The organism is Nonomuraea sp. NPDC059194, from assembly GCF_042754765.1.
Classification (GTDB): Bacteria; Actinomycetota; Actinomycetes; order Streptosporangiales; family Streptosporangiaceae; genus Nonomuraea.
Genome location: NZ_JBHZBH010000007.1, coordinates 52,713 through 106,055, shown reverse-complemented (window position 1 = coordinate 106,055; position 53,343 = coordinate 52,713). Strand labels below are relative to the sequence as shown.

Genomic DNA, 53,343 nt, shown 5'->3' with positions numbered 1-53,343 from the left:
AAGTACCCGCCGGGCCTGACCGGGCTGCAGGGCAACACCCCCGCGGCGCTGAGCGTTCCGCACGCGCTGCGCGACCAGAGGTTCTGGCAGTACGCGGGCACGCCTCAGGCCACGGGCGAGAGCTACGACCTGGTGGTCGTCGGCGGCGGCATCAGCGGCGTCGCCGCGGCCTTCGAGTGGGTACGGCACGACCCGAAGGCCCGCGTCCTCATCCTCGACAACCACGACGAGATCGGCGGACACGCGCGCCGCAACGAGTTCGCGCCCGCCGGCCGTATGGGCCCGCTCATCGGGTACGGCGGCTCGCAGTCGATGGAGGCGCCCTCGGTGTGGACGCCCGAGGGCAAGACCCTGCTCGCCCAGCTCGGCGTCGAGGTGAAGAAGTTCGAGCGGTACTTCGACCAGAAGCTTTATACCGGCCTCGGGCTGACCGACAGTGTCATGTGCGACAGGGAGAGCTTCGCCACCGAGAAGCTGGTCAGGCTCACCGGCGGGCTCACCCCCGAACGGCTGGCCGCCCAGTTGCCGATCGCGGACAAGGCGAAGAAGGACCTGGTCAGGCTCTACCGCAACCCGCCCGACTACTTGACGGGGCTGTCGCGGAAGGAGAAGGAGGAGCGGCTGGCCGCGCTGACCTACTCCCGCTACCTGCTGGAAGTCGCCAAGGTCCACCCCGACGTCGAGCGCTTCTGCAGGACCATGTCGAGCGACGAATGGGGCTACGACACCACCGCGTTCGGCGCGATCGACGCGTGGGGCAGCGCGGACGGCTGGGACTATCCCGGCTTCAAGGGCCTCGGGCTCGACAGCGACAAACCGTCGAGGTTCAACTCGCCGAGCATGATCAAGGGGTGGAGCGCGGAGGACCCGTACATCTACCACTTCCCCGAGGGCAACCAGGCGCTCGTGCGGATGATGGTCGGCAGGATGATCCCCGGCTTCGCCGCCGCCACCGACATGGACGCGATCACGACCGCCGCCTTCGACTACAGCAAGCTCGACATGTCGGCCAACCAGGTGCGGTTCAGGCTGTCCAGCCCCGTGGTCTCCGTCGCCAACGACGGCGGCGCCGACAAGGCCACGAGCGCGACCGTCGGCTACTTCGACGGCAACACGATCAGGACCGTCCGCGCCGGGGCGGTCGTCATGGCCTGCTGGAACATGATGATCCCCTACCTCGTCCCCGAGCTGCCCCCTCACCAGCAGGAGGCGCTGCACCAGGCCGTCAAGATCCCCCTGCTGTACGCCATGGTCCAGCTGCGCGACTGGAAGGCCTGGCAGCGGGTCGGCATCCACCACACGCGATGGACCGGCGCCTACTGGTGCGTCTCCGAGCTCGACTACCCGGTCAGCATGCCGGACTACCCCTGCCCGAAAGACCCCAGTGAGCCGATCAACGTCCACATGATCGCCACCCCGGCGCAGTCGGGCATGTCGCCCTCCCAGGGCGCCGTCGCGGGCAGGCACACGCTGATCAAGACGCCGTTCAGCTACATGGAGTACACCATCCGCGACCAGCTCGCCCGGCTGCTCGGCCCGGGCGGCTTCGACCCCGAGCGGGACATTGAGGCGGTCACCGTCAACAGGTGGGGACACGGCTATGCGCCGGAGTACTGCCGGCCGTGGAACGCGTTCTATCCCGACGGGCCGTTCCCCGCGGAGACCGCGCGCAAGCGGTTCGGCAGGATCGCCATCGCCAACTCCGACTCCGTCCCGGCCGCCTACGCGGACGCGGCGATCACCGCGGCCCACCGGGCGGTCGCGGAGCTGCGGACATGAAGCCCTGGCTGAAGATCTTCCTGATCGGGTTCGTCCTGTGGGCGGCCACGGTGACCGTCACCGCGTGGACGGTCAATCCCAACCTCGTGCCCACCGTCGTGCTGCTGGGCAGCTTCCTGGTGCCGGTGACGTTCGTGGTGTGGGCGTACGGGCGCGGCATGAGCGCCGACCTCACGGTCGAGCTGATGTTCAGAGCCTTCGTCGTGGGCGGGGTGCTGGGCGTGCTCGGCGCCGCCCTGCTGGAGAGCTGGCTGCTCAAGCCGTCGTTCGGGATCTACCTCGGGGTCGGGCTCATCGAGGAGGGCGCGAAGCTGGCCGCGCTGATGTTCGTGGCCAGGAGGATGACCCGCCGTACTGCAGGCGACGGCCTGGTGCTCGGCGCGACGGTCGGTTTCGGGTTCGCGGCCTTCGAGAGCGCGGGCTACGCCTTCAACGCGCTGTTCACCCCGGCAGGCCTGTCGCTGGCCCAGCTCGTGGAGACCGAGGTGCTGCGCGGCGTCCTCGCGCCGGTCGGCCACGGCCTGTGGACGGCGATCATGGGTGGCGTGCTGTTCGGCGCGGGCAGGCTGTTCACCGGCCAGGTGATCTTCACCTACCTGGGCGTCTCCGTGCTGCACGCGCTCTGGGACGCGATGAACGCCATCTCCATCACGCTCACGCTGGTCCTCACCGGCAAGCCGTGGCAGTTCGACCAGCTCCGCATCGGCAAGGTCCCGCAGGTCACCGAGGGCCAGGTGCACCTGTACACCTTCCTCGACCTGGCGGGCCTGGTGGCCATCTCGGTGGCCGGGCTGCTCTGGCTGCGCGCTACCGCACAGGCCGCCGCAAGGCGGTGAACGCCCACGATGCGGACGGATCGAACACACAGGTCACGGCGTCCCGTCGGCCCGACTTGCCCCGATTTTCCCGATAATCCCGCAGATCATAGGCTTCCTCCACTGCACCAGAGACATAATCGGTGCTAGTCTCCTGTGCGATCTTCCGATGCGTATTTACACAAAGTGTGGAAATCGCCTCGGTACTCCGAGGTTGGGACATGAGCTCGAGAAACCGGTCGATTCGGTTCAAGATCTTTCTGTTGCTGCTCCTGCCGCTCCTGTCCCTGAGCGCGCTCTGGGGCTTCGTCCTCAACCTGACCGTGAGCGACGGCCAGGCCCTCCTCCGCGCCAACACGCTGTACGAGACCGTCGGTGTCACCTCCACCGACCTCGGGCTCCAGCTGCAGGCCGAGCGGGCCGCCTCGGCCACCTCGATGGGCAAGCGCGGGCGTGAGCTCACCGCCCAGCGCGAGCGCACCGACACCGCGCTGGCGGACTTCACCGAGGCCGTCGCCGGCACCGACGACGACCGGCTGCGCAAGACGCTGCGCGACACCACCGCGGAGCTCAACAGGCTCGACGCCATCCGCGCCGCGCACGACACCGGTCTGGAGACCCGCCTCCACACCATCGACGCCTACAACCGCCTGCTCGACACGCTGTTCCGCCTCTACGAGCAGCTGACCTCCGTCCCCGACCTGCCGATCTTCCAGCAGGCCAGCGCGCTGCAGGCGATGAGCAACGCCCGCGAGATCATCTCCAGGGAGAGCGCGCTCGTCGGCGCCGTGCTCACCACCGGCACGATGGCCGAGGCCGAGTCGGCCGCCTTCACCGAGTACGTGGCCACCCGCAGGTTCCTGCACAGCAGGGCGGTCTCGACGCTCGACGCCGAACTGCGCGCGCCGTACGAGCGGTTCTTCGCCGGGCCGGCCTTCGCCAGGTTCGCCGAGGCCGAGTCGCGGATCGCGGTCACCGGCGGGCCGCCGCCCATCGCCGAGGAGTGGACCGAGCCGGTCGCCGAGGTGACGGCCCAGCTCGACCGGCTCAGCGCCACGTCCGCGCGGATCCTGGCCGAACGCTCGGCGAGCGTGTCCACCACGGTCGTGACGCGCATCGCGGTCGCCGGCGGCGTCGGCCTGCTGGCCGTCATCGCCTCGATCGTCATCTCCGTCAGGTTCGGCCGCCGCCTGTCCTCCGAGCTCGCCGGGCTCAGGACGGCCGCCCTCGACCTGGCCGAGGTACGGCTCCCGCGGCTGGTCGCCAGACTGCGCGCCGGCGAGGACGTCAACGTCAGGAAGGAGGCGCCCCCGCTCAAGGTCAGCGGCGCCGCCGAGATCCTCGACGTGGCCAAGGCGTTCGCCGCCGTGCAGCGCACCGCGGTCGAGGCCGCCGTCGGCCAGGCGAACCTGCGGCGCGGGATCAGCCAGGTCTTCCTCAACCTCGCCCGGCGCAAGCAGGGCCTGCTCCACCGCCAGCTCGGCCTGCTCGACGGCATGCAGCGCCGTACGCACGAACCTGACGAGCTCGAAGACCTCTTCCGCCTCGACCATCTGACCACGCGCATGCGGCGGCACGCCGAGGGCCTGATCATCCTGTCCGGCTCGGCACCAGGACGGGTGTGGCGCAAGCCGGTGCCCGCGATCGACATCGTCAGGGCCGCCGTCGCCGAGGTCGAGGACTACACCAGGATCGCCCTCCAGCACCTGCCGCAGGCCGCCGTCGACGGCGGCGCCGCGGCCGACGTCGTCCACCTGGTCGCCGAGCTGATGGAGAACGCCACGATCTACTCGCCGCCCAGCACCATGGTCCAGGTGCGCGGCGACGCGGTCAGCAACGGCTACGTGATCGAGATCGAGGACCGGGGGCTCGGCCTCGCGCCCGAGGAGTACGCCAGGCTGAACGGCCTGCTCGTGGACCCGCCCGAGTTCGATCTGGCCGACAGCGACAGGCTCGGCCTGTTCGTCGTGGCCAAGCTCGCGGCCAGGCATGGCATAAGCGTGATCGTACGGGCCTCGCCGTTCGGCGGAACCACCGCTATCGTGCTGATCCCGCGTGGTCTGCTGGTCGAACGGACCGCACTACCGCTGGCCGAGCCGCCCAAGCGCGACAGGAAACCCCTGGCGCTGGTCGGCGGCACGACCACGACCCCGACCCACAAGGGTCTGCCGAGGCGGGTAAGGCAGGCCAACATCGCACCGCAACTGAAGGCCCCCGAGCCAGAGCCAGATCCACGCCCAGAAAGATCGCCAGACGAGGTACGCGACCTGTTCTCCGCCTTCCAGCGGGGCACCGAGCGCGGACGAGAAGCAGAAGCCCAGGAGGGGGACCTATGACGACACCCACTGCGAACACCGGCGAGCTGAACTGGCTCCTCGACGATCTCACGACCAGGGTGGGCGCCGTCAGACAGGCGGTGATCCTGTCCACCGACGGCCTGGCGGTCGGCTACTCGCGGGGGCTGTCCCGCGAGGACGCCGAGCACCTGTCGGCCGTCGCCGCCGGGTTCCAGAGCCTGGCCCGCGGCGCCGGACGCCACTTCGGCGGCGGCGACGTGCGCCAGACCATCGTGGAGATGGAGGCGGCGTTCCTGTTCGTGACCGCCGCCGGCCAGGGCACGTGCCTGGCAGTGCTGGCCAACTCCGACGCCGACGTCGGCCACATCGCCTACGAGATGGCGATGCTGGTCAAGCGTGTCGGCCAGCACATCTCGACTAATCCCCGCGTGTCATGAACCAGTGGATGGACGAGGAGGCCGGACCCTTCGTCCGGCCTTATGCTCTGATCCGGGGTAGAACCCGCTCGTCAGGGGCTAACCTCGACCTGATCGCGATGGTCACCGCGACGGATCCCGCCTCAGCCGAGGGGTCCGCCGCGGGGCTCGGGCCCGAGCAGGAGGCGATCCTGCGCGCGGCCAGCACCCCCATCTCGGTGGCCGACGTGGCCGCCGAGCTCGACCTGCCGGTCGGCGTCGTCCGGGTCTTACTCGGCGACCTGCGCGACAACGGCCTCATCTCGGTGGCCACCTCGGCAGGGCCACGTCCGAGTGAGCGCATTCTCAAGGAAGTGATCAATGGACTCCGGGCTCTCTGAGGATCCCGTAGCGCTGAAGATCCTCATCGCCGGCGGATTCGGCGTGGGGAAGACCACCCTGGTCGGCGCCATCAGCGAGATCAAGCCGCTGCGCACCGAAGAGGTGCTGTCCGACATCGGCGTCGGTGTCGACGACCTCGACGGCGTGGAGGGCAAGACCACCACCACGGTCGCCATGGACTTCGGCCGGATCACCATCCGCGAGGGCCTGGTCGTCTACCTGTTCGGCACCCCAGGGCAGGAACGCTTCTGGTTCATGTGGGACGAGCTGTCCTACGGCGCGCTCGGCGCCGTCGTGATCGCCGACACCCGCCGGCTGACCGACTGCTTCCCCTCGATCGACTACTTCGAGCAGCGCGGCACACCGTTCGTGGTCGCCGTCAACTGCTTCGACGGCGCGGCCACCCACAGCGTCGAGGACGTGCGGATCGCCCTCGACCTGGACGACGACGTGCCCGTCCTGCTGTGCGACGTGCGCAGGCGCGCCTCCGCCAAGGAGGTCATGATCTCGCTCGTCGAGCACTCGCTCAGGACCCTCACAGCGCCCGGAGCCCGTTGATCACCTCACGCAGCAGGCTTTCCGTAGGCGAGGCGGCCGTCGGCACCGGCGGCCGCACCAGAATCAGCCCGTGATCGAGCAGGTCGGCGAGCAGCACCCGCACCACGCCCACCGGCAGCCCCGTCTCCGACGCGACCTCCACCACCGGCCCGGTACGGCCCATCGAAACGTACTCCAGCAGCCGCCGGTGCTGCGAGCCCAGATCGGCCTGTGACGGCACGGGCGCGCCCGTCGAGGCGACCACCGACAGCAGGTCGACCGATGACGACGACGGCCTCGTGCGCCCCCTGGTCATGGCGTAGGGCCTGACGACCGGCCCCGCCTCCTCGTCCACCCACTCCATCTCGCCCCCCGTGCCGTGATCGTCGACTGCCTCGCTCGGCTCGCTCATGACCCATCCTGTTCGCTGTCCTGACGGCCACGCTGCCACCCCGACTGCAGGGACGACAGCAGTGCCCTGGTCTCTTCGGGGGAGCGCTCGTCAGCGGGCTGTTCCTGGGGTGGGGGGCTGGGTTGCTGGGCCAGGCGGGGCGGCAGGTTGGCCTGCCGTACCCTGCGGGGCAGTACGGCGGGCGCGTCTCCGCCGGCGGGCTCGGCGAACGCGCCTCTGCGGGGAAGGACCGTGGGGGCGTCGGCCACCTCGGCGAAGGCGCCCCTGCGGGGCAGCACCGTGGGGGCCCCGTCGAGAGGTGCAGGGTCGACGGGCTCGGCCTCGACGGGCTCGACCGGCGTGGGAGCGGCCAGGGGCCGTACCTTGACGGCCTCGAAGGGCCCTCGTGGCTTGGCGTCCTCGAACGGCCCCCTGACGGCGGGTTCGGGCGCGGGCTGGGGCTCAGGCACGTCGATCCGCTCGACGCTGACGTCGACCCTGCGGGAGGTCCGCGTCCTGCGCGGCAGGTCCGGCGCGCCCTCCCTCCTGATCGGGCGCACCCTGTCCTGGATCCTCGGCGCCTGCGGGGCCTCGATGGACGGCAGCTCCTCGGTGAGCGCGTTCGGGATGAGCACGATCGCCGTGGTCCCTCCGTACGGCGAATGCTTCAGCGTCACGCTCACGCCGTGCCGGGCGGCGAGCATGCCGACGACGGCGAAGCCGAGCCGCTCGGTGTGGGAGGCGTCGAACTCCTGCGGGCCCGCCAGCCGCGCGTTGATCGCCTGGCGGTCCTGGACGGACATGCCGAGCCCGCGGTCCTCGATCTCGACCGCGAAGCCCTTGGCGACCACCTCGCCCCTGATCGACACCTCGTTCTCAGGGGAGGAGAAGACGGTCGCGTTCTCCATGAGCTCGGCGAACAGGTGCATGAGGTCGGCCACGGCGCCGCCCGAGACGCCGCATTCGGGCATCGGGTAGACGCGGACCCTGGTGTAGTCCTCGACCTGGGCGGCGGCGCCGTTCAGCACGTCCTCGATCGGGATGGTGCCGCGCCACTTGCGGCCCGCCGTACCGCCGGACAGCAGCACCAGGCCCTCGGCGTGGCGGCGCATGCGGGTGGTGAGGTGGTCGAGCCTGAACAGGTTCTCCAGCGCCTCGGGGTCCTCCGCCTCGCGCTGCATGCCGTCCAGGAGCTTGAGCTGGCGCTGGAGCAGCCCCTGGCTGCGGCGGGCGAGGTTGCGCAGCGCCAGCGCGACGCCCTCGCGCATCCTGGCCTGCTCGACCGCGGCCTCCACGGCGGTGCTCTGCACGCTGTCGAAGGCGGTGGCCAGGTCCTTGATCTCGCTGGTGGCCATGGCCGCGACGACGATCGGCGGCGCCTCGGCCGCCACGTCGACGCTCTCACCGCCGCGCAGCCGCGCGACCACCCGCGGCAGCCGGATCTCCGCCAGCTCCAGCGCGGTACGGCGGAGCGTGGCCAGCTCGGTGGTGACGACCCGGCCGACCCTGATGGAGATGAAGATCGAGAAGGCGACCGCGAGGAGGCCGATGACGCCCGCGACGAGCGCGCGCACCAGGATGGCCATGCCCGCGGGCTCCATCCGGCTCAGCAGCTTCTCGCCCGCGTCCCAGGTGCCCTCGGTGTAGTTCTTCAGCACGGGGTCGGCCGTCGAGCGCCAGTCGGCGATGTCGTGCCTGACGCCCGACAGCATCGAGGTGATCGTGCCCTGCATGACGAGGTACTGCGGCGAGCCCGCCAGCGTGTCGAACGGCTGGCGCAGCTCGCCGTCCAGCTCGGCCCTCGCCTTGTCGAACTGCAGCGTGCGGGCGCCCTCCAGCCGGGCCAGGAGCTCGCGGTCGGACGCGCTGAGGCTGCCGCGCGTGGCGACGACCAGCGTGTGCTGGCGGTGCAGCAGCTCGCGCGCCTGCTCGGCCGCGATCACGCCGTTGGCCTGCTGGTAGAGGGTGACATCAGTGCTCAGCGCGAACGTGCCGTACAGGCGGTAGATCGCGTCGGAGATCGCGGCGTAGTCCGTGACGAGCCGCGAAGGGGCCATCAGGCCCTCGTCGGCGAGCCTTCTGATGTCGTCCAGCCGGTCGATCTGCGCGATGACCACCCTGAGCTGGGCCTTCATGTCAGGCGAGAGGGCCGACTGCGTGTCGTCGGAGTTCGCGCTCTTGACGAACTGCCTGCGCGCCTTGTCGGTCTCGGTGCGCGCGGTGGCCAGCGTGGTCGCGCCCGTCACGGTGCGCGCCAGCCGCTCGGCCGTGGCCAGCCGTTCCCGCTGGAGGTTGAACACCATGGTGTCCGCGCCGTTGATCACGCCGCCCCAGACGGTGTCGACCTTCAGCAGGTTGAGCGCCTCACCGGCGGTGGTGCTGGCCGCGAACCCCCAGAGTGCTACGAGAGACACCAAGGGGACGACGAGCAGGGTAGCGATCTTGAATCGTATGGATCTGCTCGATGCCATGACACCCGCTCCCGTAGAGAGATCGCGGGAGAGAATAGCACCGCGCTAAGCGAAAATCTTCTCTCATTCGTGAGAAAGTTGTGACATGTCAGGAAATAGGGGCAAGTGAGGTGGCCCTCAGCCTGGCCCACTGGAGGTGGACCAACCGCGCCGCCAGCACCCCGAGCAGCGCCACCTCGGCCGCCAGCAGCCCCCGCTCGACCAGTCCGATCATGACCCGGTCACCGGGCAGCGCCACGTAGGTGATCGCCAGCACGCCGAGACCGCCCGCCAGCGCCAGCCACTCCACCGGCCTGGCCACCGCCTTCCACCGCTCGTCCGCGGCCAGCCTCGGCACCAGCAGCACCGCCGCCAGCGGCAGGCTGACGAACGCGGCCACCGACACGTAGCGGTGGATCTGCGCGGTGAGCGTCAGGTCCATGCCGAGCGGTGTGGTGGGGATGATCGCCGCCACGAACAGAGCCCCGCTCCACACCGTCATGAGCCGTTCGGGCATGCCCCTGACGGGCGCCCCCGCGCCCCGCAGTCCAGCCAGCAACGCGAACGAGCCCAGGCCCATCACCGCCATCGCCACCTCCGTGACGCCCCCGCGGTCGGCCACGGCGTACTCGCTGATCGTCACGTTCATCGGGTCGAGGGAGGGATCGGGGTCGAACTGGCCGACCACGATCGCCACGACCGAGAACAGGATCAGCGAGCAGGCGAGGAGCGGGTACAACCTCTTCAGCGGGGCCATGACTCGACGATCGCGCGTAACGGCCCACACGCCATCCGGCGCCACCCCTGAGACACCCCCGAGGCAACCCCGACATCCCCGGCCCGTCTTTCCCGGAGCCCCAACCCGCCTTCAAAGGATCCCACCCGTTTTCGGAGCCCCCGCCCCCTCCGCGAATCCCCCCTGCCCTCCGGAGCCCAAGGCCTGCCCTCAGAGGGTCCCGCCGGAGGCCGGGCACGCCAAAGGGAATCCTGCTTTCCGTTGGGCAGGCGACGTGACGGCGAGCGGCCGGAGTCCCGCTGGAGCACGCGTGATGGACGGGCGGATACCAGTGACCACGGTGGGCTCAACCCGGCTTCGCCGTACAGGATGAGCCCGAACGAGAGGGGCGTCAGAGGGCGTCGCGGCAGGGGGCGCAGATCCGGACGCCCGCGGCGACCGTCCCCGCGCAGATGTCGGGCTGGTCCGGATGCCTGAAGCACAGGCACTGGCAGGCCGTCTCCTGCTCCTCGATGTCCCAGATCCCCTCAGGGGCCTCGCCGACGAAGCCGACGTTGTCGAAGAAGTCGGCCAGGGGCCGCAGCACCGCCTCCCCCAGCGGGCGCAGGGCCTGCATGAAGGTGGTGGCGACGGGGCCGAAGGTCTCCGACATCTCCCGCAGGAACTCGGGCGTGCTATCCGGTTTGTCTTCCGGAGGAGCCCAGCGCATCGAGTCCGCGCTCAGACTCTCCCAGTCCTCCACGACGCCGTCGATGGCGTCGAGTACGTGATCAGGGTCGCTTCGCATGGTCGTGCTCCAAACAGATTGTTCGGATACCCACCAGGTTACGCGAAGGACACGCCCACGCCCCCGCGCGTCCGCCCGCCGTACCGCTCGATCTCGGCGGCCAGATCCAGCGGCCTGATGGTGGAGCGGGCGGCCAGGACGTCCTCGGTGACGAGGGAGGCCGGAAGCAGCCACGAGACCTCGAACTCCAGCCCGTCGGGGTCCTTGGCGTACAGGGCCTTGGTCGTGGAGTGGTCGGACGCGCCCGCCAGCGCGCCGAGCTCGCCCAGCTTGGCCGCGATGCGCTGGAGTTCCTCCAGCGTGTCCACCTCCCAGGCCAGGTGGTAGAGGCCGACGGTCGAGCGCCCGGCGGACGAGGGGCCCGCCTGCGCGCCGATCTGGAACAGGCCGAGGTCGTGGTCGTTGCTGGAGCCCTCGGCCTGTAGGAAGGCCGCCCCCGGCATGCTCATGACCACCTCGAAGCCGAGGGCCTCGCGGTAGAAGGCGACGCTGCGCTCGACGTCGCGGACGTAAAGAACGGCATGGTTCAGGCGTTGTACCGGCATAACACCCAATATAGATGAGAGTTCAAGTAAACTGAATGCATGACCCGATGGCTGGACGACGACGAGCAGCGCACCTGGCGCAACTACCTGGCCGTGACCCAGCTCGTCCAGGAGGCGCTCGACCGGCAGCTCCAGCGCGAGGCGGGCATGCCGCACACCTACTACATGATCCTCGTGGCCCTCTCCGAGGCGCCGGACCGCTCGATGCGCATGCACGAGCTGGCCCGCAGGGCGCAGTCGTCCCAGAGCCGCCTGTCCCACGCGGTCGCCCGGCTGGAGGAGCGCGACTGGGTGCGCCGCGGCCCGTGCGCGGCCGACCGGCGCGGCAACGTCGCCCAGCTCACCGACGCCGGGTTCGCGGCCCTGGCCGCCGCCGCGCCCGGCCACGTCGAGGAGGTACGGCGCAGCCTGTTCGACGCCCTCACCCCCGAGCAGGTCGCCCAGCTCGACGACATCTGTACGGCGGTGCGGAAAACCCTGGAGTCGTAGCGCGAAAGTGTCGGTGGCAGGCCGTACCGTACCCCGGGGACATCCACGGAGAAGGGGCGGACGATGCACGACGACAGGCAGCTCTTCCAGGCGGTCCACGTGATCGCGGCCAGGTTCGCCGGGCAGCCGGTGCCGGTCGTGATGGCCGCGCTGGCAAGGCATCTGCCCCAGGCGCCCGGCATCTCGGCGCCCGAGATCCGCAGGATCGCCGAGGAGATCAGCGTGGGGCGCGACCCGTCGGGGCTGTGACCACCTTGACCTCCCAGGACATCCGTCACAGGATTAGGCGGTAGTCCAAACTAATTGGGAGACGCCATGTACGATCCCACCCCCGACGACCGGTTCAGCTTCGGCCTGTGGACGGTCGGCTGGCAGGCGCGCGACCCGTTCGGCGACGCCACCAGGGCGCCCCTCGACCCGGTGGAGAGCGTGCACAGGCTGGCCGAGCTCGGCGCCTACGGCGTCACCTTCCACGACGACGACCTGCTGGCCACCGAGCCCGACAGGGACAGGGCGGTGGCGGCGTTCAAGAAGGCGCTGGGCGAGACCGGGCTGAAGGTTCCGATGGCGACCACCAACCTGTTCACCCACCCGGTGTTCAAGGACGGCGCCTTCACCAGCAACGACCGCGACGTGCGCCGCCACGCCATCCGCAAGGTCATCCGCAACCTCGACCTGGCCGCCGAGCTGGGCGCGACGACCTACGTGTGCTGGGGAGGGCGCGAGGGCGCCGAGTCCGACGCGGCCAAGGACATCAGGTCCGCGCTGGCCCGCTACAAGGAGGCCATGGACGTCCTGGCAGCGTACGTGATCGACAAGGGCTACGACATCAGGTTCGCGATCGAACCCAAGCCCAACGAGCCGCGCGGCGACATCCTGCTCCCGACGATCGGCCACGCCCTGGCGTTCATCAACTCCCTCGAACACCCCGAGCTCGTCGGGCTCAACCCCGAGGTCGGCCACGAGCAGATGGCGGGCCTCAACGTCGTCCACGGCATCGCGCAGGCGCTGTGGCACGGCAAGCTGTTCCACATCGACCTCAACGGCCAGCACGGCCCGCGCTACGACCAGGACCTCGTCTTCGGCCACGGCGACGTGAAGAGCGCGTTCTTCCTGGTCGACCTGCTGGAGCACGGCGGCTACGACGGCCCCCGCCACTTCGACTACAAGCCGGCACGCACCGACGACGCCGAGGACGTGTGGGTGTCGGCTGCCGCCAACATGCGCACCTACCTGATCCTGCGCGAGAAGGCCAGGGCCTTCAGGGCCGACCCCGAGGTCCAGGAGGCGCTGGCCGCCTCCCGCGTCGACGAGCTGGCCCAGCCCACCATGGCGCCCGGCGAGACCGTCGCCGACCTGGCCGCCGACGACTTCGACCCCGACGCAGCCGCTCTGCGCGGCTTCCACTTCTCCCGTCTCAACCAGCTCGCTCTCGAACACCTGCTGGGCGTGCGCGGGTGACACTCGTCGCGGGCGTCGACTCCTCCACCCAGAGCTGCAAGATCGTCATCAGGGACGCGGCGACGGGCGCGCTGGTACGCCAGGGCAGGGCCGCTCACCCCGACGGCACCTCGATCGACCCGGCCCACTGGTGGAACGCGCTGCTGTCGGCGATCGAGGCGGCGGGCGGCCTCGACGACGTCGCCGCCAGCAGCGTGGCCGGCCAGCAGCACGGCATGGTCTGCCTCGACGAGTCGGGGCGGGTCGTGCGCGACGCGTTGCTCTGGAACGACACCCGCTCCGCGGGAGCCGCCGCAGAGCTGGTGGCCTCCCTGGGTGCGCGAGCCTGGGCCGAGGCAGTGGGCAGCGTGCCCGTGGCCTCGTTCACGATCGCCAAGCTGCGGTGGCTGGCCACCCACGAGCCCCACCACGCCGCCCGCACGGCGGCGGTGTGCCTGCCGCACGACTGGCTCACCTGGCGGCTCATGGGCGCGCGCGGGCTGGAGAGCCTCACCACCGACAGGGGGGACGCCTCGGGCACCGGCTACTGGTCGCCCATCACCGGCGCCTACCGCGAGGACCTGCTGAAGACCGCCTTCGGCGCGGTCCCCCTCCTCCCCCGCGTCCTCGCCCCCGCCGCCACCCCCGGAAGGACCGGCGCCCTCCACCCCCGCGTGTCCCCCGGGGTGGCCGGCGACCTCGGCATTCCGGCGGGGATCCCCTTGGCCGCCGGCACAGGGGACAACATGGCGGCCGCCCTCGGCGTAGGCGCGCGGCCGGGCGACGTCGTCGTGTCCATCGGCACCTCGGGCACCGTGTTCGCCGTCACCGACACGCCCAGCCGGGACACCGGCGGCCAGGTGGCGGGGTTCGCCGACGCCACGGGACGCTTCCTGCCCCTGGTGTGCACGTTCAACGCGGCCAGAGTCCTCGACGCGGCTGCCGCGATGCTCGGCGTCCCGCTGGACGAGCTGGGTTCCCTGGCCCTTCAGGCGCCTCCAGGGGCCGACGGGCTGACGCTGGTGCCGTACCTGGAGGGCGAGCGCACCCCCAACCTCCCCCACGCCGCAGGAGCCCTCCACGGCCTGCGCCTGTCCACGTCCACGCCCGCCCATCTGGCGCGCGCGGCGGTCGAGGGCATGCTCTGCGGCCTCGCCGACGCCCTCGACGCGCTCGGCCTCACCCCGCGCCGGGTCCTGCTGATCGGCGGCGGCGCGCGATCCGAGGCGGTCAGGCGCATCGCTCCCACCGTCTTCGGCCGTCCCCTGGTCGTCCCGCCCCCTGGCGAGTACGTCGCCGACGGGGCGGCGAGGCAGGCGGCCTGGCTCCTGTCGGGCGGCGCGGAACCCCCTGAGTGGTCGACGGGCTCACCCTCGACGTACGAGGCCGACCCCACCCCGGAGCTGCGCGAGCGTTACGCCGAGGCCCGGGGGATGACGTTCGGCAACGCCTAGGCTCGCTCGGCCTCCTCGCCGCGCACGATCTTGTAGACCCCCCAGAGCGTCTCCAGCCCACCGACGACCATCAGGATCACACCGATCTTCGAGGGCGTGAACACCACGATCTCCACGTCGAGCCCGAACAACCACAGCGCCAACCCGGCCACGAACGTGGCCAGACCGGTGAGCAGCGTCTTGCGCGCGGAGCCCATGAGAACCTCTTTCGATCGCGGGGAACGTGATGCCCCAACGCTAACGAGGGCCCGAGCCCCAGGCTTCCTGCGAGATGCCGAGATCGACCTACATCTTTCGACTGACCCGCCTGGTTATCAGGGCTCATTCATGTGATGCGCGGAAAGACGGTCTCTCGGTACGGCAGGCTCGTCCTCGCCGCGCGGGTAGGAAGGACCGTGAGCCGCCCGCCCCAGGAGTGAGTAGGGGCAGGTCAGTCCGCTGCGGGGGAGCCGGTGGGGAAGGACCGTGGGCCGCCGCCCCAAGATCGGCCCGCTGTCGGGGAGCGGGTAGGGAAGCATCGTGGGGCGGGTCGTGGGAGGGTCGTCAGGCGGACTCGGGCAGGTCGCTGGTTTCCTCGAACGAGTCGGTGAACGCGCGGAACGTCGGGCACGGCCAGCGCCACATGCAGCTGCGACAGCGCAGGATCGGGTGGGCCGTGTCGCTGGTGATGCCGCCCGCGTCGCGCGGCTGGTGCAGGTCCAGCAGCCGCAGCCCGAGCTGCGCGAACGTCAGCAGATCGTCGCGGGCGTCGGCGAGGAAGTCGAGATCCTCGGATGACAAACGTGTGCGGATGGGGACGAACCCCTCGAGATTGACCAGGCTGCGCAGCCGTCTGGTCTCCTCGCGCCACGAAGCGGATTTCTCGGCGCGGAGCCGCAGGACCTCCAGGTGCTCGCGTAGTCGGAGACGGAGTGGGTCCTCCAGGTGATCATCGTTCATGGCTACCTCCCCCGACGGGCCCGGCCGCGCACCGGTTTCATAGTGTCAAGCTTCGCGCACTCAGCGTTTTCATGAGGCCGAAACGGGGGACAAAAACCCGACCGCTCCCTATCGGCGTGAGAACGTGACCCAGAGCCTCAGCGCCGCTAGCCTGCCCATGTGGAGCTCAAGGTCTCGACTCGATCACATGCCGGCCACGCCCTCGTGGCGATCGCCGGTGAAATCGACCTGTACACGGCGCCCCGCCTGCAGTCGGAGTTCACCCGACTACTGCAGGAAGGGCCCACCCGTGTGGTCATCGACATGTCCCTCGTGGATTTCTGCGATTCCACAGGGATGAACGTGCTGCTCTCGGCGCTCAAGCGGGTGAGGGAGCGTGGCGGGCAGTTCGAGGTCGCCGCGCCGCGGCCTGCCGTACGAAAGATTCTGCAGGTCACGGGCCTCGACTCGGTCTTCACCGTGCACGAGGAAGTGCCCGAGGAGCTGCTGATCTCCGAGGGCTCGTGACGGACACAGCGGTCGTCATCCCTGCCAAGGACGAGGCCGACCGCATCGGCGCGACCGTGGCCGCGGCCATGGACCTGCCGGGCGTCGATCTCGTCGTGGTCGTCGACGACGGTTCGACCGACCAGACGGGCAGGGTCGCACGCGCGGCGGGCGCCCGGGTGGTACGGCACAGCCGCAACCGCGGCAAGGCCGGCGCGATGGAGAGCGGTGCCGAGGCGGTGCGGCTGCTCGACGGGCCGACGCCCAGGCATCTGCTGTTCCTCGACGCCGACCTCGGCGACACCGCCCGCGCCGCCTCCGCCCTGGTGGAGCCGGTGCGCGCCGGGGAGGCGGACATGACCATCGCGGTCTTCGCCACCCGGGTCAAGCTGGGCGGCCACGGCATCGTGGTCCGCCTGGCGCGCGACGGGATCAAACGGGCGTCCGGCTTCACCACCGCCCAGCCGCTCAACGGGCAGCGCTGCCTGACGAGGGAGGCCTTCGAGGCGGCCAGGCCGCTGGCGCACGGGTTCGGCGTGGAGACGGCGCTGACCATCGACCTGGTGCGCAAGGGGTTCAGGGTGGTGGAGGTCGAGGTGGACATGGCCCATCGCGCGACCGGCACCGACTGGCGGGCGCAACTGCATCGGGCGCGTCAGCTTCGGGACGTGGCGCGGGCGCTGGCCGTACGCGAGCCGGTGATCAGGGACAACCTGGCCAAGATCCGCCTCTGACCGCCGTTTTCGGCCAGACCGAATCCCGGCGCCAGCGGTCGAGGAGCGCCGATACCGCCGTGTCCCGAGTGCCGGGGTCACCGCACGAAGAGGGACCACCGCAAGGTCCGGAGCCACCGCAGAGGGCCGGGACGGGGTGGCGGGTGACGGCCGGGCGTGAGTGCTGCTGATGATGTGCTGGAATTTCCGGGTGACATCGCAGGCGGGAACCGAGCCCAGGCCCACGTCGGCCGGGTTCGCCGCCCTCGCGCTCATCGCCGTGTCCGTCCTGCTGACGATGACGATCGGGCTGCTCGGCCCCTCGGCGATGGTCCCGGGGCTGCCGGGACCGGCGTGGCAGCCGCCGTACTCGCTCGATGTCCACCCCGCGCCGCACCTCGTCGTCGCGCTCGGGGCGCTCGCCATCGTGGTCGGTGGGCTCGGGCTGTTCTGGGCGCTCGGCAGCCGCGCGATCCCGTCCGCGCGGTTCACCCGCGGCCTGGTCATGGCCGGTTGCGTCGCCGCCGCGGTGCTCGCCTTCCTGCCGCCTTCCGGCTCGGCCGACCATCTCAACTACGCCGCCTACGGCCGCATGGTCACGCTCGGCCTCGACCCCTACGCCCACGGCGCGGTCGACCTGCCCGGCGACCCCGTCGCGGCGGCGGTGGAGCAGCCGTGGCGAGAGGAGCCCAGCGTCTACGGCCCTGTCGCCACGGCCGTCCAGGCGCTGACGAGCTGGATCGGTGGCGACTCCGTCCGGCTGACGATCTTCGTGCTCGCGCTGGTCAACGCGGCTGCGTTCATCGCGACGGGGCTGCTGCTCGACCGCTTCACCCGCGCCGACCCGGCCCTGCGGTGGCGGGCGGCGCTGCTGTGGACGGCCAACCCGCTGCTGCTGTACCAGCTCGTGGCGGGCCTCCACGTGGACACGCTGGCGATCGCCTTCATGGTGGCCGCCCTGGTGCTGAACGGCACGGCCACGACGGGGGTGATGCTCGGGCTCGGCGTGGCGGTGAAGCTCAACGCCGGTCTCGTCGCGCTGGGCCCCGCGTGGGAGCTGCGCCGCCGTCCCAAGCGCCTGGCGCTGGTCGCGGGTACGGCGCTGGCCGTGGCGGGCGCGGGCTACCTGTGGGCCGGCGGCCACGCCTTCGACCAGGTCAGCAGGGCGGGCAAGGCGATCTCGCTGGCCTCGTTCTGGAGGCTCGTCCAGGGCGGGCTGCAGGCCGTCGTCGGCACGGGCAGCGCCTACCGGGGCGAGATCCAGGTCGGCGCGTTCGTCGTGATGGCGCTGCTGGCGTGGGCGCTGTTCAGGCTGTGGCGACCGCCCGCCGACGCGGTGCGGGTGGCGGCGGTGCTGGTCGTGGCGTACGTGTTCGCCACGCCGTACATCCTGCCCTGGTACGACGGGCTGGCGTTCGCGCTGGTGGCCATGCTGGCAGCCTCGGGGGTGGAGCTCTTCCTCGTCGGCCATCTCACGATGCTGTCGCTGGCCTACCTGCCCGCGAGGGTCGAGGCCCAGCCCGATGACCTGGCGTGGCTGACGACGGTCGTCAGGGCGCAGGTGGTGCCGTGGCTGCTGCTGGCGCTGACGGCGGGTCTTGGGTGGTGGGCGTGGCGAGCTGGAGCGCGCGCACGCACGCGGCCAGAGTGAGCGGCACCGCGACCGTCAACGCCATGGCGGGGATCGCGATGCCCGAGTCGTTGACGAGGAACCCGACGAAGGCGCAGGTCAGCGCTCCGAACAGGCCGGCGCGCAGGGTGGGCGCGAAGCCGTAGGCGCGGCCGAGCGCGGAGGCGCCCCACCGCGAGGGCCGGTCCAGCACGAAGAACAGGAACGCCAGCGCCACCAGCGACAGCAGGGTCAGCTGCCAGTTGCCGACGGTGATGCCGATCATCGAGCTGAACTTCCGCCACACCACGGTCAGCGCTTCCCCGTCGATGATCTGCTGGATGAACGTGCCGAGGTGGGTGCGCTGGTCGGCGGGCCGTAGCCAGTCGGCGAACGCGATGGCCCCGATGAGGGCGGCGCCCGCGAGCCCCACCAGCACCAGCTTGACCAACGACACCTTGCGGCCCGACAGCAGGATGAGGAAGACGGCGAGCCCGGTCACGAACGCCGGAACCCCGCCGAAGTCGGCGCCCCACCCCGGCCAGCCGTCGGCGAACACGGCGAAAGCTCCGTAGGCGGCGCACAGCAGCACGACCAGCGGCCTCGACAGGCGGCCGAGCAGCCACGAGGCGACACCTGCCAGCGCGAGGATCGTGCCGGTCGCGCACACGGCGAAGGCGATGTTGCTGAAGCCGTAGAAGCGGCCTCCGGTGACCGGCTCGTAGCCGGTGACGGCGTTGACCTGCAGCGTGGAGCCGGTCATGACGTCGAGGACCAGCGCCAGCGAGGTGATGCCGGCCACGACGGTCAGCGGCCCCAATACGTGGGTACGCCAGGGGCCCGCGAAGGCGAGCCCGGTGATGACCCCGGCGATGGCCAGGATCGTGACGATCAGTGCGGCCATCGGCCCGCCCACGCTCCACCACGGCACGAGCTGGGCCAGGAAGGTGGCCACCGCGACCGACCCGCTGAGCACCGCGACCACCTGGACGGCCACCAGCACCCGCGAGGCGGCCGCGTCGGGAGCCGCCTTCGGTGCGGTCGATCTGCGGCGGCGCAGGACGATCGCGGCGACCGCGTAGAAGAGCACCTGAACCGCCACGAAGACCGCGAAGAACGGCCCTCTCACCTCGCGGAGCACCTGGCTGGCCAGGTTCTGGTCGGCGAGCGTGGCGACGGTCTCCGCGACCGTGGGCGGTGCGGAGCCGTCGTTCTCCCACGTTCTGCCGACCGCCCCGGCCGGACGCTCGATGCCGAGCAGGCGCAGCGCGGTCGCGGTCACGTCGGTGATCGTGACCAGCCCGTCCTGGCGGGTGGAGGCGGCGGTCAGCAGGCCGTGGCGGAACGGCGACCCCTTGGCGAGGGCGACGTGGAGCTGCGCCGCCCCCGAGGTGTCGGACAGGCCCGCGACCAGGACCGTGGTGCCGGGCGGCAGCCGGTCGACGAAGCCACCGATCCGGCGGTCGGCGTTGGCGGCGGCCACCCGCCGGTCCATCGGGGAGAGGTCGGCGGGGACACCGTCGGCGTCGCGCGGCTGGAGGTTCCAGCGGGCGGCGAGCGCGTCGGCCTCCATCACCAGCAGGTCGAAGGAGGCGGGATCGGTCAGCTCCTCGGGGGTGGCCGCGTAGTGGGGCACCCGCCCGGCCTTGTCGGCCGCGCCAAGCGCCGCGCCGGGCCCGATGGCCGCCACCTTGCCGCCCGCGTAGGCGACGGCCTGGCCGAGCGTGCCGAGCACCGCGTTGTAGCCGGTCGTCGACTGGAAGGCCGTCAGCTCGGCCCAGCCGGAGACCGTCCCACCGACGGGCGGACGGGGCAGCTCGCACCCGGGAGCTCCGGCCCGCTGACCGGCCGAGACCGTCAGCCACCCCGCCATGGGGCACGAGGTCCCCCTGTTCGGCGGCGGCACCACCCTCGTGGACAGCGAGGCCGACGCGCCCTCGCCGACCAGCCGCCACAGCCGAGGGGTGAGCTTGGGATCCAGATCGCGCCACTCCAGCCCCGGCACCCCGATGACCGCCACCCGCGCCTGCGCGGAGGCGGCCAGCACCCTCGCCTGCGCGGGGGCGTGGGACGCCAGCGCAGGGCTCGCCCCCATGACGGTGGCGAGCACGGCGAGCAGGCCCAGGCACAGGCGTGCCAGGGTGCGGTGCGGCATGGCGGGACCCCCGGTGGTCAGCACAGTCAGCGCCCTCGATCGGTTGGACCACGGTAACGTGCCACATCGTGACAGGTGGTGCAGTGCCCTCGCTCGGGCGACGGTGGTGGCTGTGGCCGCTGGCCGCGCTTCTCGTCGCGCTGGCCGTGTGGCCGCTGGTCGAGACGTGGCTGACCAACGCCGACGACCAGCGCCTGGTCGACCTCGACGTTTACCGTACGGGCGGGCGGATGGTGCTGGAGGGGCGCCCCGTCTACGATTTCTTCACCCCCGCGCCGCAGCTGCTGCCGTTCACCTATCCGCCGGTCGCGGCGCTGCTGGCCGTACCGCTGGCGTGGATGTCGTGGGAGACCGCGCAGTGGGTGTGGACGGCCGGCGTCTACGCCGCGCTGGCCGTGACCGTCGGCTTCGCGTTCCGGCAGGTGAACAGGAACCCGCTGGTGTTCGCGTTCCTGATGGTCGCGTGCGCGTACCTGATGCCGATCCGCGACCAGGTGCGCTTCGGGCAGGTCGACATCCTGCTGGTGGCGCTGTGCCTGGCCGACTGCGTGGCCAAGCGGCCGTGGTGGCCGCGCGGGTTCCTGATCGGGCTGGCCGCGGCGGTGAAGCTCACCCCCGGCGTCTTCCTGATCTACCTGCTGGTCACCAGGCAGTGGAAGACGTTCTGGATGGCGACGTTCAGCACGGCGGTGTTCACGCTCATGCCGTTCGCGGTCATCCCCCGCGACTCGGTCGACTTCTGGTTCAGGGCGCTGCTCGACCCCGAGCGCCTCGGCGCGAACGCCGCCACCACCAACCAGTCGATGCGCGGCATGCTGATCAGGCTCTACCTGCCCGACTGGCTGACGTCGGCGCTGTGGCTCGCGCTCGTCGCCGTCGTCGCGTGGTACGGCTTCCGCTTCGCCAAGCAGGCCCTCGACAGGGGCGACCTCATGACCTCCGTCGCGCTGGTCGGCCTGATGGCCGTCCTGCTGTCGCCCGTGGCGTGGATCCACCACCTGGCCTGGGTGGTGGTCGTCCTCGGCGCGCTGGTCGGCACCGGCCACGACGTCGTACGGCTGCGCGTCGCGGTCGGCGTGTGGCTCTACTACGTGGTGCCGATCCCCTGGTGGGGCGTGGCGATCAAGGCGGCGGACATCCCGGTCGTCAGCCCCGTCATCGGAAAGATCGTGCAGAACGGCTACGGACTCGGCGCGATCGCCCTCGTCTGGCTGCTCGGCGTCTGGTTGCCCAAACGACGCCAGATCTTGTGACACTCTTGGTGATGTGCTGATTACTCTCTGGCTAGTCGTGGGTGTCCTCGCCGGGGTCAGCGGCGTCGTCATCGGCTATCTCGCGCTCAGGCAGGCGCGCGCGGCCGTCGACGACTGCCAGCAGATGATCTCCAGGCAGGCCAGCGAAAGCAAAGGAGACCTCAAGGCCATCCGCGACGTGGCGGTCTACCGCTACGACGCGCTGGAGGAGATGACGGGCCGCCTCTCGTTCTCCGTCGCGATGATCAACGGTCTGGGCGACGGCATCGTGCTCACCTCCATCAACGGCCGCTCCGAGACCCGCACCTACGTGCGTCCGGTGGTCGGCGGCAAGGGCGCCCAGCCGCTGTCGCCCGAGGAGCTGGAGGCGGTGCGCGCGGCCAGGCTCGGTCTCGGTCCGGAGTTCCAACCACAGATGGCGAGGCGTTGACTACCCTGTAGTCATGTCTCGTCTCGCCTATCTCGGGCCGGAGGGCACCTTCACCGAGGAGGCCCTGCGGCTCATGGCGCCCGACGCCGAGCGCCTGCCCTGCGCCACCGTCAGCGCGGCGCTCAACGCGTGCCGCTCGGGCGAGGCCGACGGAGCGGTCGTTCCGCTGGAGAACTCCCTCGAAGGCGCCATCACCACGACGCTCGACGAGTTCGCCTGGGGCGAACCCCTGCTCATCTCGGCCGAGCTGCTGCTGCCCGTGCAGTTCTCGCTGCTGGCCAGGCCCGGCACCGAGCTCGCGCACATCAAGCGCGTCTACACCCACCCTGCCGCGATCACGCAGTGCAGGGGGTTCATCGCCCGTGAGCTGCCCGACGCGTTCGTCGTCGCCGCGCCCTCCACCGCCGCCGCCGCGCAGGAGGTGTCGCTGCCCGGCTCGCCGTACGACGCGGCCATCGCCGCCCGCATCGCGGGCGAGCACTACGGCCTGGTCGAGATCGCCGCCAACATCGGCGACAGGTCCGACACCGAGACCCGGTTCGTCAGGGTGTCTCGGCCGGGGCCGCTGCCCGCGCCGACCGGGTCCGACCGCACCACGCTCGTGGTCTTCCTCACCGACGACCACCCCGGCGCCCTGCTGGAGATGCTGACCGAGTTCTCGGTGCGCGGGGTCAACCTGACCCGCATCGAGTCGCGGCCCACCGGCGAGGGCATCGGCCGCTACTTCTTCCACTTCGACTTCGAGGGGCACGTGTCCGACGCGCGCGTCGGCGAGGCACTGTCGGGGCTGCACCGGATCTGCGGCGAGGTGCGTTTCCTCGGCAGCTATCCGCGGGCCGACGGGGTGGTCCCCCAGGCCAAGAGGGGTACGGCCGACGCCGACTTCGCCGAGGCGGGCGACTGGCTGACCCGGATCAGGTCGGGCCAGGTCTGACCGCGTGTCTGGGGGCGCGGCGTCAGGCGGGAGATGACGTCGTTCTGGACATTGCCTGTGCTTCCATGATCCACATGGTGAACTGGGGGGCGTTCAACCCTTTTGAGGCACGGTTATGGCAGACATGTCAGATCATCGCCGTGCGCTTCCTCCGCCATCCCGGCACGATCGACCTGCCCCAGCTGGCCTCCATGCTGTCGCTGGTGCAGGGTGAACATCTGCTCGCCGTCGAACCGGCCAGGATGCGCTCGTCAGCAGATCTGCTACGAGGAGATCACCAGCCTCGACCTGGTGGCCGAGGGCGTTGTGGAGATCGAGACGAACACCGGCGCAGGCGGGAGCCGGATTGTCGTGGAGTTCCACACTCCCTGGGCTTCGTTGATCTTCGGATTGGCGGCCGTGCGGTTCTTTCGGCGCCATCCCCGGCTGCTGTCGGGCCAGTGGCTGCCGCCGGGTTTCGAGGAGTGCTGCGAGCGTCTGGGTCAGCCGTGCGCTCCCGCTCGCCGTCTGGCCATGGGGTTTGCCGGTTCCTGAATGTCCAGCCCTTGACGGTGACCGCGTTCCGGTCGCCACCGGCGGATCTGCGTCCGGCCAAGATCTGGGCGGGCCTGGGCCCCGCCTGCCGTACGAGAGAGAAAGCAGGCGCGGGCTGACACGGCGGGTCGGTAGCCTTGGTCTGTGATTGACCTGCGTACCCTTCGTGAGGACCCCGACCGGCTACGGGCGTCGCAGCGTGCCCGCGGTGAGGACGACGCCGTCGTCGACACGCTGCTCGACCTGGATGAGCGCCGACGCGCCGCGCTGACCTCGTTCGAGTCTCTGCGCGCCGAGCAGAAGTCCATGGGCAAGTCGGTCTCCAAGGCCTCAGGCGAGGAGAAGCAGGCGCTGCTGCAGCGGGCCAAGGAGCTCGCCGCGCAGGTCAAGACGGCCGAGGCCGAGGCCGAGAAGCTCGCCGTCGAGCTGGACGAGCTCATCGGCACCATCCCCAACATCGTCTCGCCCGAGGCACCCCACGGCGGCGAGGACGACTACGTCGTGCTGGAGACCGTCGGCGAGCCGCGCCAGTTCGACTTCGAGCCGCGTGACCACCTGGAGCTGGGCGAGCTGCTCGGCGCCATCGACATGGAGCGCGGCGCGAAGGTCTCGGGCTCGCGGTTCTTCTTCCTGCGCGGCGTCGGCGCGCGGCTGCAGCTCGGGCTGCTCAACATGGCGATGCAGCAGGCGATCGAGGCGGGCTTCATCCCGATGATCACGCCGGTACTGGTCAAGCCCGAGACCATGGCGGGCACCGGTTTCCACGTCGCCCACGACAAGGAGATCTACCGCCTGCCCGAGGACGACCTCTACCTGGTCGGCACGTCCGAGGTGGCGCTGGCGGGCTACCACGGCGACGAGATCGTCGACGGCGGTCAACTGCCGCTGCGCTACGCGGGCTGGTCGTCGTGCTTCCGCCGCGAGGCCGGCTCGTACGGCAAGGACACCCGCGGCATCATCCGCGTCCACCAGTTCGACAAGGTCGAGATGTTCTCCTACTGCCGGCCCGAGGAGGCCGAGGCCGAGCACCAGCGGCTGCTCGCGTGGGAGAAGGACATGCTGTCCAAGATCGAGGTGCCGTACCGCATCATCGACACGGCGGCGGGCGACCTGGGCATGTCGGCGGCGCGCAAGTTCGACTGCGAGGCGTGGATCCCGACCCAGGGTCGTTACCGGGAGCTGACCTCGACGTCCAACTGCACCGAGTTCCAGGCGCGCAGGCTGGGCGCCAGGTTCCGCGACAAGGAGGGCAAGCCGCGCTTCCTGGCCACCCTCAACGGCACGCTCGCCACCACGCGGTGGATCGTCGCCATCCTGGAGACCCACCAGCAGGCCGACGGCTCGGTCGTGGTGCCGAAGGCGCTGCGCCCCTACGTGGGCCTCGACGTCCTGGAGCCCGCCAAGTAGCTCGGTGGGGGGCAGGCGTCACAGCATGCCCCCCACCCGGCGCGAGGTCAGGCGATGGAGGCCGACGAGGCCGTAGCCCGCCGCGACGAACAGAGCGACGAAGGCGAACGCCGCGACCACGGGTTCCTGAGCGCGACCGCCGCGCAGGCGATCCCGCCGAGGGCGGCCGACACCATGACGATCCGCCAGATCGTTCGCATGGCCGACACCCTAGACGGCGTGATCAGTGCGCGTAGCCGCCGTTGACCGTGAGCTCGATGCCCGTCGGCTGGGTTTACCCACGCGCAGGGCCGTGACGCAGCCCGCGGTCGCGGCCGCGAGCCCGAGCAGTACGGCGAGGCCGACGGCGGTCCCGTAATCGTCGGGCCATCCGGCGCTCCACCCGTGGAACGGCAGGGCGACGCCGAGCGCCGTGAACACGCCCGCCCCGGACGCCACGGTGAGTTGCCGAGCGGTCAGTCCCGCCGCCCCCGTGATCGCCAACAGGACGATCAGCGTAACGGCCACTGTCATCATGCCGAGCACTCCCGTCAGCAGCGCCCACGTTCCCACCCCCGTTCCGAGTGGAAGCAGCGTGGCGCATCCGCACGCGGCGAGGGTGCAGGCGACCGTGACCGCGACCGCTCGGCGGGGCTTGCGGACGCCCAGCGCCAGCGCGAACGCACCGAGCCCGGCCAGCACCGCGACCGTCGTCTCGTCCCCCACGTGCACGCCGAACCGGTCCAGCGGTGTGGCATCGGCCTCGGACAGGCCGCCTGCCTTCGAGAATCCCAGCCGCCGCCAGGTGCCTGCGGGGTTCCTGACCGCCACACCGTCGAGGCCGTTGGCGACCACCACGACGTGCTGCCCGCCCGGCCTGTCCTGGACGGCGAGCGCCACGGACGTCACCGGTCTGACGGGGTCGTAAGTCGCGCGCCCGAGCAGGTCGAAGGGTTCGGGGGCCAGCGCCCGCTCCAGCAGCGCCACCCTCCCACTGGGCACCTCCCACGACGGCCGCCATGTCACGCCACCGTCGTCGGACTGTTCGACCTTCATCCTGTCCTTGACGATCCGGTAGCACCGCTGGGCCTGACCGGGCACGCAGGCAGCCGATTGGCCGGGTACCTCACGCCGGGAGGCCGCCGACCGGTCGGGGCCCCTCGCTTCGCCGCGCCGGGCGCTCCATGTGCTGCCGCCGTCGAGGGAGACGTTGTCGCTCTCACTCCCGCCCACGATCGCGACGATCGTTTTTCCCTCGATGCGGACGTCCTCGGCGGCAGGAACGGGCGGCGCGGCCGAGGTGGCGGTGACGGCGAGGACGGCGAGCGGGATTGCGAAAGCGATTCTCGTCCTCGTGGGGACGGTGTCGGCGTGCTCGCGAACCCACCAGGCCAGCGCCAGGGCGGGGAGGGCCAGGAGGTCCGTGGGATCGGCCAGGACGCGCGAAGGGCCCGCCGCCAGGGTCCAGACCTGGGACGCCACCTCAGCGCCCGTTTCCGTACATTTGACGACCGCGAAGACCGCGCCGGTGAGCAGGACCGCCGCCAGGTCGGCTCGGCGGCGCAGCAGCAGGGCCAGCAGGGGCGGCGCGACGACCAGGCCCGCGACGTCGCTCAGCTTGCCCGTGAGGAACCCGGGCCAGGTCTGCTTGAGCACGTGGTCGTTGACCAGCAGCACGATCACCGCGACAACCGTCACGGGGTGGCATAACCAGGCGTACTTCATGACTGGTTAGAAACCCCCCGATCACCGGCGGTTCGCCACGCAGTCAATCGATCAGATAACGCTGGATGGTCGGGCCGAGCCAGGCGACGATCTCGTCGTGGGTCATGGCGACCACGGGGGGCAACCGCAGGATGTAGCGGGTCAGGGCCATGCCGAGGATCTGGGAGGCCGCCAGGCCCGCGCGGACGGGCGCCGAGGACGGGTCGGGGCACAGGCGGGCGGCCAGGGGTCCGAGCTGGGCGGCGAAGATCTCCCGCATGCGCTCGGCGGCCGCGTCGTTGGTGACGCCGGTGCGCAGCAGCACCTGGAGCGACTCGTTGGTTTCCCACAGCGCGAGGAAGTGCCTGACCATCGCGGCCCCCACCTCGTCGGGCTCCATCGCGGGCAGGTCGGGAAAGCGCAGGTCGAAGCGGGCGGCGGCGGCGAACAGCTTCTCCTTGTTGCCGAAGTAGCGCATCACCATGGCCGGGTCGATCCCGACGTCGGCGGCGATGGCCCTGATCGTCGCCTTCTCGTAGCCGTCGGCCGCGAAGCGCTCGCGGGCGGCGGCCAGGATCGCCGCCTTGGTGTCCTCGGACGTTCTCCTCATGTCAACAACTGTAGGCCAACACGTGTTGACATCGCCACCCAGGCGGGCGCATAGTGATGCCAACAAGCGTTGACCAAAGGAGCGCGAGATGAACAGCACCACCGACGTCCTGGTCATCGGCGCGGGCCCCACCGGGCTCGCCGTCGCCGTGTCCCTCGCCCAGCAGGGCTTCGACGTCACCATCGCCGACGACCAGGCCGAGGGCGACAACACCTCCAGGGCCGCCGTCGTCCACGCCCGCACCCTCGAAGTGCTGCGGCCGCTCGGCGTCACCGAGGCCATGACCGCCAGGGGCATCCACTCGCCCCGCTTCACCATCAGGGACAGGGACAGGGTGCTGGTGCCCGTCGACTTCACCCGGCTGCCGACCGCCTACCCCTACACGCTGATGATCTCCCAGGCCGACACCGAGCGGATCCTGCTGGACCGGTTCGAGGAGCTCGGTGGGCGGGTCGCCAGGCCGTACCGGCTGGTGGAGGTGAAGCAGGACGGCGAGGGCGCCACCGCCGTCTTCGACGACGGCAGCAGCGTGCGCGCCACCTACCTGGTCGGCGCGGACGGCATGCACAGCACCGTGCGCGAGCAGGTGGGCATCGGGTTCACCGGCGGGACGTACGCGGAGTCGTTCTCCCTGGCCGACGTACGGCTGCGCGGCGGCGTCCCCGGCGACGAGGTCGCGCTCTTCTTCTCCCCCGAGGGCCTCGTGGTGGTCGCCCCGCTGCCCGGAGGCGCGTTCAGGATCGTCGCCACCGTTGACGAGGCGCCTGAGCGGCCCGGTGTGGCCTTCGTGCAGAAGCTGCTCGACGAGCGCGGCCCGGCCACGGACAGGGTGGTGATCGAGGAGGTCGTCTGGGGCTCGCGGTTCAGGGTCCACCACAGGGTGGCCGACGCCTACCGCTCGGGCCGGGTGGTGCTCGCCGGCGACGCAGCCCACGTGCACAGCCCGGCGGGCGGGCAGGGCATGAACGCGGGGCTGCAGGACGCGGCGGCGCTCGGACAGGCACTGGGCGAGGCGTTGCGAACCGGCTCGGAGGGTCCGCTGGACGACTACGCGGCCAGGCGGCGGCCCGTGGCCGAGCAGGTGGTGAGGTTCGCGGGACAGCTCACCGGGCTGGCCACGGTCGGCAGGCGGTGGCGCCCGCTGCGGAACGCCCTGCTGAGGGCTCTGGCGGTGGTGCCCGCGTTCAGGAGGCGGCTGGCGTGGCGGCTGTCGGGGCTGGTGTACCGCTGAGGGCGGCGCGTCTGGGACCTCAGCCGACGGAGCTGGAGGAGCGTCTCCCTGGACAGGGGGTCAGCGGTGACCTGGGTGGGCTGGACCGCGCCTGCCGTACCGGAGGATCGGCCCTGCCGCGGAGACTCGCCCGGAGACGAGAAAGAGCGGGGACCGGATGGTCCCCGCTCTCACCTCGTAGCTATCAGGTCAGATGGCACGGACCTGGGAGGCCTGCGGCCCCTTCTGTCCCTGCGTGATCTCGAACTCGACCCGCGCCCCGTCTTCAAGGCTGCGGTAGCCGTTGCCGACGATCTCGGAGAAGTGAACGAACACGTCCGGCGCACCGCCGTCCGGGGCGATGAAGCCGAAGCCCTTCTCGGCGTTGAACCACTTGACGGTTCCCTGAGCCATAAAAGCTCTCCCTCAGGATGTGAATCTATGGGACCCGCACCTCGCGAATCCCGGTTGGTCGTACAGCGAGCACCCGGGGTGGCTCAGACAATCGCAATCTCATGCCGGTTTTCACTACGGGATCAGCTAATACAACGCCATCACATCTAACACCATTCCGCCGCGTTGGTGTTCCCCTCGCTAGGAAGATTTCTGGAGATCGGCAGCAGCGTGCAAACTGGAACCTGTTATGCCGAGCCACTCTTCGACCCCTCGACTCGTCGCCACCGACCTCGACGGGACCGCCCTCCGCGCCGACGGAACCGTGTCCGCGCGCACCGCCGCCGCCTTCGCCGACGTCGAGCGGGCGGGCTCCATGCTGGTCTTCGTCACAGGCCGTCCGCCCAGGTGGATGCGGGAAGTCGCCGATGCCGTACGGCACCGCGGGCTGGCCATCTGCGCCAACGGAGCCCTGCTCTACGACCTCCACACCGAACGGATTGTGGAGTCGCATCTGATAGCGGCCGATGTCCTCGAAGAGGTCGTCGCTCAGCTTCGAGCGAACGTGCCCGATCTGACATTTTCGGTCGAGTACGAAGGCGGTTTTGCGCATGAGTCCGATTTCGGACTCGGTGGCGTCGACAGCAAGGCCGTGGCGACGCTCACCTCACGCCCCTGCGCCAAGCTCCTGGCCCTTCATCCCGGAATGGACCCCGACAGCCTCCACGCGGCCGTTCACGAGCTCGTGGGCCACCTGGTGACCACCACCCACTCCAGCGGCAGGGCGCTGGTCGAGATGAGCGCTCAGGGAGTCACCAAAGCCTCCGCCCTCGCCGCGCTGTCGTCGGCCAACGGGATCGGGCCGAGCGAGGTGATCGCGTTCGGGGACATGCCGAACGACCTGCCCATGCTCGCCTGGGCAGGCACCTCCTACGCCGTCGCCAACGCCCACCCCGCCGTGCTCGCCGCGGTCGACCAGGTGACCGCGGCGAACGACGACGACGGCGTGGCGCAGGTGCTGGAGAAGATCTACAGGTAGGGACCCGAGCCGCTGGCCCGCTGGTGGTCCTGCGTCATCCCTCCGGGCAGCGCCTTGCGCATCTGCTCCAACTGGGCACGGGCCGCCATCTGCTGCGCGAACAGCGTGGTCTGGATCCCGTGGAACAACCCCTCAAGCCACCCGACGAGCTGGGCGTGCGCGATGCGCAGCTCCGCGTCGCTCGGCGGCGTGCCGTTGTCCTCGGTGAACGGCAACGACAACCGCTCGAGCTCGTCGACCAGCTCGGGCGCGAGACCGTCCTCGAGCTCCTTGATGGAGCTCTCGTGGATCTCCTTCAATCGCTTGCGGCTGGCCTCGTCGAGAGGGGCCGCCCTGACCTCTTCGAGCAGCGTGCGGATCATGCTGCCGATGCGCATCACCTTCGCGGGCTGCTCCACCAGGCTGGCGACCGACCGCTCTTCCTGCTCACCACTATCGCCCTGGGCGCTGAAGCCCTCGGGTCCCACCACCACGATGTGGGGGGTGTTCTCCTCAGCGTTCATGCTCTCAACCTACCTGTCGTTGCGAATCCGGCATTCTCAGACTTCGGGGCGGACCGGCAGCAGGATCTTTCCGACGTGCTTGCCGGAGTCGAGGAGCTCGTGGGCGCGGGCGGCCTCGGACACGGGCACCTCGGCGTACACGACCGGTTTGATCGCGCCCGCCGACACCAGCGGCCAGACGTCGTCGACGACCCCGCGCACGACCACGCCCTTCTCGTCGGTCGGCCGGGAGCGCAGCGTGGTGCCGTGGACGGCGGCCCGCTTCCTGGTCAGCATGTGCAGGTCGAGCTCGCCCTTGGTGCCGCCCTGCAGCCCGATCACGACCAGGCGTCCGCCCGTCTTGAGAGCTTTGACATTCCCCGGGAGGTATTTCGCGCCCATGATGTCGAGGATCACGTCCGCCTGGACCTTCTCGGCGAAGTCCTCGGTCCGGTAGTTGATCGCCTCGTCGGCGCCCAGCGCCAGGCACCGCTCGGCCTTCTCCGGCGACCCGACCGTCACCACCACGCGCGAGCCGAACGCCTTGGCCAGCTGGATCGCGGTCGTTCCGATGCCGCTGGCGCCGCCGTGCACCAGCAGCGTCTCGCCGCGCCTGAGCCTGCCGGTCATGAAGACGTTCGACCAGACCGTGCACACCGTCTCGGGCAGCCCCGCCGCCTCGGTCAGCGACAACCCGTCGGGCGCGGGCATGACCTGCTGCCACGGTACGGCCACGCGCTCGGCGTAGCCGCCGCCACCGAGCAGGGCGCAGACGCGGTCGCCGACCGCGAACCCGACGACGTCCGGGCCGACCTCGGAGATCACTCCCGAGCATTCGAGACCGGGATAGGGGGAGGCGCCCGGCGGAGGGTCATAGAAACCTAGCCGTTGGATCACATCGGCTCTGTTGACCGCGGAGGCGGTGATCTCGATTACGACGTCGCCCCGCTCAGGACGTGGATCGGGCACCTCCTGCCACTCCAGAACCTCTGGTCCACCGGGCCTGGTGATGACAATCGCTCGCATGTGACCCACCGTAGCCCGGCGGTGAAGTTGCGGGTTGCCTGCATTCAGCGGAACACAGGGCGTTAATCTGCAATGTGTTTGCCGCACCTTTACACCCGTCCCGAGGGGGAACACGGTGGCAAGGCACGATCGTGAAGAATCTCTCGAGGAACAGCTCGCCTGGCTCGACGCCATCAAGGAGAACGACGAGGAACCCGTCAAGGTAAGCGCCAAGACCGGCGCCATCAGCACGGACGACACCGTCGTATCGCCGTATCCGAAGGACCCATGGCTGTCGGTGCCCACGGAGCAGGACACCCCGACCCCGCCGCTGTTCCGCGCCGCGGTCGACTCGGTGTACGGCCCCGAGGCCGCAGAGGAGCTTCCGGCCGAGGAGGTCGAGGCCGCCGAGTGGTTCGAGACTCCGGCGCCTCCCGCGTTCGGCAGGGACGACGACGATGCCTTCATGGCGCCGTTGAAGCCGCTCCCCCGCCCCGACGACACCGACTCCTACCGGATGACGGCCTTCGACAGGCCGCGCGAGGCCGGGGCCGAATCCGGTGGCAGCATGTTCGACCCGCTGCCGCCTGAGGAGCGCACGGACCCGTCGTGGCCCACGCCGCCGTGGCAGGACGTCGCGGACGTGGAGACCGTCCAGGGCGAGGTGGTCGACACCCAGCCGTCGGTCGAACCGCCGCGCCCGGAGGAGCCCGCCTTCGAGCGGTTCACCTTCGGCCAGCGCCCCGAGGCGAGCCAGAGCGCCGAGGCGAGCCTGAGCCCCGAGGTGGACCTGCGTCCCGAAGTGGACCTGCGTCCCGAGGCGGGCCTGAGTCCCGAGGCTTCCGAAGACCACGAGCCCGAGTGCGACGAAGACGAGCGTCACCAGTCCGAGCGCCTCGGTGACGAGCGGGCCGGGGACGAGCGGGCCAGGTACGAGCGCGCGGGGTTCGAGCTCACCGGGTTCGAGCGCCACGAGGACGACCGCGCCGATGTCGAGCGGCGCCAGACCCACCGCCGCGACACCCCGCGCCGCGAAGTCGAGCGGCAGGACTTCGAGCTGCGCTTCCAGCGCCCCTGGGCCGAGGAGCCGTCGGTGGAGGTGGTCGTGGAGCAGGAGGAGTCCTTCCCCGTACGGCGCCGCCCCCAGCCCCCCGTGCCGGTGTTCGCCGCGCCGTCCCGCCCCGCGACAGGCGACCGGCCGACGGCCGAGAGCCTGGACCCCGACTCGCTGCTGCGCGGCCGCAGGAACGCTCCCTCCAAGGGCTGGCGCCGCCTGGTCTACAAGGCCTCGGCGGGCTGGATCAAGCCGGGCGAGCCAGCCGACGTGCGCCGCCGCAGGGCGCTGGTGGCCAGGGCGCGCACCCCCGTCTCGACCGGGCACCACCGCGTCGCCGTGCTCAGCCTGAAGGGCGGCGTCGGCAAGACCACCACCACGGTCGGTCTGGGCGCCACGCTGGCGCAGGTCCGCGGCGACAGGGTGATCGCGGTGGACGCCAACCCCGACCGGGGCACGCTGTCGGACAAGCTGGAGCTGGAGACCTCGGCGACCGTGCGCGACCTGCTCAACGAGCGGGCCCAGGTCAAGCGGTACGTCGACATCAGGGCCTTCACCTCGCAGGCCACCTCGCGGCTGGAGGTGCTCGCCTCCGACCGCGATCCCTCGGTGTCGGAGGCGTTCAGCGCCGCCGACTACCAGCAGGTCGCCCAGGTGCTGGAGAACTTCTACTCCATCTGCATCACCGACTGCGGCACCGGCCTGCTCCACTCGGCGATGTCGGGCGTGCTCGGCCTGGCCGACCAGATCGTGCTGGTCAGCTCGCCGTCGGTGGACGGCGCGCGGGCGGCCTCGGCCACGCTCGACTGGCTGGAGGCGCACCACTACGGCGACCTGGTCAGGGACGCGACGGTGGTGTTGTGCAGCGTGCGGCCGAGGTCGAAGTCGGCTGTGGACATCGCCAAGCTGGAGGCGCACTTCGCGGCGCGCTGCCGTACGGTGATCCGCGTGCCGTACGACCCGCATCTGGAGGAGGGCGCGGAGATCGACCTCGACCGGCTGCAGGAGCCGACGAGGGACGCCTATCTGCAGCTCGCCGCAGCCGTCGGAGACGGCCTGGCGGGAGTGTGAGCGGAGGGTAAGGGATTCGAACCCTTGAGGCCATCGCTGACCTGGCCGCTTTCAAGGCGGCTGCACTCGTCCACTATGCGAACCCTCCAGTGCGCACACCACCTTAGCGGCTAACGGCACTCACGGCAGGGGTGTACCTTCGGGAGAAGGCTCCTACGCGGGAGGCAACCCCGTTGGCAGAACTCGACGTCGAGGTGGAGCGCTCCTGCGGAGCTGCGGTGGTGCGGCTGGAGGGTGATCTCGACAAGCTCACCGCATCGGTGCTCGACGAGCGCCTCTCGCAGCTGCTCGCCGAAGGTGTCCACACCATCGTGGTGGACGCCTCAGGGCTGGCGTTCTGCGATTCCAGCGGGCTGTGGGTGCTAATCGAGCACCTGCGCCACGTGCGGGAGCGGGGCGGCACGCTCCGCCTGACGGGAGTGCACGGCGTGCTGCGGCGGGTGCTGGAGGTGACCGGCCTCAACGCCGCCTTCCCCTGACAGCTATTCGTACGGCTCCGCGGGCGCCTGTACCGGCTCCACGTCGGTGGCGGCGAGCTCGGCGTAGATGACGCCGGTGGCGTTCGGGTCGATCTCCTTCGGCACCCACGTTCCCGTGACCTGGACCCAGGTGTCGGCCTCGGGCGGTGGGGCGTCGCGCACGATCACCTTCAGCGCGTAGGCGTCGGCGGCGCAGCAGGCCAGCTGCATCCTCGTGACGTACCACTGGCCCTTCTTCTTCGCGGGTGTGACGAAACCGGTGAGCTTGACCGGCTTGTCCTTGAGCGTCTGGCTGGAGTCGCTGAAGACCCTGCCGATGAACTCGCTCATCGGCATCTCGACGGGACGGTCGCCCCGCAACGGCGCGTAGGCGTCGAGCGCCTGGGACCGCGGCGGCGGAGGGGCGTCCGACCTGGCGGCGGCGAAGGAGCCGAGCGCCGGGGGCGCGATCAGGAAGACGGCGAACACTGGCAGGCACAGCAGCCACGCCACCTTGGGCCCGTGGTGGTGGTGTTCCTTCGCCCTGTGGACCAGGCCGAGCAGCCCGATGACGAAGATCACCAGCCCTGCCGCGACAAGGAACGGCCTGAAGCCCGGTTTGACGTAGTTGACGTAGGTGGTGGAGAACGCCGAGATCCGCAGCAACGCGCCACCGAGCAGCATCAGCACCAGATTCTGCGACATCCGGCTCACCGGCCCTCCTCCGTCGGGCCCAGTTCGCTCGCAAGCTCGCTCACAGCAGGATCCATCCGGCGAGGGCGCTGGCGGCGATCGCGAACGCCAGCGTGACGGGCACGAACCTGACCGCGAACGCCCTGCCGAACGTGCCGGCCTGCAGCGCGATCAGCTTGAGGTCGACCATCGGCCCGACCACCATGAACGTCAGTTTGGCGGTCGGCGAGAAGGCCGACAGCGAGGCGGCCACGAACGCGTCGGCCTCCGAGCAGATCGACAGCAGGACGGCCAGGGCCGCCAGCACCAGCACCGACAGCCACGGCACGTCCGCGACGGCGGTCAGCCACTCGCGCGGGACGACGACGTTCAGTGTGGCGGCCGCCAGGCCGCCGACGATGAGGAAGCCGCCCGCGTGCAGCAGGTCGTGGCGCATCGCCTCCAGGAACGAGCCGTGGTGGTGGCTCCTGTTGCGCAGCCACTCGGACTTGCCGAACCGCAGCCACAGCCAGCCCACACCCACCGCCGCCACCAGCGACGCCGCGAAGCGGGCCAGCACCATCATCGGCTGCCCAGGGAAGGCGACCGCGGTGGCGACCAGCACGACGGGGTTGATCGCGGGCGAGGAGAGCAGGAACGCCAGCGCCGCCGCCGGTGTGACCCCTCGCTTGATCAGCCCGGAGGCCACCGGCACGGAGGCGCACTCGCAGCCCGGCAGCACCGCCCCCGCCAGGCCCGCCACCGGCACCGCCACCGCGGGCCGCCGGGGCAGCGCCCTGGTCCAGAAGCCCTCGGGCACGAAGGCCGCGATCGCCGCCGACATCGCTACGCCGAACACCAGGAACGGCAGCGCCTGCACGCAGATCGCCACGAAGATCGTCGCCCAGGTGCGCAACCCCGGATCGGTCAGGTACGGCGCGAGCAGCAACCGGCCGACGAGCAGGGCGACGACGATGCCGAGGAACAGCCACGGCACCTGCTTGCCGGGGTGCGGCCTGCCCCATTCGTCAGGGGGGATCTCGAGCGTCCCGGGGGCGGACATGCGCACCATGCTGTCAGCTCAGAGCGGGTCCACGCGCCACTTCGGCCCCGTCATCGCTGTCAGCTCAAAGCCGGTCCGGGAGCCACTTCGGCCCGTCGCCGTCGTCGGCTCAAAGCCGGTCCGGGAGCCACTTCGGCCCCGTCACCTCCGTCACCTCAGAGCCGATCCGGGAGCCACTTCGGCCCCGTCACCTCCGTCACCTCCGTCACCTCAGAGCCGGTCCAGGAGCCACTTCGGTCCCGTCACCAGCGCACCGAGCCCGGTGACCAGCTCTCTCAACGCCCTGTCGGCCGTGACGACGAGCACGCGTTCCCACGGCTTGGCCTGCCGTACGACCTCGATGATCGCGTCGTCGCCGCTGCCGTCGGCGTCGACGACCGCGATGCCGTCGACGGACGGCACGCCGCGGGCCGCGCCCTCCACCACCGCGACCACGTCGGGGAACCACTGGGCGAGCACCTGGTGCGGCAGGCTCGCGCCCGCCGTGTCGGCCAGCAGCCTGGCCGCCGCCGCCTGACGGTCCTTCCACCAGCCGTGCTCGGCCCGCGCGCCGACGATGTTGGCGATGTCGAGGACCACCAGATCGGGCTCCATCACGGCCTGGACCTGCGGCCACGACTCGGCGAAGCCCGGGTGCAGCTTCAGCCCGCCGACCTCCGGGACCGTGAACCAGCGCAGCTGCTTGCTCTCCTCGTTCCCCGGTACGGCGGGCAGCAGCGTCGCGGCCTCGGCGATCACCGTGTCGAACGTCCAGCCGCCGTGGTCGTCACGGTAGACGCCGCGCACGCGCAGCCCCTCGCCCGACAGCGCCGCCTCCTCGCTCGCCTCGCGCAGCGCGGTGTGGACGGATTCCTCGTGGCTGTCGCGCGCCCCACCCGGCAGGCCCCAGGTGCCGCCGTGATGGCTCCACAGGGCGCGCTCCTGCATCAGCACGCGAGGGACGCCCTCGTCGTCGCGGTGGACGGCGAGCAGGCCCGCCGCGCCGTACAGACCCCAGTGCCGGTGTCCCCGCGCGCACAGCGCCCACCCGTCGCCGTCCTTTGCCGCCACCCTCGCCTCGCCTCCCCTTCGCCGACCTCCAGTCTTACCGGGTTCCTCATGATCAGGCATACTTGCCCGCGTGTTAGCCGTCCCCGTCCGGCCGCTGCGTCCCATCCGGCCGTTCGCGACCGTGGCCGTCGTCCTCGTCACGGTGTCCGTGATCGTGGCGGTCACGGCGCCGTTCGTCGACGGCGTGGACCGGGTGTGGGTCGTCGTCAGCTACGTCATCGCGGGAGCGGGCTTCCTGGCGTGGCTGTTGCGCGCCCGCGCCAACGCCTACGCGATCTCGCCGGGGGTGTTCCACACGTACGCCGCCGTGTTCCTGGTCGCCGGGTGGGTGCTGCCCGTCGTCAACCTGTTCGTTCCCAAAGGGATCATCGACGACATCTGGGCCACATCTCAGCCCGGCGGGCAGCCGCGGGGAACGGACCTGTTGCGGGTGCGCCGCTCGGGGCTGATCTGGGCGTGGTGGCTGACCCTGCTGGCCTCGGGCGGGCTGGGCCTTCTTGGCGACCTTCTTGGCGACCTTCTTGGCGACCTTCTTGGCGATCCGGGAGGCCTTCTGGGCGACCTGGGAGACTGGAAGCGAACCGCGCTGTCGGCCGCCCTGGGAGTGTGGGCCGTCTCGGGCGCGCTGGCGATCCTGGTCGTCCTGAAGATCACCGGCTTGCAGGAGAGCGCGCGGGCCGCCGGAGGGCCGCGACCATGGCAGCATCTCGACCTCGTCACCCTCCCCGTGGGCGATCACGATGGGGCCATCGCGTTCTACACGGGGACGCTGGGCTTCGACCTCCTCGAGGACGTCGCCGAGGGCGAGGAGCGGCGGGTCACCGTACGGCCGCCAGGCACCAGAGAGACCGCCATCCTGCTGGTCCGCGCCGACGGCCCGCCCGCGACCATGGCCCTGCGCACCGACGACGCCGCCCGCGACCGCGACCGGCTGCAAGCCGCGGGCGTGGCGTTCGACGGCTCCGCCTTCCATGATCCGTACGGCAACCGCTGGGACCTGCGTTAGGCGTCGGTGATTCCGCCCAGCACGTCCGGCTTGTTGGTGATGATGCCGTCCACCCCGTAGGAGATCATCCGGCGCATGTCGTCGGGGTCGTCCACCGTCCAGGCGAAGACCTCCATGCCGCGGCCGTGGACCCTCCTGACGTACGCGGCGGACAGGTCCTGGTAGGGCGGGTTGATCTGGTCGGCGAACGCCGCCAGCCTGGCCAGGTCCCGGGTCGGCGGCGTGCCGAGCAGGCCCACCTGGACCTCCGGCATCAGCCGGTGGAAGGCGCGCATCGAACCCCAGTCGAACGACTGCACCACCAGCCTCGACCACCAGTCGGTACGGCGCAGCTCGTCGGCGACGCGGCCCTCGATCCCCGGGTATAGGTGCGGCTCCTTGACCTCCAGCAGCAGGCCGAGCCCGCTGCCGTTCATCTCCCGCAGCGCCTCCCCCAACGTGGGCACCCGCTCGCCCCTGAACCCGCCGTCGAACCACGAACCCGCGTCCAGCCTGCGGATCTCGGCAAGCGTGAAGTCACCGACCCGCCACGGCGCGCGGCCAGGGAAGACGCTTTCGACGTCGGTGGTGCGGGCGAGAGTGGTGTCGTGCATCAGGACGAGCTCGTGGTCTCTCGTCTCCTGGACGTCCAGCTCGAACAGGTCGGCGTTCAGGTCCTCGGCCAGCTCGAAGGCGGCGAGGGTGTTCTCCGGCGCGTAGGCGGACGCGCCCCGATGGGCGACCCTGGCGACCGTGGTGGCGGGCGCGGCTACGGCGATGGGGGCGGGGAGAGTGCAGAGGACGGTCGTAATGATGAGGCCAAGTCGTCGAAACACGGGTCTCCTCGGGGCCGGGGAGGGGGCCTATGATCCGAACTTGACTGGCTTTCATGGCGTCCAGTCGAGGGCAGGGTAACCCGACAATGGCGACTGGATGAGCAACCGACACGGCGTCATGCCTTTTGGGTGTCCAGGCGCATGCACGCGGCGATGAGCCGGCTCAACATCCGCGGCCGGGATGGGGGCGGTCTGAGGCAGCGTGCCGTACGACATCCGCCACGTTCTCCTCAGTTGCCCAAGGCGGTGGCGGGAATTCGGGTCCGTCTGGGCCGTCGATGCGGATGACGGTGTGCGGGTGGACGACGCCGCGCCGCTGGTCCGGCCACTTTGAACGAAGGAGATTGTCACCTTCTCCTTCAGCGCCTTTAGGGTCAGGCCAGAAAGTTTGGCGAAGCGCTAGCGAAGGGCTTCTGTAAAGCAGCGCCACAGCTCGGGCGCTACGGCGTTGACCAGGACCGAGCCGGAGTAGTCGTAGCAATCGGGACACAGCGGTTCGCCGAGGTTCGGAGCCGTAGCCATCCAGCCCTCGCCCCTCAGGCAGATGGCAGCCGACGCGTCATATGCACGCGCAAGGTCTTGCACGCATCAAGCGATTTGCTTTGAGGGAGCCAACCATACTCAAGTGCCCGCTTCGCGACGGCTTGTACAACGCATGACGTCGGCCAAGCATGCCCCTCCATGGCTGGATCGTGCGTATAGGAAGCTCGACCAACCCGTGAGGAAAACATTAGAAGCATTAGGGCGTGTGTCTACATGCTAACATCCCGCTTGACGAGACGTGGGGAGCTGTATTGCCCAACTTTGAGACCTTCACGAAGCGGATGACATCGATAGTCAAACAGCCTTTCGTGACGATTCAGAAGCGCGGAACGATGTCTCTCAACAGTGCGGCCTACGCTGCATTGAGGGAGCCGGAGGCGGTAGAGCTGCTGTATGACGCCGAAGAGCGCATCATCGGCTTTCGCGGAGTCCCCAAGGAGTCAGAGCACGCGTACCCGCTTCGCCCACAAGCAGGCAAGAGCGTCGGACCATACATCGTGTCGGGCACTGCGTTCGCCAAGTACTACGGCATCGACACCACGGTGTCGAGACGATGGGTTGGCTATCTGGACGATGGAATCCTCTGCATAGACCTTAAGGGGCCTGGCACGGAGGTGACGAGCAATAGGAGGAGTAACAGAACAGCTCAGGAAGACGAAGAGCGTGCGTAGCCGGAGGACTCTATAGTGGCCACGCATGCGTTCGCGGACGAGTCCATGAGGAAGGGTTACCTCATTTGCGTAGCTGTCGTCGCATCTGCCGGCCTATCGGAGGCACGGCAGGCGAGGAGGGATCTCTGCAAGCGGGGCCAACATCGCATCCACATGTGCAGCGAGAGCGATAGCCGTCGACGAGAGATCATAAGCACGGTCCAAGGCTTGGGGCTCGAAGCGCGGGTGTATCAAGCGAGCCTGGGAAGCCGTTCAGAGCGAGTTGCACGCGACGATTGCCTTCGCGTCCTCGTTCCGGATCTCCTTGAGCTTGAGGTTAGACGCTTCGTCATCGAGTCATGCAGTCAAGATCAGAGGGACCGGCAGGTATTGCATGAGCAGGTGGCCAAGGCGGAAGCTTATGATCGCTTTCAGTACCTGCACGATCGCCCAACCTCCGAGCCGCTGCTTTGGCTGCCTGACATCGTGGCATGGGCTTATGGCAAGGGAGGAGATTGGCGGCGTCGTACCGAGAACATCGTGAGCAGCGTTACGAGCGTTTGCCCTTAAACGCGCGAAACCCGGCCGACTCACCGTCCGGAGAGCTGCCGGGTTCACTTCCACAGGCTAGTGCCTGCGGCTCCCTCATCATGCATGGGTTATAGATCAGTGTCAACCGATCACCCGGCCACTGATCACCTAAGATCACTGACTGGCCTTACTCGTCTACTTGGGTGGTACATCGGCGCAGGTCTCAGCGGCCGCTCTTGCTGAAGTGCTGGTAGTCCTTGGTGCCGGACCAGTCGCCGCCCCAGCCCCAGCCCACAGCCGCGAACGCGCGCACCACCCGGTCGCCGGGGTTGATCACGCCCTTGCCCTTCATCGGTCGCTCGGTGAACTTGCGAGCGTTCGAGTGGGCGGTGGAGCCCGATGCGGTGACGTAGGGGTTCTCGCGGGGGTTCAGGTCGACGGCCTCGCCGAAGGCGTGGTTCGACCAGTTGCTCGACCCGGTGGCCCGGCGGCAGTTGAACGCCGAGGTGTTGTCCGCGTCGATCGAGTCGTAGTCGCTGCCCTTGTAGACGTCGATCCGCTCCATGCGCTTGATCGGGTACCGCATGCCGTACAGCTTCTTGAAGACGGTGACGATGTCGTCGGTGGCGGTGTCGCGGACCACGAGTTCGCCGGTGTGGGCGCGGTCGTCGAAGCCCCAGTAGGTCATGGTGATCAGTCGCAGGTTCTTGTAGCTGACGGGGCAGCCGGGCTTCCAGGAGTCAGGAAGCTGGCTGGGCGTCAGCTTGCTCACCTTGGCCTGGAAGGCGGGCGGGCCGGTGGGCGACGGGGTGGGGGCGGGCGAGGACGTCGAAACGGGCGACGAGACGGGCGACGAAGCGGGCGCGGAGGCGGGGCCCGAGGCGGGCGCGCGGCCGGGCGTGCCGGTGTCCGACGCGACGGGAGCGGCGTTGCCGCCACATGCGGTGACCAGCAACGATACGGCTACGAGGACGCGTTTCACCTTTTCCAAGGTAGCGCGCTCTACAGCACGATCAGAACCGTTCGCGGGTAGCGCTCTACGGCACGACCAGAACCGTTCGCCGGGCGTGCCGTACGAGACCTCGGGACACCGAGGTGTGCCACGGCGAGCGGGAGCGGCCGACGACGATGGCGTCGGCCCGGTAAGTGTCGGCCAGCGACTCCAGCTCTCTGGCCGCGTCGCCGCGCACGCTCACGAAGCGCCACGGCACGCCGTGGTGGCTCATCTCCTCGCGCAGGTCCTCGATGAGGTCCTCGGCCGGGTCGGGGATGATCGGCGACCCGGCGAAGAACCACAGCGCGGCGCTGTTGAGGCACTCGACGAAGACGACGAGCAGGCCGGCCCGGTCGCGTCTGGCGAGTCCGGCGGCGTACGCCAGGGCGTTGCGGCTCGGGTCGGTGCCGTCGTAGCCGACGACCAGGAGGCCCGCGCCGTCCTTTCCTATCTCGAACCGGCCCTCGGGGAGCCGGTTCGCCAGCGGTTCCACGGCACCCTCTAGTCGCGCCGGGTCAGCTCGCGCAGCGCGTCGGCCGCGTAGGCGACCAGCGCGGCGAAGGCGCCCGCGGTCAGCAGGCCGCCGACCCACACGTCGTTGACGGTCGCGTCGCTCCACTCGTCGCCGCGCGGCTGGTAGCCGACGACGAAGGGGGCGGCGACCAGCCAGAGGCCGCCGAGGAACAGCAGTGCGAGGGCGCTGACGCCGATCGTGGACTTCATCGCCGGTGTCCGTTCGTCGTGGTGAGGTCTTCGCGCAACGCCTCGACCAGCGGGGCGAGCATGGTGGCCAGGTCAGCCGACGAAGCACCGGCTGGCGCGGGCGCGGGTTCGGGAGCCCGCTGCCGTACGGTCACCAGCCCGCAGGCGACGAGGTCCTCGTGGATGGCCGCGGCGAACGCCACGACGCCCGCGAGGCCGACGACGGCGACGCCGAGCCCGGTGAAGAACTCCGCGCTCGTGGCGTCGGCCCAGCCGCCGGACTCGGGCTGGGCGCCCAGCGCGAAGGGCGCGATCATCAGCCACAGCCCGGCGATCAACGCCAGGGCGGCCGCGACGGCGCCCACGAACCTGCGAATCATGGTGCGACTCCTTCGGTGACTCTGTTGACGGACGGCGCGGCCTGGGCCAGCAGCGCGCGCGAGGTGGGGCGCAGCACCGCGGCGGCGACGGCTCTGGCCCGCTCACCCTCGGGCCGGTCGTCGGGTGGCGCCATCCTGGCGACGGCGGTGACCAGGGCGAACGGCCTGCCGTTGGCGTGCTCGACGCGCTGGGCGATGAGTTCGAGCAGCAGCCCCGCCAGGACCAGGTCGTCCTTGCTGGGCGGCTTGGGGGTGGGCTCGGCCGGGCCGTTCCCCCTGAGAGGCAGCTCCTTCAGGAACAGGACCGCGAAGAAGCCCAGCACCGCGATGGGCACGCCGACCATGAAGACGGTCTCCAGGCCCCTGGTGAACGCCTCGAGCACGATGCCCTTGACGGGCTCGGCCAGGTGCTGGATCGCGTCGGGGCTGCCGAGCGTGACCCCGCCCCCTGTCGGCTTGATGCCGGCGGCCCGCAGGAGCTCGGCCATCTCGTCCTTGAGCCGGTTGGACAGGATCGCGCCGAACGCGGCGACGCCCACCGCGCCGCCGAGCGAGCGGAAGAAGGCCACGCCCGAGGTGGTGGCGGCCATGTCGCGCAGCTCGGAGCCGTTCTGCGCGGCGAGGATGAGCATCTGCATCGACAGGCCGAGGCCGATGCCGAGCACCGCCACGTCCACGCCGATGAGCCACTGCCCCGAGTCGACGTGCAGCTGGGAGAGCAGGAACAGGCCGACGGCGACCAGCAGCAGGCCGATGACGGGGAAGATCTTCCAGCGCCCCGTGTTCGTGACGATCTTGCCGGAGATCACGCCCGACAGGAACAGCGCGAACACCATCGGCAGCGTCATCAGGCCCGAGGCCGTCGGGCTCATGCCCTTGACGATCTGCAGGTACTGCGGCAGGTAGATCATCGCGCCGAACATCGCCATGCCGACGAACAGCGAGGCCAGGCTGGTCAGCACGAACGTCCTGTTGCGGAACAGCCTGGGCGGCAGGATCGGGTTGCGCGCGCCCCGCTCGGCGACCACCGACAGCAGCAGCATGACGACCGTGACCGCGCCGAGGAAGTAGGTCCAGAACGAGTTCCACTCGAACTCGTGGCCGCCCAGCGTCAGCAGCAGCATCAGCGCGCTCGCGCTGGCGGTGATCGTCGTGGCGCCCCAGATGTCGATCGAGGTGTTCCGCTTGACCTTGGGCAGCTTGAGCACCCGCTGGATCACCGCGAACGCGACCACGGCGAACGGGACGCACACGTAGAAGCACCAGCGCCAGCCCAGCCAGTCGGCGTCCACGATGAAGCCGCCGAGCAGCGGGCCCGCGACGGTGGAGATGCCGAAGACCGCGCCCATGTAGCCGGAGTAGCGCCCCCGCTCGCGCGGGGGCACGATGTCGCCGAGGATCACCTGGGACAGTGCCGACAAACCGCCGACCCCCAGCCCCTGTACGGCACGCGCCGCGATGAGCTGCCCCATGTCCTGGGAGAGCCCGGCGGCCAGCGAGGCTGCGACGAACAGGCCGAGGGAGATCTGGAAGAGGAGCTTCCTGCCGTACAGGTCGGACAGCTTGCCCCACAGCGGTGTCGACACGGTCATCGTGAGCATCGTGGCCGAGGCGACCCAGGAGTACTGCTCCTGTCCGCCCAGCTCGCCCACGATCGTCGGCAGTGCCGTACCCACCACAGAGGTCGAGATCATCGAGGTGAGCATCGCCAGCATCAGCCCCGACATGATCTCGAGGATCTCTCTGTGGGAGTACTGCCTGCTTTGTACCATGCACTGGAGTATACGTCCGTTTACTAGCCGCGCGGCAAGTGGAGTTACGCTTCAGCCATGGAAGTGCGGGTACGCGATCGCGAGGCGACCAGGGAACGCCTGCTCACGGCGGCGCGCGCGTTGTTCGCCGAACACGGCTACGAGCAGGTCACCGTACGCATGATCGCCGCGGCGGCCGACGCGAACATCGCGCTCGTCGGGCGCTACTTCGGCTCGAAGGCCGGGCTGTTCGGCGAGGTGCTGGCGGGCGAGCCGTCGGTCGCGCGGGTCCTCGACGGCGACATGGCCGGGCTGGCGCGCCGCCTGGCCGAGTACGCGGGCCAGCGCATGCACTCCGACCCCGAGAGCCCGATCCTGCGCACGCTGGAGCGGTCCGCGGGCGACCCCGAGGTGCAGGCGCTGATGACCGAGCGGCTCAGGACCGCCGTCGTGCAGCCGCTGGCCGCCCGGCTGGGCGGCGACGACGCGCTGGCGCGCGCCCGCATGGCGACGGCGGTCTTCCTGGGCATCGGGTCGGTACGGCGGCTGCTCGGGCCGTCCGAGCCCGACGTCGACCGCCTGACCGAGGTGTTCGAGGCCTGCCTACGGTGAGGCCAGCTCACTGAGTTTGGCCAGCGCCCGCTCCCACGGGAAGGCCGCCGCGTGGTCGCCGTCCGCGTCGGCGGGCGGCGGCTCGAACTCGCCAGGCCCCAGCAGCACGGCCACCCCCTCGGCCCGCAGGCTCTCCACGTTCCTGACGAACGGCGCCCGCGACGCCAGCGCACTGTTGACGAACGGCAGCACGACGACCGGGATCCCCAGCCCGACCGCCTCCGCGAGGACACCCAGGGCATAGGTGTCGGTGATCCCCGTGGCGAACTTGTTGACCGTGTCGAACGTCGCGGGCGCCACCACGATCGCGTCGGCTCTCGGCGGTTTCGGCTCGTCGGGCCCGCGGTACCTGCTGCGTACCGGACGCCCGGTCTGCTCCTCCAGCGCGGCGACGTCGATGAAGGCGAGCGCGGAAGGGGTGGCGACGACCTGGACGGCCCATCCGCCGTCGCGCGCCATGGCGACCAGCCGTCCGACTTCTCCCGCCGGTACGGCCGCGCAGACGATGACATACAGGACTCTGCTCATACGAGCAGCAGGCTAACCGGCCGCCCCACCCCGACGAAACGCCCGCCCGTCACCGCACCCCGACGAAACGCTCGCCGGTCACCCTAGCCCCATGAAACGCCCGCCGGTCACCCCTCACCGATGAAGCGCTCGCCGGCCGCCTCGATGCGCTCGATCTCGGCCCTGAAGAAGCGGGCCAGCTCGGCGCACGCGGCGGGATCGACCGGGCCGCCCTCCCGTTTGGGCAGGTCGGGGTAGGGGCTGCCGATGACGAAGATGTTCTCGTCGTTGTAGTTGTTGGCCGGTTCGGTGTAGTTGAACGAGCCCGCGATGACCGTGGCCTCGTCGATGACCATGAGCTTGTGGTGGAGCTTGCCGAAGGCGGGGCTGCGCTTGGGGAAGTACAGCTCGATGTGCGCGCGGTCCAGGTCGTGGGTGGCGGCCCACTTCTGCGCGCCCTGGCCGGGGTCCATGACGCCGGTGACCGTCTTCTTGGCCGCGGCCAGCGCGATCATCGCGTCGTCGATGCCGGAGGAGCCGGAGAAGGTGAAGATGGCGAAGTCGACGCGGTTGGCGGCCTTGAGCATCTGCTTCATGATCTCCAGCTCGGGCGCGTGGTCGGGCGCGAACAGCACCTTCACCGGGATCCCGTTGAGGCTGTAGGCGGCCGGAACCTTGCCGTGGGCGCCCCGCCCGAACTGGCCCGCGCGCATCTGGTTGAACTCGGTCGTGTACGTCAGGCAGATCCGCGGATCATGAAATATCACGACATGGTTGAGGTTGCGGTGGCAGTCGGTGTGGGTGAAATTCGCCGACCCCGACAGGATCGCCGAGGTGGGCAGGGCCCGTTCGCGGTAGTCGCGGATGATGAACTTCTGATGGAAGATCGCGGGGTTGTAGTCGGCCTTCACATCGACGTTGCAGCGCAGCAGCGCGGCCAGGATCTTCCTGTTCGGCTCCAGGCTGCGGCTGCCGGGCTCGTCGCCCCACTGCACCCGCTTTCGCGCGTCGAGCTCGCTCTCCTCGCCCTTCGGCTTGATCGTCGGCAGCTTCGGCGAGACCAGATAGTCCTGCTCCAGCACGATGCGAACGCTCACGCCCCGGAAGCGGGCGTCGAGGACGGCCTGGGCGATGGGCTCGGAATCGAGCTCCTGCACGGCGATGTCCAGGAACCGCTGGGCGCCGTTGATGAAATCGATGATCACTTGCTCGAGGTCGTCTGCCGCGCCCAGCTCCGTCGGACCGACGAAGGCCTCGATCTTGCCGCCGGCGAACATCGTCATGCCGAAAGCGTTACATCACTATGGGTGACTGACAAGCGCCTTACCGTTTCGGGTTGAAGAAGAGTGCCGGCGAGCGCAGTACCGATCGGCAGCAGGCCGCCGCGCCGGATGTTCGGCATGATCATCGGCCCGATGCCGGCGGTGCTCAGCATGATGGCGGCCAGGAAAGCGAGGAAGCGCCGGTCGCCGTCGTTCGCCAGGGGGCGCACGTTCATGGAGAGTCTGCCCTGCTCCAGGTCCTCGACGAGATGGTTGATGCGCCGCGGTAGCCACTGGAGGATCGGCAGATAGCCGGCCAGCCGTTCCTCCAGATTCGCGTTGACCGTTTCCGGCTCGACGGCCTCACGCATCAGCGCGCGTCCCTGCTCGCGGGCCGCCCCGACCACGTCGATGTCGGGGCTGATCAGTGCGAGGGTTCCGTCGAGTGCGGCCAGCGCGCGGAGGGCGGCTGCGATCTGCGGCGGTACGGCGAAGCCGTTGTCGTGGACCACCTTGAGCAGGGTGCCGAACATACCAGTCGACCCGCCGCGCCCGCGCACCATGAGCTGTCCGATCTGCCGCTCGACGAGCCCTTCCGGCCGTTCGAGCAGCTCGATGCGCCACAGACGGGACCCGAGAAGGGCCGCTGACCGTACGACAAGCGCGCCCACTCTGTCGCACCGGGCGCAACTCGGCGTCGCGCCCAGGCTGGAGGAGGCCCGCGAGCTGGTCGAGCCCTGCCCGATGCGGTTGAGCTCGACGCGGCTTGGGTGAACTCCTGCAGCTGTGCCCCAGCGCCATGTGCACGCCCGAAAATCGAGTCGGGGGAGGCTCGGCACGCCCGGCGGAGAGCACACACATCTTAGCGGCCTTGGCCGTCACGGACTGCGGGACGGCGTGCGACTGGAACGGTGACGGCTACCGGTGTGAGAAGGTGTCCGCGGCCCGGAGGTGGCCGTTCCGGGCCGCGCGTTTCAGCCGGTTACCTGGTCAGGACCATCAGCGTGAAGAAGCCCGTGTACTCGCAGTAGTACGACAGGTACGTCCCGTTCCGCCGTAGTTCCGCGCCCTTCGCCTTGCACTTCGCCTCGGTCGAGTAGTCGCCGTACTTGATCCAGGTGGGCGCGAGGGCGACCGAGGTGCTCGACGCGGTGGAACCGGTGGCCGCGGCGGCGGGCGTCGCCAGTGCGATTCCTGCCACTGCCAGAGTGATCGCCGCGAATGACGTCGCAGCCAGTCTGATGAGCTTGGTGGACATGAGGCATCCCTTCAGGGTGGGGGTAGGCCGTTCCCGGCGGGACGGCGGGCCGCCTTCGCCATGATCATAATCACCAGAGGCCTGAAGATCGCTCGTATCAGTATTTATCCGGAATGCCGGAGTCGGCGCCGCGCCCGGCGGCCACGTCGACCTCGACCCGACGGCCCACCACCAGTGCTGCACCTGCAACGGCACGGGCCTCGACAGCGACCGGCAGACCTGTCGCGACTGCGACAGCACCGGCATCGACAGCCACAGCGCCTAGCCGCGAGGTCCCCTCACCTGACCCCACAACCGCCAAGTTCCGCGCCAGGTGAGGGGCCATCCCATCACTCCGAACAGGACGGATCCATCTTGCCCCAGTCACACGCGGGTGCCGGGATGATCTCCCGGCCCCCACGATCGCGATTATGACCGCTGGGCCGCCCAGATCAAGCGCACCGGCGACTGCCGACAGCCCATCCACTTCCGGGGCCGCGTCGAACACCACGACCGCGCCACCGGCCAACTCCTGCACCACTCCAGCACCCACCTGGAACCCGGCGGTGTCCTGCGGGTGCCCTGCAAGACCCGCCGCGCCGCCCGCTGCCCCGCCTGCGCCGACACCTACCAGCTCGTCCGCGCGGGCATGGTCGGCGGTAAGGGCGTCCCCGCGTCCGTCAGCACGCACCCATGCCTCTTCGTCACCCTCACGCGCATGAGGTGACTCCTCGGGATGGGGAAATGCGAAAGGCGGCCCGCATCTGGCAGGCCGCCCGGGGGTGAGGACCTTGGTCCTCGTGTGGTGGGAACTGTAGGGCCGGTTTCCGGCCGCAATCAGATCTTGATTTCAGGCTGAGATGCTCTCGGCGTGACTACACCGGACGAGGTTCCCGAGACGCCACTCCAGCCTTGGAGCCCCGACGAGAAGCGCAGGCTCGGCGCAGTGATGATCGGCATAGGAGTGATCGGCTCCATTGCTGTACCCGCCGCTGCCGGGTGGGACATGCCCATCGCGGCAATGATGCCCGCCACCTTGTTCACGCTAGCAGGGGTCGGCCTTCGGATCGAAGCAGCCATCCAGGACCAGCGATAGTCACGCGTCAGTTGCTTTCGCCGATCCGGCCAGGGATCCGGTGTGCAGCACGAACAAGATGCCCTGCGGGGCCAGCCGGTCATCGCCGCTTGCGAAACCCGGCCGGGTGGCTCTCAAGGTGGCTCCCACAGGCCACGAGCACACTGGATGAACCACAAAACGCAAAGGCCCGCTCCAGGATCTCCCTGGTAGCGGGCCTTCCGAGTGAGCGCGGCCGAGAGGACTCGAACCCCTAAACTGCGTGGACCTCGGTGGCGAACAGCTCTGGATCTCCCGTCAGCTCAACCGAGTCGGCGGCCAGCTCTTGCACCGTGAGACGACCAAGACGGAGGACTCATCGGCATCGCTGCCGCTGATCGGTCTCTGCGTCTCTGCCCTGCGGCACCGTCAGCGGACCCCAGGAGCAGGCCCGTAAGTCGGCCGGGAACGACTGCAAGGAGAACGATCTCGTCTTCACCACCCGGCGCGGCACCCCGATCGAACCGCGCAGCTTCAACCGGGCCTTCGAGGCTCACTGCCGAAAGGCCGGCGTCCCGCGCATCCGCGTCCACGACACCCGGCACACCTGCGCCTCACTCCTGGCGGCCCTCGACGTCCACCCGCGCGTGGCCATGCGTATCCTGCGCCACTCGCAGATCTCGATGACCATGGACATCTACACGCAGATCCCATCCCCCGAGACCCGAAAGGCCCTCGGCAGGCTGAACGCCTACCTCGACCCGAAAGACGGCTGACCACAGGTCAACACGAGCCCTCTGGGACGCGTCCTGGAGGGCTTTGTCTTGTCTTCTGGACTCACCACTCAGTTAGATCTTGGGCGGTTGGATGGATCCGGAGGATCGTCTCCAATACCTCAGGCTTGTCTGACTGCACGTCCCAGTGGCTGCTGTCGGATGCCCGAATCCTGATGTCCGCGGTCGATGAGCCTTCGGGATAGCCCACCAGTTCCCCATCGATGAGCTGAGCGTCGACGCCGAACAAGTCGATCAGATGCTCTGTCGACACCAGGGAGTCCGCGACCAGGTCAGCGATCGCCTCACCTCGCGAAGAGGCGATCCATTCTTCGACAGTGACCCGCCAGTGATGGCCTTCCACCGCGCTGCCCAGCGAAGTGAGCAGCTCCGCCAGCCCGACATAGTGTTCACCCGTCCAAGCCTTGAAGCTCAGGATGCGGGTCATGCCCACGATCTCGATCCTCTCTGCTGCCGATGTCGCATGTGGATCGACCAGCTGTTCGCCCGAAGCTACCCGGCCCCGTTGCTGTATTTCGCTGCTGTACGGACAACAAAAAGGCCCACTCCATCAATCGGAATGGGCCCTTGAGCTGGAGCGCGGCCGAGAGGACTCGAACCCCTAACCTTCTGATCCGTAGTCAGATGCTCTATCCATTGAGCTACGGCCGCTCGCTACACCGCCGCTCACCTGCGGCGATCGGCAACGGAGATAAGACTACCAGAGTCGTACGGTGCATTTAGCCCGTCTGATCGGTGGCCCCGAGTTGCCTGATAGCGCATACGTGAAGCAGAATGAAGCATCACGAAGCAGCGCGGAATTCCGCGAGCCCCGTAGCTCCTTTCTGGAAGGCCTGACGACGTGGCAGACAACGTCATCGAATTCCGCGCCCGACCCCGGCGACGAACCAGCGCGGCCAGCCGCGCCATCCCCATTCCGCGCGGCGCCGCACTCGACTCCTGCCTGGACTCGTGGACGCTCTCCCTCGAATCCAAGAACCTCGCCAAGACCACGGTCCGCTCCTACACCGACACGGTGAAAACGTTCATCGCCTACCTGGCCGAGCACCAGATGCCGGGCGACGCCGAGGGCGTCCAGGCCGAGCACGTGCGCGCGTTCCTCGTCCACGAGCGGCTCCGCACCTCGCCGGTGTCCGCCGACTGCCACTTCCGCAACCTCAGGGTGTTCTGGGGGTGGCTCTGCTCCGAGGAGGGCGGTCCCGAACGCACCACGGCCTCCCCGGTCCTGAAGGGCGACCGCCCCCAGGTCGCTAAGAAGGCGAAGAAGTACATCAGCGAGGAGGAGCAGCGGAAGCTGCTGGCGACCGCGAAGAGCAACACCTTCGAGGACCGGCGCGACGCCGCGTTGATGACGATCCTGTACGACGCCGGGCCTCGAGCGAGCGGCATCATGAACGTCCGCTACACGCCGCGCAACCCGGAGACGCACGATGTTGATCTGAAGGGCCGGCGGCTGCGGATCAGACTCAAGGGAGGCGACGAGCACTGGGTTCCGCTCGGTGCGAAGACCGTCGCGGCGCTCGACCGCTACATCCGCGCCAGGAGCGCCCACAGCAAAGCTCAGACGTCCCCTTGGCTGTGGCTCGGCATCCAAGGGCGGAACACCAGCCACATGACCTCCGAGGGCCTCAGGGACATGCTGGCGCGGCGCGGAGAGTTCGCCGGGATCGCCGACAAGGTGATCCCGCACCGGTATCGAGGTACGGCCGCGCACGAGCTGCTGCGCGCGGGCGCCAGCAAGGACGCGGTTCAGCGGATCCTCGGCTGGAAGACCTCCGACATGGTCGAGCACTACACGGACGACCTGGCCGACGAGCGGGCGCGCGAGGTGCACGCGAGGTTCTCGCCGGCGGATCGACTCGGATGACGGATCCGTCACGGCCAGGATTCGCGTTCTGATCTGCGAAAACGTCGTTTGACGAGCCGTGGCGATGACGGATGACAGATTTCTCATCGTTCCCCTCTTACGCGTGCGCGTGCATGCGGGCGCGTACACGTACGTAAGAGGGGAATGGGAGAGAATCTGTCATCCGTCACTGTGGGATGGCGGCGCGGCGCGTTTTCGCTGGTCACTAGGCGTTTTCGTGGCGATGACAGTTCCGTGCATGCGTCACACGCTGGGGCCAGGGTTGAAGTTTTTACTACCGAATGTGAAGATCTCTCACCTGAGCCGTGACCTAGCGCGAGTGATTCATTACCATACGCAAATGGAGCCTCACGCTAAGCGAGGGCAACCCCGTGAGCACCGCACGGCGGGAGCTTGACTTCGAGGCGACGGTTCCCGCCGTGCGGGCGCCTAGGGCCGCGACCTCGGTGGCGAGAGGTCGGGGCTTCGGGCTTCTCTGGCGACGGTAGATGAAGGGACCTATCCGTGGGGGATAGGTTCCCCTACCTTCTTTCTCGGAGCAAATTCGAGCCATTACGGCATTTCGTGACATCTGCGGGCACGAATACGGTCTTGCCGTTACAGACAGCAACTTGTGCACATCTCTACGTTGGTCTGCGCCGATTCGCGCTGAAAACGTTGCTCAGTGCCTCTTCTCTCACACTTGTCGCACACGTACAGTGATGCTTCGCCGTCGCCTCGAAACTACGGCAAAACGGCCCTTGTCTGCGCCCAGGGGCCGCCGGGGGAAGGAAAACCCTAAATGGCACATTCGTCCACCGTTCGCACCGTCATCGTCGCCAGCGTGGCAACCGCCGCGCTGTGGGGGATGACCATCACCATGGCGCTGACCGAGTACGGCAGCGACCGTCTCCACCTGACTCTTCTCATTGGGTCGTTCCTGGCCGCGAGCGCCCTGATCGGCACCCTCGCCGTCAAGGCGTCGACCGCGCGCGTCGTCGCCGAGGCGCACGCGATCGCCGCCAAGACCTCGACCGACCTCCACGCAGCCGTCGCCCTGGTCGCGGAAGAACTCAACGCCGCCGTCGCCCAGGCGTCGGACGAACTGCACGAGGCCGTCGCCGAGGTGGGCAAGGCGTGCCAGGCCGAGCATGAAACCGTGGCCATCGCAAGGGTGCTCATGGCCAGGCTGAACGCGGTCGTCCCCCAGGTGAAGGGACACGACTGGGCCGCCTGACAAGAAGTGACGCAGTCGGGAGGCCGTTCGGGGCGGCCTTCCTACCTGTCGACAGGGACTCGCGACAGCGCGAGGTCCTCGGGTTCGGCCAGGCCGGTGATGACGAGGGTCTCCCCCAACGTCAGGTCGGCCGCTTCCGCCGCTTCGCGGAGTGCGGTGAGCTGGCGTTCCGTGGCCTCGTGGTCGAAGCCGCGGATGTCTAGGCGGATGGGGCTGCCGGGCACGGTGTAGATGATGCGGGTGAGGACCGCCTCGGCGACGCTCTCGGGTTCCTGGCCGTGGCCGGCCAGGCTCATAGCTTGTTGGAGGTCCATGCCGATGGCTGCGGCGATTTTCTTGACGGTTCGCAGGATGGGCGGGTTGGGCTGGGTTGCGAGCCGGTCGTAGCTGACGCGGCCGATCCCGATCTTCTTCACCCAGTCGACCTTGGACAGGTCTTCAGCGCCACGTGTTCGTTCCGCGACGAGCCATAGGGGCCGGCCGGGTGTGCGGTCGTGCTGTCCCTCGCTCGGAGTCATGCTCCACATTGAATCACTGTGCTTCAAATCGGGCTAGTAATGCTTTGGTCACCCTAACTTCCCGATGCCTTACGATGCCGTCGCATGCTTCTCAATGCTCCGTATTGCATCGTTAGACGTCTCTGTGTATCGTCAGC

Annotated in this window: 61 protein-coding genes and 2 tRNA genes (1 of these 63 cut by a window edge); 30 read left to right on the top strand and 33 right to left on the bottom strand. The window is 69.5% G+C overall.

What is annotated here, in order from left to right; translation table 11 throughout:
* The 6 genes from ACFXJ8_RS12390 to ACFXJ8_RS12365 all read left to right on the top strand — a co-directional run.
* Positions 1 to 1,779 carry the 3' portion of an NAD(P)-binding protein gene (locus ACFXJ8_RS12390; protein ID WP_379643940.1) on the top strand. Its footprint begins 186 nt before the window's first position, so only the last 1,779 of its 1,965 coding nucleotides appear in the window; its start codon lies beyond the left edge, outside the window; its stop codon occupies positions 1,777 to 1,779.
* Positions 1,776 to 2,615 (top strand): PrsW family glutamic-type intramembrane protease, encoded by an 840-nt coding sequence (locus ACFXJ8_RS12385; protein WP_379643939.1) that lies wholly within the window; start codon positions 1,776 to 1,778, stop codon positions 2,613 to 2,615. Before ACFXJ8_RS12390 ends, ACFXJ8_RS12385 begins: the two co-directional genes overlap by 4 nt.
* 242 nt (positions 2,616 to 2,857) lie before the next feature.
* Entirely contained in the window at positions 2,858 to 4,930 is a 2,073-nt protein-coding gene (locus ACFXJ8_RS12380) for a nitrate- and nitrite sensing domain-containing protein (RefSeq protein ID WP_379643938.1), read from the top strand.
* Positions 4,927 to 5,328 (top strand): roadblock/LC7 domain-containing protein, encoded by a 402-nt coding sequence (locus tag ACFXJ8_RS12375; protein ID WP_379643937.1) that lies wholly within the window; start codon positions 4,927 to 4,929, stop codon positions 5,326 to 5,328. The genes ACFXJ8_RS12380 and ACFXJ8_RS12375 overlap by 4 nt, the downstream gene beginning before the upstream one ends.
* The gene (locus ACFXJ8_RS12370; protein WP_379643936.1) at positions 5,325 to 5,687 is read left to right on the top strand and encodes a DUF742 domain-containing protein; all 363 of its coding nucleotides are present in this window, start codon (positions 5,325 to 5,327) and stop codon (positions 5,685 to 5,687) included. The genes ACFXJ8_RS12375 and ACFXJ8_RS12370 overlap by 4 nt, the downstream gene beginning before the upstream one ends.
* Entirely contained in the window at positions 5,668 to 6,246 is a 579-nt protein-coding gene (locus ACFXJ8_RS12365) for an ATP/GTP-binding protein (protein ID WP_379643935.1), read from the top strand. Before ACFXJ8_RS12370 ends, ACFXJ8_RS12365 begins: the two co-directional genes overlap by 20 nt.
* On the opposite strand, the gene ACFXJ8_RS12360 is transcribed toward ACFXJ8_RS12365, so the two are convergent.
* From ACFXJ8_RS12360 to ACFXJ8_RS12340, 5 genes are all read right to left on the bottom strand, one after another.
* Positions 6,224 to 6,637, bottom strand: coding sequence for a DUF742 domain-containing protein (locus tag ACFXJ8_RS12360; protein WP_379643934.1), 414 nt, complete (start codon positions 6,635 to 6,637; stop codon positions 6,224 to 6,226). The two genes, ACFXJ8_RS12365 and ACFXJ8_RS12360, sit on opposite strands and share 23 nt — an antisense overlap.
* A complete protein-coding gene (locus ACFXJ8_RS12355) occupies positions 6,634 to 9,030 on the bottom strand; it encodes a nitrate- and nitrite sensing domain-containing protein (RefSeq protein WP_379643933.1) in 2,397 nt (798 codons plus the stop codon). The genes ACFXJ8_RS12360 and ACFXJ8_RS12355 overlap by 4 nt, the downstream gene beginning before the upstream one ends.
* A gap of 145 nt (positions 9,031 to 9,175) precedes the next feature.
* Complete coding sequence (locus ACFXJ8_RS12350) at positions 9,176 to 9,823, bottom strand: DUF998 domain-containing protein (RefSeq protein WP_379643932.1); 648 nt, start codon at positions 9,821 to 9,823, stop codon at positions 9,176 to 9,178.
* A 370-nt stretch (positions 9,824 to 10,193) separates the two neighbouring features.
* A complete protein-coding gene (locus ACFXJ8_RS12345; RefSeq protein WP_379643931.1) occupies positions 10,194 to 10,589 on the bottom strand; it encodes a hypothetical protein in 396 nt (131 codons plus the stop codon).
* A 38-nt stretch (positions 10,590 to 10,627) separates the two neighbouring features.
* Positions 10,628 to 11,134 (bottom strand): VOC family protein, encoded by a 507-nt coding sequence (locus tag ACFXJ8_RS12340; protein WP_379643930.1) that lies wholly within the window; start codon positions 11,132 to 11,134, stop codon positions 10,628 to 10,630.
* Positions 11,135 to 11,173: 39 nt separating this feature from the next.
* Between ACFXJ8_RS12340 and ACFXJ8_RS12335 the strand changes: the two genes are divergently transcribed.
* The 4 genes from ACFXJ8_RS12335 to xylB all read left to right on the top strand — a co-directional run bounded on the left by ACFXJ8_RS12335 (position 11,174) and on the right by xylB (position 14,517).
* Positions 11,174 to 11,623: a MarR family winged helix-turn-helix transcriptional regulator gene (locus tag ACFXJ8_RS12335; RefSeq protein WP_379643929.1), complete on the top strand. Its 450-nt coding sequence runs from the start codon at positions 11,174 to 11,176 to the stop codon at positions 11,621 to 11,623.
* Between the two features lie 63 nt (positions 11,624 to 11,686).
* Positions 11,687 to 11,872 (top strand): hypothetical protein, encoded by a 186-nt coding sequence (locus ACFXJ8_RS12330; protein WP_379643928.1) that lies wholly within the window; start codon positions 11,687 to 11,689, stop codon positions 11,870 to 11,872.
* Positions 11,873 to 11,938: 66 nt separating this feature from the next.
* Entirely contained in the window at positions 11,939 to 13,084 is a 1,146-nt protein-coding gene (gene xylA, locus ACFXJ8_RS12325) for a xylose isomerase (protein ID WP_379643927.1), read from the top strand.
* Positions 13,081 to 14,517, top strand: a complete 1,437-nt coding sequence (gene xylB, locus ACFXJ8_RS12320) for a xylulokinase (protein ID WP_379643926.1) — start codon at positions 13,081 to 13,083, stop codon at positions 14,515 to 14,517. The genes xylA and xylB overlap by 4 nt, the downstream gene beginning before the upstream one ends.
* On the opposite strand, the gene ACFXJ8_RS12315 is transcribed toward xylB, so the two are convergent.
* Positions 14,514 to 14,714 carry a DUF5708 family protein gene (locus ACFXJ8_RS12315; RefSeq protein WP_379643925.1) on the bottom strand — a complete coding sequence of 67 codons (201 nt, stop codon included), beginning with the start codon at positions 14,712 to 14,714 and terminating at the stop codon, positions 14,514 to 14,516. The two genes, xylB and ACFXJ8_RS12315, sit on opposite strands and share 4 nt — an antisense overlap.
* A gap of 346 nt (positions 14,715 to 15,060) precedes the next feature.
* Positions 15,061 to 15,456 (bottom strand): hypothetical protein, encoded by a 396-nt coding sequence (locus tag ACFXJ8_RS12310; RefSeq protein WP_379643924.1) that lies wholly within the window; start codon positions 15,454 to 15,456, stop codon positions 15,061 to 15,063.
* 159 nt (positions 15,457 to 15,615) lie between these two features.
* On the opposite strand from ACFXJ8_RS12310, the gene ACFXJ8_RS12305 reads away from it, so the two are divergent.
* The 3 genes from ACFXJ8_RS12305 (at position 15,616) to mptB (ending at position 18,306) form a co-directional block, all read left to right on the top strand.
* Complete coding sequence (locus ACFXJ8_RS12305; RefSeq protein WP_358129344.1) at positions 15,616 to 15,963, top strand: STAS domain-containing protein; 348 nt, start codon at positions 15,616 to 15,618, stop codon at positions 15,961 to 15,963.
* Positions 15,960 to 16,676, top strand: a complete 717-nt coding sequence (locus tag ACFXJ8_RS12300) for a glycosyltransferase family 2 protein (protein WP_379643923.1) — start codon at positions 15,960 to 15,962, stop codon at positions 16,674 to 16,676. Before ACFXJ8_RS12305 ends, ACFXJ8_RS12300 begins: the two co-directional genes overlap by 4 nt.
* Positions 16,677 to 16,866: 190 nt before the next feature.
* Positions 16,867 to 18,306 (top strand): polyprenol phosphomannose-dependent alpha 1,6 mannosyltransferase MptB, encoded by a 1,440-nt coding sequence (gene mptB, locus ACFXJ8_RS12295; RefSeq protein ID WP_379643922.1) that lies wholly within the window; start codon positions 16,867 to 16,869, stop codon positions 18,304 to 18,306.
* On the opposite strand, the gene ACFXJ8_RS12290 is transcribed toward mptB, so the two are convergent.
* Positions 18,206 to 20,419, bottom strand: coding sequence for a hypothetical protein (locus tag ACFXJ8_RS12290; protein ID WP_379643921.1), 2,214 nt, complete (start codon positions 20,417 to 20,419; stop codon positions 18,206 to 18,208). The two genes, mptB and ACFXJ8_RS12290, sit on opposite strands and share 101 nt — an antisense overlap.
* 68 nt (positions 20,420 to 20,487) lie before the next feature.
* On the opposite strand from ACFXJ8_RS12290, the gene ACFXJ8_RS12285 reads away from it, so the two are divergent.
* The 6 genes from ACFXJ8_RS12285 to ACFXJ8_RS12260 all read left to right on the top strand — a co-directional run bounded on the left by ACFXJ8_RS12285 (position 20,488) and on the right by ACFXJ8_RS12260 (position 25,223).
* A complete protein-coding gene (locus ACFXJ8_RS12285; protein WP_379643920.1) occupies positions 20,488 to 21,672 on the top strand; it encodes a glycosyltransferase 87 family protein in 1,185 nt (394 codons plus the stop codon).
* A 13-nt stretch (positions 21,673 to 21,685) separates the two neighbouring features.
* The gene (locus ACFXJ8_RS12280) at positions 21,686 to 22,102 is read left to right on the top strand and encodes a DUF4446 family protein (RefSeq protein WP_379643919.1); all 417 of its coding nucleotides are present in this window, start codon (positions 21,686 to 21,688) and stop codon (positions 22,100 to 22,102) included.
* A 13-nt stretch (positions 22,103 to 22,115) separates the two neighbouring features.
* Positions 22,116 to 23,036, top strand: coding sequence for a prephenate dehydratase (pheA, locus tag ACFXJ8_RS12275; protein ID WP_379643918.1), 921 nt, complete (start codon positions 22,116 to 22,118; stop codon positions 23,034 to 23,036).
* Between the two features lie 210 nt (positions 23,037 to 23,246).
* Positions 23,247 to 23,570, top strand: a complete 324-nt coding sequence (locus tag ACFXJ8_RS12270; RefSeq protein WP_379643917.1) for a hypothetical protein — start codon at positions 23,247 to 23,249, stop codon at positions 23,568 to 23,570.
* Between the two features lie 144 nt (positions 23,571 to 23,714).
* Positions 23,715 to 24,977 carry a serine--tRNA ligase gene (gene serS / locus ACFXJ8_RS12265; RefSeq protein ID WP_379643916.1) on the top strand — a complete coding sequence of 421 codons (1,263 nt, stop codon included), beginning with the start codon at positions 23,715 to 23,717 and terminating at the stop codon, positions 24,975 to 24,977.
* 54 nt (positions 24,978 to 25,031) lie between these two features.
* Entirely contained in the window at positions 25,032 to 25,223 is a 192-nt protein-coding gene (locus ACFXJ8_RS12260; RefSeq protein WP_379643915.1) for a hypothetical protein, read from the top strand.
* Here the strand turns inward: ACFXJ8_RS12260 and ACFXJ8_RS12255 are convergent.
* Together ACFXJ8_RS12255 and ACFXJ8_RS12250 are read right to left on the bottom strand one after the other, a co-directional pair.
* Entirely contained in the window at positions 25,188 to 26,681 is a 1,494-nt protein-coding gene (locus ACFXJ8_RS12255) for a hypothetical protein (RefSeq protein WP_379643914.1), read from the bottom strand. The two genes, ACFXJ8_RS12260 and ACFXJ8_RS12255, sit on opposite strands and share 36 nt — an antisense overlap.
* Positions 26,682 to 26,724: 43 nt before the next feature.
* On the bottom strand, positions 26,725 to 27,270 hold the full coding sequence (locus tag ACFXJ8_RS12250) for a TetR family transcriptional regulator (RefSeq protein WP_379643913.1): 546 nt from the start codon (positions 27,268 to 27,270) through the stop codon (positions 26,725 to 26,727).
* Positions 27,271 to 27,358: 88 nt separating this feature from the next.
* Between ACFXJ8_RS12250 and ACFXJ8_RS12245 the strand changes: the two genes are divergently transcribed.
* Positions 27,359 to 28,501 (top strand): FAD-dependent oxidoreductase, encoded by a 1,143-nt coding sequence (locus ACFXJ8_RS12245; protein ID WP_379643912.1) that lies wholly within the window; start codon positions 27,359 to 27,361, stop codon positions 28,499 to 28,501.
* A 189-nt stretch (positions 28,502 to 28,690) separates the two neighbouring features.
* On the opposite strand, the gene ACFXJ8_RS12240 is transcribed toward ACFXJ8_RS12245, so the two are convergent.
* Positions 28,691 to 28,894 carry a cold-shock protein gene (locus ACFXJ8_RS12240; protein ID WP_183652851.1) on the bottom strand — a complete coding sequence of 68 codons (204 nt, stop codon included), beginning with the start codon at positions 28,892 to 28,894 and terminating at the stop codon, positions 28,691 to 28,693.
* A gap of 229 nt (positions 28,895 to 29,123) precedes the next feature.
* Between ACFXJ8_RS12240 and ACFXJ8_RS12235 the strand changes: the two genes are divergently transcribed.
* Complete coding sequence (locus ACFXJ8_RS12235) at positions 29,124 to 29,912, top strand: HAD family hydrolase (RefSeq protein ID WP_379643911.1); 789 nt, start codon at positions 29,124 to 29,126, stop codon at positions 29,910 to 29,912.
* Here ACFXJ8_RS12235 and ACFXJ8_RS12230 read toward each other — a convergent pair.
* Together ACFXJ8_RS12230 and ACFXJ8_RS12225 are read right to left on the bottom strand one after the other, a co-directional pair.
* Complete coding sequence (locus tag ACFXJ8_RS12230; protein ID WP_379643910.1) at positions 29,903 to 30,415, bottom strand: bacterial proteasome activator family protein; 513 nt, start codon at positions 30,413 to 30,415, stop codon at positions 29,903 to 29,905. The two genes, ACFXJ8_RS12235 and ACFXJ8_RS12230, sit on opposite strands and share 10 nt — an antisense overlap.
* 36 nt (positions 30,416 to 30,451) lie before the next feature.
* Positions 30,452 to 31,420, bottom strand: a complete 969-nt coding sequence (locus ACFXJ8_RS12225; RefSeq protein ID WP_379643909.1) for an NAD(P)H-quinone oxidoreductase — start codon at positions 31,418 to 31,420, stop codon at positions 30,452 to 30,454.
* A gap of 115 nt (positions 31,421 to 31,535) precedes the next feature.
* Between ACFXJ8_RS12225 and ACFXJ8_RS12220 the strand changes: the two genes are divergently transcribed.
* Complete coding sequence (locus tag ACFXJ8_RS12220) at positions 31,536 to 33,524, top strand: AAA family ATPase (protein ID WP_379643908.1); 1,989 nt, start codon at positions 31,536 to 31,538, stop codon at positions 33,522 to 33,524.
* Position 33,525: 1 nt separating this feature from the next.
* Here ACFXJ8_RS12220 and ACFXJ8_RS12215 read toward each other — a convergent pair.
* Positions 33,526 to 33,612, bottom strand: a tRNA-Ser gene (locus ACFXJ8_RS12215).
* Positions 33,613 to 33,697: 85 nt separating this feature from the next.
* Here ACFXJ8_RS12215 and ACFXJ8_RS12210 point away from each other — a divergent pair.
* The gene (locus ACFXJ8_RS12210) at positions 33,698 to 34,003 is read left to right on the top strand and encodes an STAS domain-containing protein (RefSeq protein WP_379643907.1); all 306 of its coding nucleotides are present in this window, start codon (positions 33,698 to 33,700) and stop codon (positions 34,001 to 34,003) included.
* Positions 34,004 to 34,006: 3 nt separating this feature from the next.
* Here the strand turns inward: ACFXJ8_RS12210 and ACFXJ8_RS12205 are convergent, their stop codons facing one another.
* The 3 genes from ACFXJ8_RS12205 to ACFXJ8_RS12195 all read right to left on the bottom strand — a co-directional run bounded on the left by ACFXJ8_RS12205 (position 34,007) and on the right by ACFXJ8_RS12195 (position 36,767).
* Complete coding sequence (locus ACFXJ8_RS12205) at positions 34,007 to 34,687, bottom strand: TIGR03943 family putative permease subunit (RefSeq protein ID WP_379643906.1); 681 nt, start codon at positions 34,685 to 34,687, stop codon at positions 34,007 to 34,009.
* A 49-nt stretch (positions 34,688 to 34,736) separates the two neighbouring features.
* Positions 34,737 to 35,717 carry a permease gene (locus tag ACFXJ8_RS12200; RefSeq protein WP_379643905.1) on the bottom strand — a complete coding sequence of 327 codons (981 nt, stop codon included), beginning with the start codon at positions 35,715 to 35,717 and terminating at the stop codon, positions 34,737 to 34,739.
* Between the two features lie 210 nt (positions 35,718 to 35,927).
* Complete coding sequence (locus ACFXJ8_RS12195) at positions 35,928 to 36,767, bottom strand: NUDIX domain-containing protein (RefSeq protein ID WP_379643904.1); 840 nt, start codon at positions 36,765 to 36,767, stop codon at positions 35,928 to 35,930.
* 70 nt (positions 36,768 to 36,837) lie between these two features.
* On the opposite strand from ACFXJ8_RS12195, the gene ACFXJ8_RS12190 reads away from it, so the two are divergent.
* On the top strand, positions 36,838 to 37,773 hold the full coding sequence (locus tag ACFXJ8_RS12190) for a DUF4328 domain-containing protein (RefSeq protein ID WP_379643903.1): 936 nt from the start codon (positions 36,838 to 36,840) through the stop codon (positions 37,771 to 37,773).
* Here ACFXJ8_RS12190 and ACFXJ8_RS12185 read toward each other — a convergent pair.
* The 3 genes from ACFXJ8_RS12185 to ACFXJ8_RS12175 form a co-directional block, all read right to left on the bottom strand.
* Positions 37,770 to 38,588 carry a glycerophosphodiester phosphodiesterase gene (locus ACFXJ8_RS12185; RefSeq protein ID WP_379643902.1) on the bottom strand — a complete coding sequence of 273 codons (819 nt, stop codon included), beginning with the start codon at positions 38,586 to 38,588 and terminating at the stop codon, positions 37,770 to 37,772. The two genes, ACFXJ8_RS12190 and ACFXJ8_RS12185, sit on opposite strands and share 4 nt — an antisense overlap.
* Before the next feature lie 163 nt (positions 38,589 to 38,751).
* Positions 38,752 to 39,018 carry a replication initiator gene (locus ACFXJ8_RS12180; protein WP_379643901.1) on the bottom strand — a complete coding sequence of 89 codons (267 nt, stop codon included), beginning with the start codon at positions 39,016 to 39,018 and terminating at the stop codon, positions 38,752 to 38,754.
* Complete coding sequence (locus ACFXJ8_RS12175) at positions 38,988 to 39,110, bottom strand: replication initiator (protein WP_379643900.1); 123 nt, start codon at positions 39,108 to 39,110, stop codon at positions 38,988 to 38,990. Before ACFXJ8_RS12175 ends, ACFXJ8_RS12180 begins: the two co-directional genes overlap by 31 nt.
* Positions 39,111 to 39,382: 272 nt before the next feature.
* Here ACFXJ8_RS12175 and ACFXJ8_RS12170 point away from each other — a divergent pair, with 272 nt between their 5' ends.
* Positions 39,383 to 39,802: a hypothetical protein gene (locus ACFXJ8_RS12170; RefSeq protein WP_379643899.1), complete on the top strand. Its 420-nt coding sequence runs from the start codon at positions 39,383 to 39,385 to the stop codon at positions 39,800 to 39,802.
* Positions 39,803 to 40,535: 733 nt separating this feature from the next.
* Here the strand turns inward: ACFXJ8_RS12170 and ACFXJ8_RS12165 are convergent.
* Genes ACFXJ8_RS12165 through ACFXJ8_RS12145 form a run of 5 tightly spaced genes read right to left on the bottom strand, consistent with a single transcriptional unit; the run spans position 40,536 to position 44,160 of the window.
* Positions 40,536 to 41,294, bottom strand: a complete 759-nt coding sequence (locus ACFXJ8_RS12165) for a M15 family metallopeptidase (protein WP_379643898.1) — start codon at positions 41,292 to 41,294, stop codon at positions 40,536 to 40,538.
* Between the two features lie 55 nt (positions 41,295 to 41,349).
* Positions 41,350 to 41,799: a universal stress protein gene (locus ACFXJ8_RS12160; RefSeq protein ID WP_379643897.1), complete on the bottom strand. Its 450-nt coding sequence runs from the start codon at positions 41,797 to 41,799 to the stop codon at positions 41,350 to 41,352.
* An 8-nt stretch (positions 41,800 to 41,807) separates the two neighbouring features.
* A complete protein-coding gene (locus tag ACFXJ8_RS12155) occupies positions 41,808 to 42,029 on the bottom strand; it encodes a hypothetical protein (RefSeq protein ID WP_379643896.1) in 222 nt (73 codons plus the stop codon).
* Positions 42,026 to 42,388: a hypothetical protein gene (locus ACFXJ8_RS12150; RefSeq protein WP_379643895.1), complete on the bottom strand. Its 363-nt coding sequence runs from the start codon at positions 42,386 to 42,388 to the stop codon at positions 42,026 to 42,028. The genes ACFXJ8_RS12155 and ACFXJ8_RS12150 overlap by 4 nt, the downstream gene beginning before the upstream one ends.
* Positions 42,385 to 44,160 (bottom strand): MDR family MFS transporter, encoded by a 1,776-nt coding sequence (locus tag ACFXJ8_RS12145; RefSeq protein WP_379643894.1) that lies wholly within the window; start codon positions 44,158 to 44,160, stop codon positions 42,385 to 42,387. The genes ACFXJ8_RS12150 and ACFXJ8_RS12145 overlap by 4 nt, the downstream gene beginning before the upstream one ends.
* 57 nt (positions 44,161 to 44,217) lie before the next feature.
* Here ACFXJ8_RS12145 and ACFXJ8_RS12140 point away from each other — a divergent pair, with 57 nt between their 5' ends.
* Entirely contained in the window at positions 44,218 to 44,751 is a 534-nt protein-coding gene (locus tag ACFXJ8_RS12140; protein ID WP_379643893.1) for a TetR family transcriptional regulator, read from the top strand.
* On the opposite strand, the gene ACFXJ8_RS12135 is transcribed toward ACFXJ8_RS12140, so the two are convergent.
* From ACFXJ8_RS12135 to ACFXJ8_RS12120, 4 genes are all read right to left on the bottom strand, one after another.
* Positions 44,743 to 45,279 carry a flavoprotein gene (locus tag ACFXJ8_RS12135; protein WP_379643892.1) on the bottom strand — a complete coding sequence of 179 codons (537 nt, stop codon included), beginning with the start codon at positions 45,277 to 45,279 and terminating at the stop codon, positions 44,743 to 44,745. The two genes, ACFXJ8_RS12140 and ACFXJ8_RS12135, sit on opposite strands and share 9 nt — an antisense overlap.
* 107 nt (positions 45,280 to 45,386) lie before the next feature.
* Positions 45,387 to 46,541, bottom strand: a complete 1,155-nt coding sequence (locus ACFXJ8_RS12130; RefSeq protein WP_379643891.1) for a phosphatidylserine/phosphatidylglycerophosphate/cardiolipin synthase family protein — start codon at positions 46,539 to 46,541, stop codon at positions 45,387 to 45,389.
* Positions 46,538 to 47,191 carry a hypothetical protein gene (locus tag ACFXJ8_RS12125; RefSeq protein WP_379643890.1) on the bottom strand — a complete coding sequence of 218 codons (654 nt, stop codon included), beginning with the start codon at positions 47,189 to 47,191 and terminating at the stop codon, positions 46,538 to 46,540. The genes ACFXJ8_RS12130 and ACFXJ8_RS12125 overlap by 4 nt, the downstream gene beginning before the upstream one ends.
* A 311-nt stretch (positions 47,192 to 47,502) precedes the next feature.
* Positions 47,503 to 47,778 carry a hypothetical protein gene (locus ACFXJ8_RS12120; RefSeq protein WP_379643889.1) on the bottom strand — a complete coding sequence of 92 codons (276 nt, stop codon included), beginning with the start codon at positions 47,776 to 47,778 and terminating at the stop codon, positions 47,503 to 47,505.
* A 430-nt stretch (positions 47,779 to 48,208) separates the two neighbouring features.
* Between ACFXJ8_RS12120 and ACFXJ8_RS12115 the strand changes: the two genes are divergently transcribed.
* Positions 48,209 to 48,484, top strand: a complete 276-nt coding sequence (locus ACFXJ8_RS12115) for a replication initiator (protein ID WP_379644062.1) — start codon at positions 48,209 to 48,211, stop codon at positions 48,482 to 48,484.
* Positions 48,485 to 48,594: 110 nt separating this feature from the next.
* Here ACFXJ8_RS12115 and ACFXJ8_RS12110 read toward each other — a convergent pair whose 3' ends face one another.
* Positions 48,595 to 48,801, bottom strand: coding sequence for a hypothetical protein (locus ACFXJ8_RS12110; RefSeq protein WP_379643888.1), 207 nt, complete (start codon positions 48,799 to 48,801; stop codon positions 48,595 to 48,597).
* A 423-nt stretch (positions 48,802 to 49,224) separates the two neighbouring features.
* Here ACFXJ8_RS12110 and ACFXJ8_RS12105 point away from each other — a divergent pair, with 423 nt between their 5' ends.
* Complete coding sequence (locus tag ACFXJ8_RS12105; protein WP_379644061.1) at positions 49,225 to 49,587, top strand: tyrosine-type recombinase/integrase; 363 nt, start codon at positions 49,225 to 49,227, stop codon at positions 49,585 to 49,587.
* 61 nt (positions 49,588 to 49,648) lie between these two features.
* Here ACFXJ8_RS12105 and ACFXJ8_RS12100 read toward each other — a convergent pair whose 3' ends face one another.
* Entirely contained in the window at positions 49,649 to 50,038 is a 390-nt protein-coding gene (locus ACFXJ8_RS12100; protein WP_379643887.1) for a hypothetical protein, read from the bottom strand.
* Between the two features lie 145 nt (positions 50,039 to 50,183).
* Positions 50,184 to 50,256, bottom strand: a tRNA-Arg gene (locus ACFXJ8_RS12095).
* A 190-nt stretch (positions 50,257 to 50,446) separates the two neighbouring features.
* Between ACFXJ8_RS12095 and ACFXJ8_RS12090 the strand changes: the two genes are divergently transcribed.
* Together ACFXJ8_RS12090 and ACFXJ8_RS12085 are read left to right on the top strand one after the other, a co-directional pair.
* Positions 50,447 to 51,472, top strand: coding sequence for a tyrosine-type recombinase/integrase (locus ACFXJ8_RS12090; protein WP_379643886.1), 1,026 nt, complete (start codon positions 50,447 to 50,449; stop codon positions 51,470 to 51,472).
* A gap of 781 nt (positions 51,473 to 52,253) precedes the next feature.
* Complete coding sequence (locus ACFXJ8_RS12085) at positions 52,254 to 52,688, top strand: hypothetical protein (RefSeq protein ID WP_379643885.1); 435 nt, start codon at positions 52,254 to 52,256, stop codon at positions 52,686 to 52,688.
* 41 nt (positions 52,689 to 52,729) lie between these two features.
* Here the strand turns inward: ACFXJ8_RS12085 and ACFXJ8_RS12080 are convergent, their stop codons facing one another.
* Complete coding sequence (locus tag ACFXJ8_RS12080) at positions 52,730 to 53,206, bottom strand: hypothetical protein (RefSeq protein WP_379643884.1); 477 nt, start codon at positions 53,204 to 53,206, stop codon at positions 52,730 to 52,732.
* Between the last annotated feature and the right edge of the window lie 137 nt (positions 53,207 to 53,343).

What these genes read in the sequence shown, in the direction of transcription:
- ACFXJ8_RS12310 (WP_379643924.1), bottom strand. Translation starts at nt 15,456, where the DNA reads ATGAACGATGATCACCTGGAGGACCCACTCCGTCTCCGACTACGCGAG.
- ACFXJ8_RS12255 (WP_379643914.1), bottom strand. Translation starts at nt 26,681, where the DNA reads ATGAAGTACGCCTGGTTATGCCACCCCGTGACGGTTGTCGCGGTGATC.
- ACFXJ8_RS12245 (WP_379643912.1), top strand. Translation starts at nt 27,359, where the DNA reads ATGAACAGCACCACCGACGTCCTGGTCATCGGCGCGGGCCCCACCGGG.
- ACFXJ8_RS12080 (WP_379643884.1), bottom strand. Translation starts at nt 53,206, where the DNA reads ATGACTCCGAGCGAGGGACAGCACGACCGCACACCCGGCCGGCCCCTA.
- ACFXJ8_RS12350 (WP_379643932.1), bottom strand. Translation starts at nt 9,823, where the DNA reads ATGGCCCCGCTGAAGAGGTTGTACCCGCTCCTCGCCTGCTCGCTGATC.
- ACFXJ8_RS12385 (WP_379643939.1), top strand. Translation starts at nt 1,776, where the DNA reads ATGAAGCCCTGGCTGAAGATCTTCCTGATCGGGTTCGTCCTGTGGGCG.
- ACFXJ8_RS12175 (WP_379643900.1), bottom strand. Translation starts at nt 39,110, where the DNA reads ATGGCTACGGCTCCGAACCTCGGCGAACCGCTGTGTCCCGATTGCTAC.
- ACFXJ8_RS12260 (WP_379643915.1), top strand. Translation starts at nt 25,032, where the DNA reads ATGGAGGCCGACGAGGCCGTAGCCCGCCGCGACGAACAGAGCGACGAA.
- ACFXJ8_RS12240 (WP_183652851.1), bottom strand. Translation starts at nt 28,894, where the DNA reads ATGGCTCAGGGAACCGTCAAGTGGTTCAACGCCGAGAAGGGCTTCGGC.
- ACFXJ8_RS12345 (WP_379643931.1), bottom strand. Translation starts at nt 10,589, where the DNA reads ATGCGAAGCGACCCTGATCACGTACTCGACGCCATCGACGGCGTCGTG.
- ACFXJ8_RS12140 (WP_379643893.1), top strand. Translation starts at nt 44,218, where the DNA reads ATGGAAGTGCGGGTACGCGATCGCGAGGCGACCAGGGAACGCCTGCTC.
- ACFXJ8_RS12365 (WP_379643935.1), top strand. Translation starts at nt 5,668, where the DNA reads ATGGACTCCGGGCTCTCTGAGGATCCCGTAGCGCTGAAGATCCTCATC.
- ACFXJ8_RS12360 (WP_379643934.1), bottom strand. Translation starts at nt 6,637, where the DNA reads ATGAGCGAGCCGAGCGAGGCAGTCGACGATCACGGCACGGGGGGCGAG.
- ACFXJ8_RS12335 (WP_379643929.1), top strand. Translation starts at nt 11,174, where the DNA reads ATGACCCGATGGCTGGACGACGACGAGCAGCGCACCTGGCGCAACTAC.
- ACFXJ8_RS12130 (WP_379643891.1), bottom strand. Translation starts at nt 46,541, where the DNA reads ATGACGATGTTCGCCGGCGGCAAGATCGAGGCCTTCGTCGGTCCGACG.
- ACFXJ8_RS12155 (WP_379643896.1), bottom strand. Translation starts at nt 42,029, where the DNA reads ATGAAGTCCACGATCGGCGTCAGCGCCCTCGCACTGCTGTTCCTCGGC.
- ACFXJ8_RS12340 (WP_379643930.1), bottom strand. Translation starts at nt 11,134, where the DNA reads ATGCCGGTACAACGCCTGAACCATGCCGTTCTTTACGTCCGCGACGTC.
- ACFXJ8_RS12135 (WP_379643892.1), bottom strand. Translation starts at nt 45,279, where the DNA reads ATGAGCAGAGTCCTGTATGTCATCGTCTGCGCGGCCGTACCGGCGGGA.
- ACFXJ8_RS12145 (WP_379643894.1), bottom strand. Translation starts at nt 44,160, where the DNA reads ATGGTACAAAGCAGGCAGTACTCCCACAGAGAGATCCTCGAGATCATG.
- ACFXJ8_RS12330 (WP_379643928.1), top strand. Translation starts at nt 11,687, where the DNA reads ATGCACGACGACAGGCAGCTCTTCCAGGCGGTCCACGTGATCGCGGCC.
- ACFXJ8_RS12370 (WP_379643936.1), top strand. Translation starts at nt 5,325, where the DNA reads ATGAACCAGTGGATGGACGAGGAGGCCGGACCCTTCGTCCGGCCTTAT.
- ACFXJ8_RS12120 (WP_379643889.1), bottom strand. Translation starts at nt 47,778, where the DNA reads ATGTCCACCAAGCTCATCAGACTGGCTGCGACGTCATTCGCGGCGATC.
- pheA (WP_379643918.1), top strand. Translation starts at nt 22,116, where the DNA reads ATGTCTCGTCTCGCCTATCTCGGGCCGGAGGGCACCTTCACCGAGGAG.
- ACFXJ8_RS12150 (WP_379643895.1), bottom strand. Translation starts at nt 42,388, where the DNA reads ATGATTCGCAGGTTCGTGGGCGCCGTCGCGGCCGCCCTGGCGTTGATC.
- ACFXJ8_RS12200 (WP_379643905.1), bottom strand. Translation starts at nt 35,717, where the DNA reads ATGTCCGCCCCCGGGACGCTCGAGATCCCCCCTGACGAATGGGGCAGG.
- ACFXJ8_RS12375 (WP_379643937.1), top strand. Translation starts at nt 4,927, where the DNA reads ATGACGACACCCACTGCGAACACCGGCGAGCTGAACTGGCTCCTCGAC.
- ACFXJ8_RS12290 (WP_379643921.1), bottom strand. Translation starts at nt 20,419, where the DNA reads ATGCCGCACCGCACCCTGGCACGCCTGTGCCTGGGCCTGCTCGCCGTG.
- ACFXJ8_RS12230 (WP_379643910.1), bottom strand. Translation starts at nt 30,415, where the DNA reads ATGAACGCTGAGGAGAACACCCCCCACATCGTGGTGGTGGGACCCGAG.
- ACFXJ8_RS12205 (WP_379643906.1), bottom strand. Translation starts at nt 34,687, where the DNA reads ATGTCGCAGAATCTGGTGCTGATGCTGCTCGGTGGCGCGTTGCTGCGG.
- ACFXJ8_RS12085 (WP_379643885.1), top strand. Translation starts at nt 52,254, where the DNA reads ATGGCACATTCGTCCACCGTTCGCACCGTCATCGTCGCCAGCGTGGCA.
- ACFXJ8_RS12235 (WP_379643911.1), top strand. Translation starts at nt 29,124, where the DNA reads ATGCCGAGCCACTCTTCGACCCCTCGACTCGTCGCCACCGACCTCGAC.
- ACFXJ8_RS12225 (WP_379643909.1), bottom strand. Translation starts at nt 31,420, where the DNA reads ATGCGAGCGATTGTCATCACCAGGCCCGGTGGACCAGAGGTTCTGGAG.
- ACFXJ8_RS12250 (WP_379643913.1), bottom strand. Translation starts at nt 27,270, where the DNA reads ATGAGGAGAACGTCCGAGGACACCAAGGCGGCGATCCTGGCCGCCGCC.
- ACFXJ8_RS12315 (WP_379643925.1), bottom strand. Translation starts at nt 14,714, where the DNA reads ATGGGCTCCGCGCGCAAGACGCTGCTCACCGGTCTGGCCACGTTCGTG.
- xylA (WP_379643927.1), top strand. Translation starts at nt 11,939, where the DNA reads ATGTACGATCCCACCCCCGACGACCGGTTCAGCTTCGGCCTGTGGACG.